This window comes from Nocardia sp. NPDC050630 (assembly GCF_044457245.1).
Taxonomy (GTDB): domain Bacteria; phylum Actinomycetota; class Actinomycetes; order Mycobacteriales; family Mycobacteriaceae; genus Nocardia.
In genome coordinates this window covers 346,029-401,722 of the sequence record NZ_JBITGN010000001.1, presented here as the reverse complement: position 1 = coordinate 401,722, position 55,694 = coordinate 346,029, and the positions used below count along the sequence as shown (strand labels likewise).

General features: G+C 66.1%; 57 protein-coding genes (2 of these 57 cut by a window edge). 24 read left to right on the top strand and 33 right to left on the bottom strand.

Annotated elements, in window-relative coordinates; genetic code table 11:
• Nucleotides 1–610 carry the beginning of a flavin-containing monooxygenase gene (locus tag ACIBG0_RS01640; protein WP_397028258.1) on the bottom strand. Its footprint begins 1,022 nt before the window's first position, so only the first 610 of its 1,632 coding nucleotides appear in the window; it begins with the start codon at nt 608–610; the stop codon falls past the left edge of the window.
• 196 nt (nt 611–806) lie between these two features.
• On the opposite strand from ACIBG0_RS01640, the gene ACIBG0_RS01635 reads away from it, so the two are divergent.
• Together ACIBG0_RS01635 and ACIBG0_RS01630 are read left to right on the top strand one after the other, a co-directional pair.
• The gene (locus tag ACIBG0_RS01635; protein ID WP_364342383.1) at nt 807–1,187 is read left to right on the top strand and encodes a carboxymuconolactone decarboxylase family protein; all 381 of its coding nucleotides are present in this window, start codon (nt 807–809) and stop codon (nt 1,185–1,187) included.
• A 39-nt stretch (nt 1,188–1,226) separates the two neighbouring features.
• A complete protein-coding gene (locus ACIBG0_RS01630) occupies nt 1,227–1,964 on the top strand; it encodes an SDR family NAD(P)-dependent oxidoreductase (protein ID WP_397028256.1) in 738 nt (245 codons plus the stop codon).
• Nucleotides 1,965–2,420: 456 nt separating this feature from the next.
• On the opposite strand, the gene ACIBG0_RS01625 is transcribed toward ACIBG0_RS01630, so the two are convergent.
• From ACIBG0_RS01625 to ACIBG0_RS01580, 10 genes are all read right to left on the bottom strand, one after another.
• Nucleotides 2,421–2,996 (bottom strand): amidohydrolase family protein, encoded by a 576-nt coding sequence (locus ACIBG0_RS01625; protein ID WP_397028254.1) that lies wholly within the window; start codon nt 2,994–2,996, stop codon nt 2,421–2,423.
• 21 nt (nt 2,997–3,017) lie between these two features.
• Entirely contained in the window at nt 3,018–3,194 is a 177-nt protein-coding gene (locus ACIBG0_RS01620; RefSeq protein ID WP_397030255.1) for a hypothetical protein, read from the bottom strand.
• 61 nt (nt 3,195–3,255) lie between these two features.
• Entirely contained in the window at nt 3,256–4,473 is a 1,218-nt protein-coding gene (locus tag ACIBG0_RS01615; RefSeq protein ID WP_397028252.1) for a cytochrome P450, read from the bottom strand.
• A gap of 25 nt (nt 4,474–4,498) precedes the next feature.
• Nucleotides 4,499–4,693 (bottom strand): ferredoxin, encoded by a 195-nt coding sequence (locus ACIBG0_RS01610; RefSeq protein ID WP_397028250.1) that lies wholly within the window; start codon nt 4,691–4,693, stop codon nt 4,499–4,501.
• A gap of 47 nt (nt 4,694–4,740) precedes the next feature.
• Nucleotides 4,741–5,937 carry an NAD(P)/FAD-dependent oxidoreductase gene (locus ACIBG0_RS01605; RefSeq protein ID WP_397028249.1) on the bottom strand — a complete coding sequence of 399 codons (1,197 nt, stop codon included), beginning with the start codon at nt 5,935–5,937 and terminating at the stop codon, nt 4,741–4,743.
• 153 nt (nt 5,938–6,090) lie between these two features.
• On the bottom strand, nt 6,091–6,921 hold the full coding sequence (locus tag ACIBG0_RS01600; protein WP_397028247.1) for an SDR family oxidoreductase: 831 nt from the start codon (nt 6,919–6,921) through the stop codon (nt 6,091–6,093).
• Nucleotides 6,922–7,071: 150 nt separating this feature from the next.
• Nucleotides 7,072–8,595: a long-chain fatty acid--CoA ligase gene (locus tag ACIBG0_RS01595; RefSeq protein ID WP_397028245.1), complete on the bottom strand. Its 1,524-nt coding sequence runs from the start codon at nt 8,593–8,595 to the stop codon at nt 7,072–7,074.
• A 101-nt stretch (nt 8,596–8,696) separates the two neighbouring features.
• Nucleotides 8,697–9,449, bottom strand: coding sequence for an SDR family NAD(P)-dependent oxidoreductase (locus ACIBG0_RS01590; protein ID WP_397028244.1), 753 nt, complete (start codon nt 9,447–9,449; stop codon nt 8,697–8,699).
• A gap of 167 nt (nt 9,450–9,616) precedes the next feature.
• The gene (locus ACIBG0_RS01585; RefSeq protein WP_397028242.1) at nt 9,617–10,270 is read right to left on the bottom strand and encodes a TetR family transcriptional regulator; all 654 of its coding nucleotides are present in this window, start codon (nt 10,268–10,270) and stop codon (nt 9,617–9,619) included.
• 78 nt (nt 10,271–10,348) lie between these two features.
• A complete protein-coding gene (locus ACIBG0_RS01580; RefSeq protein WP_397028240.1) occupies nt 10,349–12,346 on the bottom strand; it encodes a pyruvate dehydrogenase complex E1 component subunit beta in 1,998 nt (665 codons plus the stop codon).
• 134 nt (nt 12,347–12,480) lie between these two features.
• On the opposite strand from ACIBG0_RS01580, the gene ACIBG0_RS01575 reads away from it, so the two are divergent.
• Nucleotides 12,481–13,641 (top strand): acyl-CoA dehydrogenase family protein, encoded by a 1,161-nt coding sequence (locus ACIBG0_RS01575; RefSeq protein ID WP_397028239.1) that lies wholly within the window; start codon nt 12,481–12,483, stop codon nt 13,639–13,641.
• 40 nt (nt 13,642–13,681) lie between these two features.
• On the opposite strand, the gene ACIBG0_RS01570 is transcribed toward ACIBG0_RS01575, so the two are convergent.
• A complete protein-coding gene (locus tag ACIBG0_RS01570; RefSeq protein ID WP_397028237.1) occupies nt 13,682–14,545 on the bottom strand; it encodes a mycofactocin-coupled SDR family oxidoreductase in 864 nt (287 codons plus the stop codon).
• A 354-nt stretch (nt 14,546–14,899) separates the two neighbouring features.
• Here ACIBG0_RS01570 and ACIBG0_RS01565 point away from each other — a divergent pair, with 354 nt between their 5' ends.
• The 5 genes from ACIBG0_RS01565 (at nt 14,900) to ACIBG0_RS01545 (ending at nt 17,628) form a co-directional block, all read left to right on the top strand.
• Entirely contained in the window at nt 14,900–16,048 is a 1,149-nt protein-coding gene (locus ACIBG0_RS01565; protein WP_397028236.1) for an amidohydrolase family protein, read from the top strand.
• Between the two features lie 55 nt (nt 16,049–16,103).
• A complete protein-coding gene (locus tag ACIBG0_RS01560; protein ID WP_397028235.1) occupies nt 16,104–16,313 on the top strand; it encodes a hypothetical protein in 210 nt (69 codons plus the stop codon).
• Nucleotides 16,314–16,371: 58 nt separating this feature from the next.
• Nucleotides 16,372–17,184 (top strand): mycofactocin-coupled SDR family oxidoreductase, encoded by an 813-nt coding sequence (locus ACIBG0_RS01555; protein ID WP_397028234.1) that lies wholly within the window; start codon nt 16,372–16,374, stop codon nt 17,182–17,184.
• 127 nt (nt 17,185–17,311) lie between these two features.
• Nucleotides 17,312–17,443 (top strand): hypothetical protein, encoded by a 132-nt coding sequence (locus ACIBG0_RS01550; RefSeq protein ID WP_397028232.1) that lies wholly within the window; start codon nt 17,312–17,314, stop codon nt 17,441–17,443.
• Nucleotides 17,440–17,628, top strand: a complete 189-nt coding sequence (locus ACIBG0_RS01545; protein ID WP_357465927.1) for a ferredoxin — start codon at nt 17,440–17,442, stop codon at nt 17,626–17,628. Before ACIBG0_RS01550 ends, ACIBG0_RS01545 begins: the two co-directional genes overlap by 4 nt.
• A gap of 93 nt (nt 17,629–17,721) precedes the next feature.
• Here the strand turns inward: ACIBG0_RS01545 and ACIBG0_RS01540 are convergent, their stop codons facing one another.
• Both ACIBG0_RS01540 and ACIBG0_RS01535 read right to left on the bottom strand, forming a co-directional pair.
• The gene (locus ACIBG0_RS01540; RefSeq protein WP_397028230.1) at nt 17,722–18,366 is read right to left on the bottom strand and encodes a LuxR C-terminal-related transcriptional regulator; all 645 of its coding nucleotides are present in this window, start codon (nt 18,364–18,366) and stop codon (nt 17,722–17,724) included.
• Nucleotides 18,354–19,523, bottom strand: a complete 1,170-nt coding sequence (locus tag ACIBG0_RS01535; protein WP_397028228.1) for a histidine kinase — start codon at nt 19,521–19,523, stop codon at nt 18,354–18,356. The genes ACIBG0_RS01540 and ACIBG0_RS01535 overlap by 13 nt, the downstream gene beginning before the upstream one ends.
• A gap of 167 nt (nt 19,524–19,690) precedes the next feature.
• Here ACIBG0_RS01535 and ACIBG0_RS01530 point away from each other — a divergent pair, with 167 nt between their 5' ends.
• The 3 genes from ACIBG0_RS01530 to ACIBG0_RS01520 are packed head-to-tail and all read left to right on the top strand — an operon-like array spanning nt 19,691 to nt 21,352.
• Nucleotides 19,691–19,903 (top strand): hypothetical protein, encoded by a 213-nt coding sequence (locus tag ACIBG0_RS01530; RefSeq protein WP_397028227.1) that lies wholly within the window; start codon nt 19,691–19,693, stop codon nt 19,901–19,903.
• A 33-nt stretch (nt 19,904–19,936) separates the two neighbouring features.
• Nucleotides 19,937–21,124, top strand: coding sequence for an NAD(P)/FAD-dependent oxidoreductase (locus tag ACIBG0_RS01525; protein WP_397028225.1), 1,188 nt, complete (start codon nt 19,937–19,939; stop codon nt 21,122–21,124).
• Between the two features lie 33 nt (nt 21,125–21,157).
• Nucleotides 21,158–21,352, top strand: a complete 195-nt coding sequence (locus ACIBG0_RS01520; RefSeq protein WP_397028224.1) for a ferredoxin — start codon at nt 21,158–21,160, stop codon at nt 21,350–21,352.
• A gap of 121 nt (nt 21,353–21,473) precedes the next feature.
• Here ACIBG0_RS01520 and ACIBG0_RS01515 read toward each other — a convergent pair whose 3' ends face one another.
• The 4 genes from ACIBG0_RS01515 to ACIBG0_RS01500 are packed head-to-tail and all read right to left on the bottom strand — an operon-like array spanning nt 21,474 to nt 25,628.
• Entirely contained in the window at nt 21,474–22,454 is a 981-nt protein-coding gene (locus ACIBG0_RS01515) for an NADPH:quinone oxidoreductase family protein (RefSeq protein WP_397028222.1), read from the bottom strand.
• The gene (locus ACIBG0_RS01510) at nt 22,451–23,668 is read right to left on the bottom strand and encodes an acyl-CoA dehydrogenase family protein (protein WP_397028220.1); all 1,218 of its coding nucleotides are present in this window, start codon (nt 23,666–23,668) and stop codon (nt 22,451–22,453) included. Before ACIBG0_RS01510 ends, ACIBG0_RS01515 begins: the two co-directional genes overlap by 4 nt.
• Nucleotides 23,669–23,701: 33 nt before the next feature.
• On the bottom strand, nt 23,702–24,469 hold the full coding sequence (locus ACIBG0_RS01505) for an SDR family NAD(P)-dependent oxidoreductase (RefSeq protein ID WP_397028218.1): 768 nt from the start codon (nt 24,467–24,469) through the stop codon (nt 23,702–23,704).
• Nucleotides 24,470–24,479: 10 nt separating this feature from the next.
• Nucleotides 24,480–25,628, bottom strand: coding sequence for an acyl-CoA dehydrogenase family protein (locus ACIBG0_RS01500; RefSeq protein WP_397028216.1), 1,149 nt, complete (start codon nt 25,626–25,628; stop codon nt 24,480–24,482).
• A 163-nt stretch (nt 25,629–25,791) separates the two neighbouring features.
• On the opposite strand from ACIBG0_RS01500, the gene ACIBG0_RS01495 reads away from it, so the two are divergent.
• The 4 genes from ACIBG0_RS01495 to ACIBG0_RS01480 are packed head-to-tail and all read left to right on the top strand — an operon-like array spanning nt 25,792 to nt 30,576.
• A complete protein-coding gene (locus ACIBG0_RS01495) occupies nt 25,792–26,556 on the top strand; it encodes a crotonase/enoyl-CoA hydratase family protein (RefSeq protein WP_397028214.1) in 765 nt (254 codons plus the stop codon).
• Nucleotides 26,556–27,740, top strand: coding sequence for a CaiB/BaiF CoA transferase family protein (locus tag ACIBG0_RS01490; protein WP_397028212.1), 1,185 nt, complete (start codon nt 26,556–26,558; stop codon nt 27,738–27,740). The genes ACIBG0_RS01495 and ACIBG0_RS01490 overlap by 1 nt, the downstream gene beginning before the upstream one ends.
• 11 nt (nt 27,741–27,751) lie before the next feature.
• Nucleotides 27,752–28,897, top strand: coding sequence for a thiolase family protein (locus ACIBG0_RS01485; RefSeq protein WP_397028210.1), 1,146 nt, complete (start codon nt 27,752–27,754; stop codon nt 28,895–28,897).
• A gap of 20 nt (nt 28,898–28,917) precedes the next feature.
• Complete coding sequence (locus ACIBG0_RS01480) at nt 28,918–30,576, top strand: thiolase C-terminal domain-containing protein (protein WP_397028209.1); 1,659 nt, start codon at nt 28,918–28,920, stop codon at nt 30,574–30,576.
• A gap of 25 nt (nt 30,577–30,601) precedes the next feature.
• Here ACIBG0_RS01480 and ACIBG0_RS01475 read toward each other — a convergent pair whose 3' ends face one another.
• Both ACIBG0_RS01475 and ACIBG0_RS01470 read right to left on the bottom strand, forming a co-directional pair.
• A complete protein-coding gene (locus tag ACIBG0_RS01475) occupies nt 30,602–31,054 on the bottom strand; it encodes a hypothetical protein (protein ID WP_397028207.1) in 453 nt (150 codons plus the stop codon).
• A 57-nt stretch (nt 31,055–31,111) separates the two neighbouring features.
• The gene (locus tag ACIBG0_RS01470) at nt 31,112–31,783 is read right to left on the bottom strand and encodes a TetR/AcrR family transcriptional regulator (RefSeq protein ID WP_397028205.1); all 672 of its coding nucleotides are present in this window, start codon (nt 31,781–31,783) and stop codon (nt 31,112–31,114) included.
• Nucleotides 31,784–31,891: 108 nt separating this feature from the next.
• On the opposite strand from ACIBG0_RS01470, the gene ACIBG0_RS01465 reads away from it, so the two are divergent.
• A complete protein-coding gene (locus ACIBG0_RS01465) occupies nt 31,892–32,263 on the top strand; it encodes a DoxX family protein (protein WP_397028203.1) in 372 nt (123 codons plus the stop codon).
• Nucleotides 32,264–32,354: 91 nt separating this feature from the next.
• Here ACIBG0_RS01465 and ACIBG0_RS01460 read toward each other — a convergent pair whose 3' ends face one another.
• Nucleotides 32,355–33,554, bottom strand: a complete 1,200-nt coding sequence (locus tag ACIBG0_RS01460) for an acyl-CoA dehydrogenase family protein (RefSeq protein WP_397028201.1) — start codon at nt 33,552–33,554, stop codon at nt 32,355–32,357.
• Nucleotides 33,555–33,702: 148 nt separating this feature from the next.
• Here ACIBG0_RS01460 and ACIBG0_RS01455 point away from each other — a divergent pair, with 148 nt between their 5' ends.
• Complete coding sequence (locus tag ACIBG0_RS01455; RefSeq protein WP_397028199.1) at nt 33,703–34,494, top strand: SDR family NAD(P)-dependent oxidoreductase; 792 nt, start codon at nt 33,703–33,705, stop codon at nt 34,492–34,494.
• A 229-nt stretch (nt 34,495–34,723) separates the two neighbouring features.
• Nucleotides 34,724–36,124 (top strand): FadR/GntR family transcriptional regulator, encoded by a 1,401-nt coding sequence (locus tag ACIBG0_RS01450; protein WP_397030152.1) that lies wholly within the window; start codon nt 34,724–34,726, stop codon nt 36,122–36,124.
• 277 nt (nt 36,125–36,401) lie between these two features.
• On the opposite strand, the gene ACIBG0_RS01445 is transcribed toward ACIBG0_RS01450, so the two are convergent.
• From ACIBG0_RS01445 to ACIBG0_RS01415, 7 genes are all read right to left on the bottom strand, one after another.
• On the bottom strand, nt 36,402–37,655 hold the full coding sequence (locus ACIBG0_RS01445; protein WP_397028197.1) for a MaoC family dehydratase N-terminal domain-containing protein: 1,254 nt from the start codon (nt 37,653–37,655) through the stop codon (nt 36,402–36,404).
• 22 nt (nt 37,656–37,677) lie between these two features.
• A complete protein-coding gene (locus tag ACIBG0_RS01440) occupies nt 37,678–39,174 on the bottom strand; it encodes a class I adenylate-forming enzyme family protein (protein ID WP_397028196.1) in 1,497 nt (498 codons plus the stop codon).
• Nucleotides 39,175–39,799: 625 nt separating this feature from the next.
• Nucleotides 39,800–40,915 (bottom strand): acyl-CoA dehydrogenase family protein, encoded by a 1,116-nt coding sequence (locus ACIBG0_RS01435; RefSeq protein WP_397028194.1) that lies wholly within the window; start codon nt 40,913–40,915, stop codon nt 39,800–39,802.
• Nucleotides 40,915–41,400: a VOC family protein gene (locus ACIBG0_RS01430; RefSeq protein ID WP_397028193.1), complete on the bottom strand. Its 486-nt coding sequence runs from the start codon at nt 41,398–41,400 to the stop codon at nt 40,915–40,917. The genes ACIBG0_RS01435 and ACIBG0_RS01430 overlap by 1 nt, the downstream gene beginning before the upstream one ends.
• A gap of 5 nt (nt 41,401–41,405) precedes the next feature.
• On the bottom strand, nt 41,406–42,605 hold the full coding sequence (locus ACIBG0_RS01425; protein ID WP_397028191.1) for a cytochrome P450: 1,200 nt from the start codon (nt 42,603–42,605) through the stop codon (nt 41,406–41,408).
• Between the two features lie 327 nt (nt 42,606–42,932).
• Complete coding sequence (locus ACIBG0_RS01420) at nt 42,933–44,165, bottom strand: CaiB/BaiF CoA transferase family protein (protein WP_397028189.1); 1,233 nt, start codon at nt 44,163–44,165, stop codon at nt 42,933–42,935.
• A gap of 76 nt (nt 44,166–44,241) precedes the next feature.
• Nucleotides 44,242–44,901: a TetR/AcrR family transcriptional regulator gene (locus ACIBG0_RS01415; protein ID WP_397028188.1), complete on the bottom strand. Its 660-nt coding sequence runs from the start codon at nt 44,899–44,901 to the stop codon at nt 44,242–44,244.
• Nucleotides 44,902–44,985: 84 nt separating this feature from the next.
• Between ACIBG0_RS01415 and ACIBG0_RS01410 the strand changes: the two genes are divergently transcribed.
• From ACIBG0_RS01410 to ACIBG0_RS01395, 4 genes are all read left to right on the top strand, one after another.
• Nucleotides 44,986–46,005 (top strand): phosphotransferase family protein, encoded by a 1,020-nt coding sequence (locus ACIBG0_RS01410; protein ID WP_397028186.1) that lies wholly within the window; start codon nt 44,986–44,988, stop codon nt 46,003–46,005.
• Nucleotides 46,006–46,022: 17 nt separating this feature from the next.
• On the top strand, nt 46,023–47,342 hold the full coding sequence (locus tag ACIBG0_RS01405; protein WP_040701259.1) for an acyl-CoA dehydrogenase family protein: 1,320 nt from the start codon (nt 46,023–46,025) through the stop codon (nt 47,340–47,342).
• Nucleotides 47,339–48,085 carry an SDR family NAD(P)-dependent oxidoreductase gene (locus tag ACIBG0_RS01400; RefSeq protein ID WP_397028184.1) on the top strand — a complete coding sequence of 249 codons (747 nt, stop codon included), beginning with the start codon at nt 47,339–47,341 and terminating at the stop codon, nt 48,083–48,085. The genes ACIBG0_RS01405 and ACIBG0_RS01400 overlap by 4 nt, the downstream gene beginning before the upstream one ends.
• A 78-nt stretch (nt 48,086–48,163) precedes the next feature.
• Nucleotides 48,164–48,772, top strand: coding sequence for an isochorismatase family protein (locus tag ACIBG0_RS01395; protein WP_397028182.1), 609 nt, complete (start codon nt 48,164–48,166; stop codon nt 48,770–48,772).
• 348 nt (nt 48,773–49,120) lie between these two features.
• On the opposite strand, the gene ACIBG0_RS01390 is transcribed toward ACIBG0_RS01395, so the two are convergent.
• The 4 genes from ACIBG0_RS01390 to ACIBG0_RS01375 all read right to left on the bottom strand — a co-directional run bounded on the left by ACIBG0_RS01390 (nt 49,121) and on the right by ACIBG0_RS01375 (nt 53,033).
• Entirely contained in the window at nt 49,121–50,146 is a 1,026-nt protein-coding gene (locus ACIBG0_RS01390; RefSeq protein ID WP_397028181.1) for a phosphotransferase family protein, read from the bottom strand.
• Nucleotides 50,147–50,407: 261 nt separating this feature from the next.
• Nucleotides 50,408–51,205, bottom strand: a complete 798-nt coding sequence (locus tag ACIBG0_RS01385) for an enoyl-CoA hydratase/isomerase family protein (protein ID WP_397028179.1) — start codon at nt 51,203–51,205, stop codon at nt 50,408–50,410.
• A complete protein-coding gene (locus tag ACIBG0_RS01380) occupies nt 51,202–52,710 on the bottom strand; it encodes a class I adenylate-forming enzyme family protein (protein ID WP_397028177.1) in 1,509 nt (502 codons plus the stop codon). Before ACIBG0_RS01380 ends, ACIBG0_RS01385 begins: the two co-directional genes overlap by 4 nt.
• Before the next feature lie 11 nt (nt 52,711–52,721).
• Nucleotides 52,722–53,033: a hypothetical protein gene (locus tag ACIBG0_RS01375; protein ID WP_397028176.1), complete on the bottom strand. Its 312-nt coding sequence runs from the start codon at nt 53,031–53,033 to the stop codon at nt 52,722–52,724.
• Between the two features lie 289 nt (nt 53,034–53,322).
• Here ACIBG0_RS01375 and ACIBG0_RS01370 point away from each other — a divergent pair, with 289 nt between their 5' ends.
• Both ACIBG0_RS01370 and ACIBG0_RS01365 read left to right on the top strand, forming a co-directional pair.
• Nucleotides 53,323–54,096, top strand: coding sequence for an enoyl-CoA hydratase/isomerase family protein (locus ACIBG0_RS01370; protein ID WP_397028174.1), 774 nt, complete (start codon nt 53,323–53,325; stop codon nt 54,094–54,096).
• Nucleotides 54,097–54,139: 43 nt separating this feature from the next.
• Nucleotides 54,140–55,132 (top strand): LLM class flavin-dependent oxidoreductase, encoded by a 993-nt coding sequence (locus ACIBG0_RS01365; RefSeq protein WP_397028173.1) that lies wholly within the window; start codon nt 54,140–54,142, stop codon nt 55,130–55,132.
• A gap of 41 nt (nt 55,133–55,173) precedes the next feature.
• On the opposite strand, the gene ACIBG0_RS01360 is transcribed toward ACIBG0_RS01365, so the two are convergent.
• A protein-coding gene (locus ACIBG0_RS01360) for an MFS transporter (protein ID WP_397028172.1) crosses the window boundary here: on the bottom strand, nt 55,174–55,694 show its 3' end. 994 nt of this gene lie beyond the right edge of the window; the window shows 521 of its 1,515 coding nt (coding positions 995–1,515); the start codon falls outside the window, past its right edge — the gene reads right to left on this strand; the stop codon is at nt 55,174–55,176.

Genomic DNA, 55,694 nt, shown 5'->3' with positions numbered 1-55,694 from the left:
CGATGGCCGGAACGATCTGCACGCCACTGGATCCGGTGCCGATGATGGCGACGCGCTTGCCGGTGAAATCGACCGGAGTCTTGGGCCAGCGGCCGGTGTGATGCTGTTGGCCGCCGAAGCTCTCGCGTCCGGGCACCTCCGGGATGAACGGCACCGAGAGCACACCGGTCGCGGCGATGAGGAAGCGCGCGTGATGCTCGGCGCCGTCGTCGGTGCGCACCGTCCATATCCCGGCCGACTCGTCGAATTCCGCGGCGATCACCCGAGCGCCGAATCGAATGTGGCGGCGCAGATCGAATCGGTCGACCACGAAGTTGAAGTAGCGTTCGTTCTCCGGCTGGCCGGTGAACCGCTCCGACCACTCCCACTCTTCCCACAGTTCCTTGGAGAACAGGTAGCCGTAGGTGTAGCTCTCGGAGTCGAAACGCGCCTCTGGATAGCGGTTCCAGTACCAGGTCCCGCCGACGCCGTCGCCCGCCTCGAGCAGTTCGACCGTGAAGCCCTCCGCGCGGGCGCGGTACAGCTGATAGATACCCGTCACGCCCGCGCCGACCACCAGGACGTCGACGGCGTCGGACGTCGTACCAGCGGCGTTCGCCGATCCACTCATACGTTCTCCAATTCTCGAATGGGTCGCCTGCTGTACGACGCCAAAGATGTTTCGACCGGTCGGTCTATGACGTTGGTCACGAGACTAGAGGCGAATCCGAGCGGAATCAACAGCCTCGCCAGCATTGATTGTACCGACCGATTGTTCTAAGATTGCCGACAACCTGTAGCACCACAGAATGCGATGGGAGTCGCTGATGACAACCAAGGACACCGACTTGCGTACCGAGGGCCTCGCGGTGATGCGCGCGGCCCTACCCGGCGTCTTTCCCGAGGGCGATATCGACCTGCGTGACGGCCAGATCGGCGAGGACCTCGTCGAGATCGGTCTGGTCAGCGTCTGGGCCCAGCTGTGGGGCCGAGAGGGGCTCACGCCACGCGATCGCAGCCTGGTCACCCTCGGCATCCTGATCGCACTCGGAGCCGAGAACGAATTCGGCCACCACGTCCGAATCGGCTTGACCAACGGACTTACCAAGGACGAGATCGCCGAGGTCATCTACCACTCCAGCGGCTATGCCGGGTTCCCGCGCGCGACTGCGGCACGTACCGCCGCCCGGGCCGCACTGGGTGAATAGCCCAGCCCGGCAACCGATTTCGACGCAAAGGAACGAAAAATGTCACTTGCAGGCAAGATCGCCGTCGTCACCGGCGGCGGTAGCGGGATCGGCAAGTCGATCGCGACGGTACTCGCGGCCAAAGGCGCCGCGGTCGCGATCTGGGATCTGAACCTCGAAAACGCCGAGAAGACCGCCGCCGCGATCCGCGAGGCGGCCGGTACAGCCATCGCGGTGGCGGGCGACGCGGCGAATGCCGACGCCATCGCCGAGTCGGCAGCCCGCACCCACGCCGAGCTCGGACCCGTCACCGTGCTGGTCAACAATGCCGGAATCACCACATACGAGCCCTTCACGAGCTTGGCCGAGGAATCCTGGGATCGGATGATCGGGATCAATCTCAAGGGTCCCTTCCTGGTCACGAAGGCGCTGATCCCCGACATGCTCGCGGCCGGATGGGGCCGGATCATCAATATCTCCTCATCATCCGCGCAGACCGGAGCCCCGGGCATGGCCCACTACGCGGCATCCAAGGGTGGCGTGATCGGCCTGACGAAGGCGCTTGCGGTCGAGTTCATCGAACAGGGAATCACGGTCAACCACGTGCCGCCCGGATTCATCGACACCCCGCTGACCCGCCAGACCATCGATGTGGAAGCGGCGGCGGCGCATATGCCGATGAAGCGGGCCGGGCAACCGGAGGACATCGGCCACGCGGTCGCCTACCTCGCCTCCGACGAAGCCGGTTACGTCACGGGACAAACGCTCAGCGTGAACGGCGGACGCTACCTGTTCTGACAGCTCGACCCGCCGATGAAGCCGGGTTCGCTTCCCCCTCCAGCTGGGAGTGCTCGACACTCCTGCTCGCCGGCAAGGGCGCCATGGTGGTTCCCGAATGGCGTGGATCTGTCGGCGAATCCGGCCGACGCGGGTCAACTGACAACGCGACGTGCCTGGAGTGGCCACGCTCCGGGCATGCGAGCGCGGGTCAGACGCCCTCGGGAACCTCCGCGAGCTTTGGACTTGTCGAAGCCGACGATATCGGCGAGGGTGCCGCCCAGGATGGCCGCGCGATCGTCATCGGGAACCTTTCGAAATTCTCGGCAATGCATTCGGCGCTGCCGCGGAAAGTCCCTCGGCGTGCGGGTAGTCGTTGCCCCACATGATCGTTGACAACCCGGTGATGTGACGGGCCTTGACGGCGGTCGGGTCATCGGCGAACTGGACGTGGATCTGGCGCTGTACGTATTCACTTCAGCGGCCATGGCATTTGGCATTGCAGCCATCCCATGGTCGGCTGATCCTTCGGTGAGCGGGTGTCGTCCCGAGCCACCAGTCCGGGTCCTGTCCGGTGCCCGACCGCCACGAGCGGTCCATCACGCCCAGAGACGAGACGGGCCAGCCCGCGCTGCACTCAACCAGGTCGAAGTGCAGATTCGGAATGCGTTCACACACGCCAGCGCCGACCAGATCGGCGATGATGCCCTGTGGAATCGCCGAGGCGGTATTGCCGACGCGCATGGTCGGGCCCGCCACCATGTCATCGGTGAGCTGCCCCTTGCCTATATTGACCGCCATCATCGGCCCCTTGACGGTGACCGCCGTTCCGAGGTTTCTCGTTGACCGAACCCCGCCGGTGACGACATGGAAGAACACCGGCATGCCGTTGGCCTGCGCGGCCGCCCAAATCGGGTCGTAATGCCGCGACCAGCACAGCACCGGCGGAAGCTCCGGCAGCAGGATGGTCCCGAGTCCGGCGCGGGCACAGCGTTCGATCTCGGCGACCGCGTCCGGAACATCGGTGACGGGGATGGCGGCGGTCGGGCGCATGCGGTCCTTGGACTCGACCCGCTACCCTTCGTCGACGATCGGGCGTTGATTGACGCAATTGCCTTGATTCGAGCGGGCGAATTTGCGCAACCGGTAGCTCTTGCGGGTGCCATTGTCTGGATCGTAGCTAGCGCCCGGCAATGGAATCGTTGTCGACGCGCGCGCCATCGACAATTCGTGGTCGTCGGTGAACAGCACGAAGCGACGGAGCCGGGAACATCGCGGCGGCATCGACGCCGTCGAATGAGGATACTGTTCGCTACCAGGCAATAGGCAGTTCGTAGATGCCGTAGGCGAGCGAATCACCCTTGAACCGCAGCTGATCGAAGTCGACGCCCAGCCGCAGCCTCGGGATACGGCGGTAGAGGGTACCGAATACGACCTCGAGTTCGATGCGCGCGAGCTGCTGGCCGATGCACTGGTGCGGGCCCCAGCCGAACGCGTGATGATGACGCGCCTCGCGCCGCAGATCGAGCTTCTCGGGCTCGGGGAAGGCCTTCGGGTCGAAGTTGGCCGCGGGCAACGAACTGATGATGCCCTCCCCCGCTCGGATCGTGTGGCCTTCGACCTCGATATCTTCGGTGGCGATGCGCCGCTGCAGCAGATGCGGGATGGTCAGATAGCGCAGCAATTCCTCGACCGCGCCCGCGATGACCTTCTTATCCTCGGTTTCGCGCAGCAGCGCCAGCTGATCCGGATTCTGCAGCAGTAGCGCGGTCGCGAGCGTGATCATATTCGCGCTGGTCTCGTGACCGGCGATGAGCATGATCATGCTCATGATGGTGGCGCCGGGCATATCCAGCTCGCCCGCCTTGACCCGGGTCGCGAGGTCGGAGACCACGTCCTCTTCAGGGTTTTCCATCTTGGCCACGATCAGCTTGCCCAGATAGGCGCCGAGCGCCGCATTCGAGGCGTTGTTCTCCTCGGGGGTCACCTCCCGACCATTGGTGATCTTGGCGTGTTCCTCGAAGAAGTCGTGATCCTCATACGGCACACCGAGCAGCTCACAGATCATCAGCGACGGCAGCGGCAGCGAGAGCGCCTCCACCAGATCGGTCGGATTCGGGCCAGCCAGCATCTTATCGATGAGTTCGTCGGTTACCCGCTGGATCGCCGGGCGAACCTTCTCCATCCGCCCGCGGGTGAACGAGTTCGTCAGCATCCGGCGCAACCGCGCATGCTCGGCGCCGTCGGTGTCGAACAGCGTCTTGGGCCGGTCGTGGATCGTCTCCGCGATGGCCGGGGTCATATACGGAAATCCGGGTAGATGGTCGTTGGCGCTGACCCGCGGATCGGCCATGACCTGTCGCTGAGCGGCATGCGAGGCGATGAGCCATGGAGTCCGGCCATCCCAGGTGCGCACCCGCGACAGCGGCAGACCGGCGGTGTGCAGTTCGCGCAATTCCGGCGGCGGAAGGAAGGGGCACTTGGCATCTCGCGGCGTCGGGTACTCGGGGATATCCACGGTCTCGGCCATGATCGGCTCTCCTTGGGTCGACATTTCATTCCTCGATGGAGATCGCCATCGCGGGACAGACGGCCGCCGCCTGACGGACGTCCTCGGCCTGGTCGGCCGACGGGTGTTCGTTCAGCAGCACCACGATGCCGTCCTCGTCGCGCTGGTCGAACACCTCGGCAGCGGCGGCGACACATTGTCCGGCCGCGACGCACTTGTCTTCGTCGATGACAACCTTCATCGAGTCTCTCCTGGTCTTTTGGTGAATTGGACTGGGGCTGAAGGCAATCAGGGCGCAGCGCTGGTGGCCGCCGGACTCGCGAGCGCATCGACGATGTCCTGTCGGCGCAGGCGAGTCTGTTTGGGCATATTCCAGCCGAGGACGCCGGTGACGACACCCGCATCGCGGTAGCGCGCGACGAACCTTCCGCCGGCCGGGTCACCGTCGACGATGTCGACCTCGGCGCCGATGGGAAGCCTGCCGTGCACTTGGATCTTCACGTCGAATTGATCGGTCCAGAAGTAGGGCACCGGCACGTATGGCTGGTCCTCCCCCATGATCACCCCCGCGACGGCCGCGGCCTGCTCGGTGGCATTGGTCCGGTTCTCCAGGCGGATCATCTCGCCGAATAGCTCGTGATGCCACCGCGCAAGATCACCGACGGCGTAGATACCCTCGGCGGCGCGGCAGCGGGAATCGCAGACCACACCGTTATCCAGCCGCAGCCCACTGTCTTTCAGCCAGTCGGTTGCCGGGGCCGCGCCGATCGCGACCACCACCACATCGGCGGGCAGCACCTCGCCGGTGCCGAGCCGCACGCCGGTAACCCGGCCGTCCACGCCGTCCAGGCCGATGACACCGGTGCCGAGCCGCAGTCGCACACCGCGCTCGGTGTGCAAGTCCGCCAACAGTTTCGACACCATGGGCCCGACCTGCACAGCCATGGGGGCCGGCTGCGGGCCGGTCATGGTCACGTCCAACCCGAGCGTACGTGCGGTGGCGGCGATTTCGGCACCGAGGACGCCCTCGCCGACGACGACCAATCGCGAGCCGATCAGTAGATCCGCCCGAAGCGCCAGTGCGTCGTCGAGTGTGCGCAATACGTGCACGCCGGTCAGGCCGTCCTGGCCGGGCAACGTGCGCGCACGCATTCCCGTGGAAAGTACGACCGCCTCCGCCCGCAATTCGTGCCCGGTAGCAGTGCGCACGGTTCGGGTCGTCGGATCCAATCCCGTCGCCGCGGCCCCGAGTACGAATTCGGCATCCAACGCCGCCAGCATCTCCTGTTTGCGCAGCGCGGCCCGGTCCGGCTCCCACACACCAGAAAGCACCTGCTTGGACAGCGGCGGCCGATCGTAGGGCGCATGCGGCTCATCGCCGAGCACTGTTATCGCACCATGAAAACCCTTGCGCCGCAGTGATTCGACCGTCGACAGTCCGGCCGCCGACGCACCGACTACCAGCACACCGTCCGGCGCGGTCACGCGACTACCTCGCGAACAAACCTCATCTACGACTCCGTTCGACTGCCTCGTGCCAGGCAATAATCGAATGTTAGACCTATCGGTCGGTACAATCAATACCAGCAATACGGACCGGACTCGGCTATGAGTGGCCGAGCCCGATAAAGAGTGAACCTATTTCTCGGCCGCGACCTGCACAGCGGCATACGCGCCGCCGTCGACGAGCAGGTCGATGCCATTGAGGAAGCTGGCTTGGTCGGACAGCGCGAAGGCGACTACCGCGGCCACCTCACCCGATTTGCCCATCCGCCGCAGCGGCGTGCCCTCGACCAGCCTGCCCATGATCGGATGCTTTTCGGCTTCCTGTTTGCCCTGCGGAGTGGCGATAATGCCCGGCGATACCGAACAGATGCGCGCGCCGGCCGGACCGAGGCGCAGCGCCTCCTGCCGAACGAACCTGTGCACACCGCGCTTGGCCCAGCTGTAGGCGATGCCGGTGTTCTCGATGGATCCACCGAGCGTCTCGCGCAAGCGCTCCAGGAACTTCTTGTCGAGCGGCTCGTCCAGGATCGCCAATGCGGCGGGGTCGGGAACGCTGGGATCGAGCAGCGGCGACATGGACGCGAAGCACACCAGCGCTGTGCCGATCGTGGCGAGCGGCCGTAGCGCCTCGACCAGCCGAGCCGTGCCGATCAGGTCGACTTCGAAGATCCGGCGCCAATCCGCCATGCTCGGTGAGATGCCCGCCGCGTGCGCGACCGCACGCAGTGTGCCGAGTTCGCTTGTGCGCGCCCCGAGTCGGGCCAACCCGTCGACGTCGGTGATATCGAGGACGAACGGTTCGACGCTCGCGCGCCCGGCCTGGTCCAGTTCCTCGGCCGCCGCGGTCACCGTCGCCTCGTCTCGGTCGACGAGCAGCAGCACGTCCACCATGTCCACCATGCGCTGCGCACATGAATTGCCCATGCCCCGGCCTGCGCCGGTCGCGATACCTACTGTCGTCATCCGATCCTCCTGTTGTCGGCGCAGGGCTGGCCAACAGCCCTCGATGCGGAGTGTGCCACTTCGGTAACTCAGTTGAGCGTATGACGGTATCGCTGATTACGAATCAGGAGAGCAAGGTTCTCGCATGGAAATCGCGGCGACTGTATGCGCTCAGGCGGTCCCATCGCGCAATACGCGTTTGAGCACCTTCCCGGAGGGGGTTCTCGGCAAGGTGTCGATGCGCTCGATCTCCGCGGGCACTTTGTATTTGGCCAGGCGGGTGCGACAGAAATCTTTGAGCGCCTCGGCGTCGAAGCGGCTACCGGCGCGCAGCACCACGAAAGCCTTCGGCACCTCGCCCCAGCGCGGGTGGGGTATGCCGACGACCGCCGCCTCGACGACATCCGGATTCTCGTAGAGCACCCGCTCGACCTCCGGGGTGGCGATATTCTCCCCACCCGAGACGATCATGTCCTTCTTGCGGTCCTCGATGTAGAGGTAGCCGTCTTCATCGAGGCGGCCGATATCGCCGGTGTGGAACCATCCGTTGCGCAGGGCCGAGCGGGTGGCCGCCTCGTCACGCCAGTAGCCCGACGTCACCTTGGGCCCGCGGATGACGATCTCACCGAGTTGTCCGGCCGGAACACGGGTACCGCGCTCGTCGACAATGGCGACCTCGACATCGGCCACCGGCCGCCCGACCGAGCCGACCTTCGATCGCATGTGCTCGGCATCGTTGACGGTATCGCCGGAGACGGTTTCGGTCAGACCGTACGCGTCGGCGAACCAGACACCCGGAAACGCATCGGCGATCCGGTCGAGCAAGGGAATCGGCATCTTCTCGCCACCGCCGGTGATGAAGCGAATCGATGAGGTGTCGCGATCGGCGATATCGGGCAGTTGCAGTAGGGCATTCATCATCGACGGTGCCAGCCAGACATTGGTCGGGCGCAGCCGTTCGATCGCGTCCATGACCGCGGCGGCGTCGAAACGGCGAATCAGACTGAGCCGCCCACCCGCGTGGAAGGTGGCCAGACCCGGCAGATCCATTCCGCCTACATGGTAGAGCGGGCCGCACACCAGGGTGTTATCCGCGGGGGTCAGCGAGAACTCAAGGATATGCGCGAGATTCTTCCAGGTCAGGTTCTGGTGGGAGATCATTACGCCCTTCGGGCGCGAGGTCGTGCCCGATGTGTACATAAGTCGTTGCAGCGCATCGGCTTCCACATCGACCACGTCCGTCGTCCGGCCGATATTCGGTCCGACCAGTGCGTCGTATTCCAGCCATGACGAATCAGGTGCGGCATCGAGCGTCACGCGGTGGCGCAGCTGCGGCAACGAGGGGACCAATGCGTCGATGGTCGTGGTGAACTCCGACTCCGTCACGATGGCACCGGCATTCGAATGCTCGATAATGTACTGCCATTCCGCCGGGGACAACCGATAGTTGAGCGGCATGATCGCGGCGCCGATGTGATTGGCAGCGAGCATGGTTTCGACGAATTCAGTGCGGTTGTACAGCAGCACGGCGACGATATCGCCCGGTGCGACTCCCAGCTCACGCAGTGCGAGCGCCAGCGCGTGCACTCGGGCGCGCAACTCGGCGTAGGTCAGGGCCCGATCGCCTTCGGACAGTGCGATTTCGGCTGCGTATTGTTGCGCGTTCCGGTCGAATACGGCGGCGAAGTTGAACATTCACGGGCCTTCGCTGTGAAGAGGAAGCTGAAAGTTTTCTGTACCGGTCAGACTAATCAACTGCGGCCCGGCAGACAACCATGTGCGGCGGTTTCGCCACATCACGGCAAGGAGTAGCCGCCGTCGACGACAAGGGACTGCCCGGTGACCCAACGCGATTCATCGCTGGCGAGATAGACGACCGCGCCGGTGATGTCGGCGGGCGCACCGAATCCGAGCGGATGCTTGGCCTCGATCGCATTCATCGCTTCGGCGGGCAGGCCCTCGTGCACGGCCGTCGGAAACGTGCCGGGGCAGACTGCGTTGACCCGAATTCCCTCCTTGGCGTATTCGAGTGCGGCGACGCGGGTCAGGTGGATCACCCCGGCCTTCGAGGCGCAGTAGGGCGCGGCATACGCCCAAGCGGTCAGCCCGCTGACGGAGGCGATATTGACGATGGAGACATTCGCCTTCTTGCGCAGTGCCCGAGCGACGGCACGGATGCCGTGGAAGGTGCCGGTCAAGTTGACCGACATCGTGCGCTGCCAGTCCTCGGTGGACAGATGGTGGATGCGGGCGTTCGGCGAGACGATGCCCGCGGTGTTCACCAGCACATCGACGGTGCCGCTGCGCTCGACGGCGGAGCGGATGAGCGCGTCGAATTCGTCACCGTCGGCGACGTCCAGCCGTTCGGTTGCCACGGCAATTCCCTTGGTGCGCAAGGTATCCGCCAGCGACGCCATGGCATCGACATCGAGATCGGCGAGCACGAGATCACGAACCCCCTCTTCGGCGCAGCGCAGCGCGACCGCCGAGCCGAGCGCGCCACCCGCGCCGGTTACCACCGCGGTCTTGCCTTCGAGCCTCGAACCCATGTCGGCCTCCCGTGTCGGGGACGGTTAATTAATTAGAACACTCGGTATACAAAACCAAAACCGCAATTCTGTCAAGGTCTCGCCTGCCGACCTTGGAAACGCCGAACGCCGCGTCGGACAACACACGGTTGTCGAACGCGGCGTTCGGATCGATCAGATGCCAGGCGCTAAGTCGCCACTGTCTGCGCCTCGACCTGCGCCTCCAGCGCCTCGAGATCACATTCGCCGTCGGCGAAACCATTGAAGAGCGTGTGGCAGTAGGACTTCGACAGGAATTTCGCATCCCACCGCTTATCCGGATCGAGCCACTGATAGGTGCGGTTGTGCATATTGAGAAATTGCAGCATGGCCAAGGTCGGATCAGCCTTGCGCAGCGATCCGTCGGCCATCGCGTCGACCAGTAAGGACCGCACGACATTCTCGACTTCTTTGCGCTTCTCGAGCATGCGCGAAAGATTCTCGCCGGTCAGTTGGCGATAGTCGTGTTCGTACACCCAGATATGGTCCAGGCGCTCGAATATGACATTCAGCAATTCCTCGGACAACAACCGAAGTTTGACCAGCGGCGCGGCATCCAACTCCTGGATGCGCGCGGCGACGACCAACAATGGGTCGAGCACTCTGCCCTGGATTTCGACGAGCAGATTTTCTTTGGAGCCGATGTAGTAGTACAGCGCACCTTTGGCCAGGCCGACCGTGTCACCGATCTCGATGATCCCCGTCGCGGCATATCCCTTTTTCGCGAATAGCGCCGCGGCCGTATCGATGATTTCCTGCCGCTTGACCTCGTAGGCAGGTCCGTGTCCTGGTGGTCGAGCCATTTCATCCCTCCCGCGGTCGCGTGCGAACCGAGTATACGCAGAGTGAACGGTCGGTAGAAACTACCGTGTCGGTGTCGGTCACGGATGGGCGTCCAGGGATTCGCGAATCGCGGCCTCAATGCGCGCCTGGTCCGGCAGCCAGAGCTGCTCCAGCGCCGGGGTATACGGCGCAGGTGTCGGACCGGCCGTCACTCGGATCACCGGCGCGTCCAAGTACCAGAATCCCTCGCGGACCGCGCGGGCGGCCAGTTCGGCGCCGACTCCGAATTCACCCACGGCCTGATGGACAACCACCAAACGATTCGTCTTGCGCAATGAGGTCAGGACGGTATCGAAGTCCAGCGGACTAATGGTCCGCAGATCGATGACCTCGACCTCGATGCCCTCGGCGGACAGGCGGTCGGCGACGGCAAGGCAGTCGTACATCATCTTCGAATACGACACCACAGTCGCGTCCACACCAGGACGTCGCACGATCGCCTTACCAAGGGGCACAAGGTGATCCGCGGACGGCTCGGGCCCCTTCTTGCCGTACAGCAGGCGGTTCTCGATGAAGATCACCGGATTGGGGTCCTGGATCGCGGCCCGCAGCAAGCCATAGGTGTCGGCCGGAGTCGACGGCATCACCACCGTCAACCCGGGGATATGGGCGAGCAGACCCTCCAGGCTCTGGGAATGCTGACTGCCGGAGGATTTGCCCGCGCCGAACTGGGTGCGCACGACCAAGGGCATGGTCACCGCGCCGCCGGTCATGAAGCGCAATTTGGCCGCCTGGTTCATCAATTGATCCAGGCAGACACCGATGAAGTCGAAGTACATCAGTTCGACGACCGGACGGTAGCCCGCCATCGCCGCGCCCACCGCGGTCCCCATGATCGCGCTTTCGGAAATCGGGGTGTCGCGGACGCGGCCCGGGAATCGCTCGGCCAGACCGCGAGTCAAACCGTAGACATTGCCACCTTTTCCGACATCGATACCCGCCAGGAAGACGGTCGGATCTTCTTCGAGCTCGCGCGTCAGTGCATTGGTGATCGCATGCATGATCTTCAGCGTTCCACCGGTCGGGGTCGCCGGTTCCGGTATATCGGCACGTGGCATGGTGACGAAATCGCCGACCGTCTCGGCAGCGGGATACGGTGCGGCGGTGGCCTGCTCGATCGCGTGCTCGATCACGGCATCGACCTCGCGCTCGACAATAGCCAGTTGCTCGGCCAGCCCGCGCCCACGCATGGTGTCGCCGAGCAGGATCAGCGGATCGCGCTTCTTCCATTCGGCGAGTTCTTCGGCGTCCCGGTAGCTTTCGGGATCGCCCTCGTAGTGCCCGTGCCAGCGGTAGGTGGTGGCCTCGACGATCATCGGGCCCGCCCCGGCGCGCAGCCGCGCAACCAGCTCGCGCTGTAATGCCGCGACCTGCACGACATCGTTGCCGTCCACCCCGTGGTATTCGACGCCGTAACCCGCCGCGCGCTCGCGCAGGGTCGCCCGGTGCTGGTCGGCCGCCGCGGAGAATTCGGAGTAGCCGTTGTTCTCGCAGAAGAAGATGACGGGCAGGTCCCACACCGCGGCCAGGTTGACCGATTCATGGAACACGCCCTGTGCGATGGCGCCGTCGCCGAAGAAGGCGACGACCACGCCACCGCCCCGGCGCAGCTGGGCGGCGGTTCCGGCGCCGACCGCGATCGGGAGGCCCGCGCCCACAATGCCGTTCGCACCGAAGATCCCCTTGCGCGGATCCGCGATGTGCATGGACCCGCCGCGGCCCTTACAGGTGCCGGTCTCCTTGCCCATCAGCTCGGCGAACATGCCGTCGACATCGAGGCCCTTGGCAATGCAGTGGCCGTGGCCGCGATGGGTCGAAGTCACCACATCCCGGTCGTCCAGTGGCCAGCAGGCGCCGACCGCCGATGCCTCCTGGCCGATGGATAGATGTAAGAACCCCGGTATCCGGCTGTCACGGTAGAGCCGGGCGGCGTGCTCTTCGAACCGCCGAATCGTCAGCATTCTCCGGTACAGCTCGGTCAGCGTCGCCGCATTCCCCAAGTCCGTTGTCCACGAATTGGATTCAGTCATTGTCATGGATTTCTCACCGATCGGTCGACGGCCTCGCGCTCGGTGCGACTGTTGACGTGCGGCACCGACTGTCAATATTATACCGAGTGTTCGAAAAAACAAGAGTCGCTGTTGCGACCAGATGACAGGACGGACTCGCTATGGATCTAGACCTGCCAGCCGAGGCGATCGAGCTACAGAAGCTGTGCCGTGACTTCGCCGAACGGGAGATCGAGCCGTACGCCGAGTCCTGGTCGGAGCAGGAACGATTCCCGTCCGAGGTCTTCTTGAAAATGGGCGAGCTGGACCTGACCGGGTTGCTCGTCGCCCCGGAGTACGGCGGCACCGATGCCGGGTTCGTCTCCTATGTGGCCGCCATGGAAATGATCGGCGCGGCGGATCAGTCGCTGGCCGCCTGCTGGAATGCCCACTCCACCATCGCCTCACTGCCCCTGGCCACCTTCGGCACCGAGGAGCAGAAGGCCACATGGCTGACACCGCTCGCGCAGGGCACTCATATCGGCGCCTTCGGACTGACGGAACCCACCGCGGGCTCGGATGCGGCCGGAATCCGGACCACCGCTCGACGTGACGGTGCCGGATGGCTCATCAACGGCACCAAAATGTTCATCACCAATGCGGGCACCGAGATCAGCCTCGGTGTCACGATTCTCGCGGTGACCGGTACCGACGATGACGGAGCCAAAAGGTACGGAACGTTTTTCGTACCGACCGGCACACCGGGCTACTCCGTCGGCCATCCGATGAAGAAGCTGGGCTGGCATGCGATGGATTCGCGGGAGCTGATCTTCGACGATTGCTGGATCCCGGACGAGAACCTGATCGGCGATGAGGGCAACGGCTTGCGGCAGTTCCTGGATGTGCTCGACGGCGGCCGCATCAGCGTCGCCGCGCTGGCGCTGTCGCTGGCCCAAGAGGCACTCGACCTCGCGGCCACCCATGCGTCCCAGCGCGAGCAGTTCGGCAAGCCGCTCTCGGCTTTCCAGGCGGTACAGCACAAGCTCGCCGATATGGCCACCGAGGTCGAAGCGGCACGCGCGCTCGTCTATCGCGCCGCATGGCTCGCCGACGAGGGCAGGCCGTTCGGTCAGGCGGCGGCCATGGCCAAGTTGTACGCCTCCGAGGTGGCGAACCGGGCGGCCAGCGCCAGCGTCCAGATCCACGGCGGCTATGGCTATATGCGCGAGTCGAAGATCTCGCGCTTCTATGCCGATGCCAAGATCCTCGAAATCGGCGAGGGCACCAACGAGATTCAGCGCAATGTGATCGCGCGGTATGTGGTGCGCTCGTCCCGAGCATGAATGCGGTGGGTGGGCAGCCGACCACTGCCCACCCACCTGGTCAGAAAGTCGGCAGTTGGGGGCGCTTCTTGACGTAACCACCGGCATCGACGCGCATCTGCATGCCGGTCACCCACCGGGATTCCTCGGAAATCAGAAAGAGCACGGCGTCGGCGATGTCCTCGGGTTCGACGTAGGGGTTACCCATGCCGGTGGTCGCGGGGAAGGAGACCAAGGCATCCTCGCGCGTCGGACTCTCCAGATCGGGCCGGAACGAGCGGTACATGAGTTCGTTATTGAGCATGTCGGTATTGACGTTCGTCGGGTGCACCGCATTGGCTCTGATCTGCCGGGATGCGAGCACAGTCGCGAGATCGTGGATGAAGGCGGCGACGGTGCGCTTGGCAAAGGAGTAACCGAGTCCGCCGGGACCGTTGGCGGGGTTGTCGACGCTCGCCGGAATCAGCGCGGCGAGCGATCCGGTCGCGACGATCGAGGCCCCCGCCTTCAAATGCGGCAGGGCGGCCTCGACGGCGTGGACGACGCCGTTGAAATCGACGGTGATGGCATCGATGAAGGCCAGCGCACTGTCCTGCGGACCCAACGGTGCGATACCGGCTTGTGCGACAACGCCATCGAGCCTGCCGAACTCGGCAACACCCTCGGCCACGGCGGCCTTCAATGCGGCCGGGTCGCGCACATCGGCCTTGCGGGCGACGATGCGCCGCCCGAGCTTGTCCACCTGGCGGGCGGTTTCGTCGAGATCGTCCTGACTCGCCAGCGCATAACCGTTGGTGGGGATGTTCTCGCACAGATCGACGGCGATGATGTCGGCACCCTCCTCCGCGAGCCGCAGCGCGTGTGCGCGCCCCTGACCGCGGGCGGCTCCGGTTATGAAGACGACTTTGTCCTGTACTCGACCCATCGTGGGTTTCCTTCCATCGACTCTCGCGGCGCGGCGGGACGCTCGAATGCGGGCGCGGATCCACTCCGGCGCTGCCGTGGACACGGCGCGGCCGCACGATCCCGGCGAGCTGGTGCCATGAGCATAGTGAGTTCGACTGTAAATGGGTAGACTGAATTTTGCTTGATTAGTTGATGGAGGCACAGTTTCCGCTGAGTGAGAAGTAATCAGGTGTACACAATAAGCGGAGTGATATAGAGTTTGCGTGCCAGCACACAGCTGGCTTCGGCTCTGCGCTGCGTATGTCGAGGGCGGAGCAAGCCCCATTTGCGGGACTGCTCCGGCGCGCCGCGATCTGGACGAGGGAGCACAACGATGCCATTGCAGCCATGGATGAAGCTGCTGTCGACCGATGACCACCTGATCGAGCCGCCACGGCTGTGGGTGGACCGGTTGCCCGCGAAGTACCGGGAGGCCGGTCCGCGGATCGTGGAGCAGGCTCGGGAGGGCTACGCCGCACCCGCGGAGGTGTGGACCTACGAGGGCCGCGTGTATCCCTACATCGGACTGAATGCCGTTGCGGGTAAGAATCCCGAGGAGTTCGGCACCGAGCCGACCCGCTACGACGAGATGATCCCGGGCTGCTATGACCCGAAGGCCAGGCTGCGCGATATGGACCTCGACGGTGTCTGGGGCGCGCTGTGCTTCCCCTCCTTCCCGCGCTTCGCGGGCACGGTATTCCTGGAGAGCCAGGACAAGGAACTCGCGCTGCTGTCCGTGCGGGCGTGGAACGACTTCGTGCTCGACGAGTGGTGCACGGCCGGTCCGGCCGACCGCCTGATCCCGCTGAGCATTCTGCCGCTGTGGGATGTGCGGGCCTGTGTCGCGGAGATCCACCGGGTCGCCGCCAAGGGCTCGAAGGCGATCTCCTTCCCGGAGAATCCGGCGCCGCTGGGGTTGCCGTCGTTCTACAGCGATTATTGGGACCCGATGTTCTCCGCGCTCGAGGAGACCGATATGCCGCTGTGCCTGCACTTCGGCACCTCGGGCAAACCGCCGAAGACCTCCGAGGAGGCCCCGTTCGCGGTGACCATCTCGCTGTTCGGCTGCAACTCCATGTTCGCCACCGCGGACCTGTTGTTCTCGCCGGTATTCCATCGGCACCCCAAGCTGAAGGTCGGTTTGTCCGAAGGCGGCATCGGCTGGATGCCGTATCTGCTGGAGCGCATGGACGGCACGTGGGAGCGGCATCGCTTCTACCAGAACATCAATCAGGACATTCGGCCCTCGGAGCTGTTCAAGAAGCACTTCCACGGCTGCTTCATCGATGACCGGTTCGGCATCGAGGTGCGCCACCACATCGGCGTCGAGCGCATCACCTGGGAATGCGATTACCCGCACTCCGACTCGTACTGGCCCAAGAGCCGTGCCTACGCGGCCGAGGTACTGGCCGAGGTACCGGACGACGAGGTGCACCAGATGGTCGAATTGAACACCCGTCGGCTCTACAACATCCCGGCATGAGCGATCGTGTCTGGAGGCGGGAGCACGGCCCCGAGCATGCCGCAGGAGGTACCGCATGAGCCGCAAGCCCGAGTCCGAGCGCTCCGACTGGACGGAACTGGATCTGCTGACCCGCGAGGAGGCCTACGGCCGCCTGCAGGAGGAGATCGGCGAGGTCGAGGCGCGGCTGCCCGAACTCGGTGCGGCCGACGCCGCCGAGCGTGGGTTGCTCGAAACCCGGCTGCGCGCGCTGCGCGAGGCAGCCGCCGATCTGCTCGGCCGCTGACCCATCACGTCGGTCAGCGGCACGGAAAGCACTGCACAACAAAGGAACTGAGGTTGGTATGGGGCGTGTAGAGGGCAAAGTCGCACTCATCACCGGAGCTGGGCGCGGCCAAGGCCGCTCGCATGCGGTGCGGCTGGCGGAAGAGGGGGCCGCCATCGTGATCACCGATGTCTGCCAGGAGATCAGCAAGGCGCTGCCCTATCCGCTGGCGACGAAGGAACAGCTCGAGGAGACCGCGAAGCTGGTCGAGGCCGTGGGCGGGCGGTGCGTCGTAGTCCAGGCCGACGTGCGCTCGCTCAGCGATATGCGGGGCGCGGTGGACGCGGCGACAGCCGAATTCGGTCACCTCGACACGATTGTCGCCAATGCCGGGGTGATGAGTTCCGGTAGTGCGTGGGAACTGTCCGAGGAGGCGTGGGACGTCGTCATGGACGTCAACCTCAAGGGTGTGTGGAATACCGTGCGCGCCGCGGTGCCCGGCATGATCGCCGCGGACGCGGGCGGCTCGATCATCATTACCAGCTCGGCCGCGGGTATCCGGGGCCATGTGCCCTACGCCCACTATGTGGCGAGCAAGCATGGTGTGGTCGGCCTGATGAAGGCGTTGTCCAATGAGCTTGCCAAACACCGGATTCGGGTGAACACCGTGCATCCCACCGGCGTCAGCGACACCGGCATCACGGTAGGCGTGCCGATGGAGGAACTGAAGGAACGCGAGCCACTGTTCGCGCTGGCCGCGATGAATACGCTGCACACCCACGTCGAGCCGCGGGATATCTCGAATGCCGTGCTGTTCCTCGCTTCCGACGAAGCGCGGTACGTGACGGGACTGCAATTCACCGTCGACGCGGGTTCGACCACCAAGCCATGAGCGAGCGAACAACCGACACAGCCACATTCGTGGTCGCGACGGAGCCGAGCGGCAGCGCGGCGCGGTCATGACTACGGTCCCGACGATCGGATTCCTGGGGCGACGGCGCGTCAGGTGGGGCGCGCCTATGCCGAGCCCGTCATCACGGCGGGAGCACGCGCCGACGGCGTTGTCGGTGACGGAACTGCTGACCATCGCCTACGCCGGGCCGATGAAGCTCGGCGAAATCTCTACTCTCGAGAACGGAGTTGTTCGATGAAGATCACGATCGACAGTTCGCTGTGTTCCGGACACGCCCGGTGCGCGGCCGCGGCCCCGGAGCTGTTCGAACTCGATGACGACGGCTACGCCCTGCCTTTCGAAGGCGAAGTGCCCGCGGATCTGGAGAATGCGGCGCGCGAGGGTGAGATGGCCTGTCCGGAGCGCGCGATCACCATCGAGTAACACCGTTCATCCCCCAACAGTCCGAACTCAACGCCTCGTCGAGAACCTGCCGCAGGTCTCTGGACGGGGCGCTCATGCTCGACCACCCCGCCGCTAGGCGTGATTGAGGTAGGCGAGCACCGCAAGCACCCGGCGATGTCCGCTATCTGTCGTCGGCAGCCCGAGTTTCTGGAAGACATTGCCGATGTGCTTGCTGACCGCGCGTTCGGTGACAACGAGCGTTTCCGCGATCGTGGCGTTGTCGTGCCCGGCCGCCATCAATTCGAGTACTTCGCGCTCCCGTGGCGTCAGCGAGTCCAGGGGTGAATTCCGGCGGCGGGTGAGCAGTTGACTCACCACCTCGGGGTCGAGCGCGGTGCCGCCGCCCGCGACCCGCTCCAGTGCCTCCAGGAATTCGTCGACCCGACCCACCCGATCCTTGAGCAGATAGCCGACCCCGCTGGCTCCGCCGCCGAGCAATTCGGCGGCATAGGACTCCTCGACGTACTGCGAGAGCACAAGCACCGGCAATCCAGGCAACTCCTTGCGTGCGGCCAGCGCCGCCCGCAGACCCTCGTCCCGGAAGGCCGGCGGCAGCCGAACATCGAGCACCGCGATATCCGGACGGTGAGTAAGCAATGCGGGCACAATCTCCGGTCCGCTGCCCACCACGGCAACGACCTCGTGTCCGGCCGAGGTCAACAATAGGACGAGTCCTTCCCGTAGCAGGGCGTTGTCCTCGGCCATCACCACGCGCACGGCAAATCCACCTCGATTTCGGTCGGACCCCCGACGGGGCTGGTCACAGTAAAGGTTCCATCGAGTGCGGCGACCCGACGTTGCATGCCGAGCACACCGGATCCCTCGAAACCGTTGCCCCGCAACATATCCTCGACTCCACCCTGACCCTCGTCACGCACGACCAAGCGTAATCCATTGGGTATCCGCATGATTCGCACATCGGCTCGCTCGGCCCCGCTGTGCTTGGCCGCATTGGTCAATGCCTCGGCGACGACGAAGTAAGCCGCCGCCTCCACCGCCGCCGGCGCGCGCGGTCCCCTCGACATCTCGTCCACGTCTACGGTGACATCCAGACCACTGTCGGCCGCGAGTGCCAGGATGGCGCCGGCGAGGCCGCGGTCGGTGAGGATCGGCGGGTGGATCACGCGCACGATGTGGCGCAATTCGGTCAACGCCTCCTCGGTGAGTTGCTGTGCCTCGTCGAGCAGTGCGCGCGCGTTCGCGGGATCGCGGTCCATCGCACGTTTCGCCAGACCGATCCGCATGGACAGCGATACCAGCCGCGCCTGCGTGCCATCGTGCAGATCACGTTCGATCCGACGCAATTCGGCGCCGTGTGCGGCGATCGCACTGGCACGGGTCTGCGTCAGCTCGTCGACCCGTGCCACGAGCCATGCCTTGGGCGGAGGTCGCAGCAGTGACCGTGACCAATGGGCATCCAGATCGGCGAGCCGACCGATCAACGGCAGTACCAACGCTTTTCGACCGAGCACACCGCACCACACACCGTCGACGGGCAACCCGATCAGCCACAGCGGTATCGCCAGATAGGCCAGGGCGCCGTAGAAGTAATAGGCCAGCATCCAGCGCAGGTCGGCGAGCGTCGTCGGGTCGCGCACGACCGCGCGCAGGCTCTGTCGCAGCGGGCCGCTGATCGGCGAATACGCCTCGGGGACGGTGCGGCCGGTCCAAGCCGCTACCTGGCGCCGCTTGCTGCCCGCGAACTGGCGCACCAACTGAACCGTCACCGGCACCATCCCGATGCCGACCAGCGACAGTGCACCGGCCAGCGTCAGCAACAGCATGGCAATGAACAGGTACGAGCCGAAGGCCAGCGCCGCGGCATTGGCCAGCTGCGCGGTTGCCCGCGCCGCCCCTCGCACCGTTTTACGCATGTGACCAGGCTATGCGACCCGATGCCCGCTGACGGTGTAGCGCGGTACCGCCGAGGGGTGTAGTCAGCTACACCCCGACTTCGGGACCGCACTCCCTCGTTGCGACGAGCCGGAGACGGAATCGTTTACGCCAGACGTTAACCGACTCCGATCTCGAAGGAATCGCCATGAAGTCCGTCCAGACGCTGCTCTCCGCGAAGCCAACCCTCTGGTTCCTGTTCCTGTTCAATCTCGCCATCGCGCTGGCGGTCGGCTTCGAACCGGTGGCCGAGGGCCTCGGGCTCGAGGGTGTTCAGCAGATCGTCATTTGCCTCGCCATGGCCCTGGTCTCGATGGGTGCCGGCGCCGCCCTGCTGCGCAGGCGCCTGCAGCTCGTCTGACCCGACCACCAGAGCTATGAAAGAGAGTCAGCCATGTATGTACCCGACAGCATAGTGGTGGTCGGCGCCGCCGCGGCCGGACTGTCCACCGCGGAAGCCTTGCTGCGCAATGGATATCAGGGCAGCATCACCATCCTCGGCGCCGAACCCGAACTGCCCTACGACCGGCCACCGCTGTCCAAGCAGATTCTGGCGGGCGCATGGGAACCCGAGAAGACCCAACTGCGCCCCACGACACATCTGGCCGCGATGCCGATCGATCTGGTCCTCGGCGAGACCGCGGTCGCCCTCGACCCGGTGAACCATATCGTGCACGCCGAATCCGGACTGGCCGTGCAGGCCGACGCCGTCGTGATCGCCACGGGGGTGCACGCACGCACACTGCCCGGCGCGGACGGCCTCGCCGGTGTACACGTGCTGCGTAATCTCGCGGACGCGGTCGCCCTGCGCGCGGATCTGCTGCGCGCCAATCGGCTCGTGGTGGTCGGCGAAGGCGTACTCGGCTCCGAAATCGCTGCCACCGCAAGGGCTATGGGCCTGGACGTCACCGTGGTCGGCCCGCTGTCGGCGCCGATGGCCGGACAGCTCGGCCCGGTGATCGCACCGCTGCTCGGCGATCTGCACACCGAACGGGGGGTGCGGTTGCGGCTCGGCACCGGAGTCGGCGGATTCATCAACGACGGCGACCGGGTCAGTGGCGTATTGCTGGACACCGGTGAGGAACTGCCCGCCGATGTCGTCGCGGTCGCGGTCGGCGCGGTCCCGGCGACCGAATGGCTGATCGACAGCGGACTGGCGCTGGACAACGGCGTGGTGTGCGACTCCTATTGCCGTGTGGCCGAGGGTGTTTACGCCGCGGGCGATGTCGCCCGCTGGTATGACGACCACGTGGGTGGCCTGATCCGGATGGAGAACCGCACCAACGCCACCGAACAGGCCGCCGTGGTTGCCGCCAATCTGCTCGGCGCCGAACAGCCCTACACCCCGATCCCCTACTTCTGGACCGATCAGTTCGATACCAAAATCCAGGTCCACGGCACCCTCCCGACCGGAGCGGAGGTCGAGATCGTGGACGGTTCCACCGACGCGCGCAGGTTCGTCGCCCGCTACACCCTCGACGGCCGAGTCACCGGCGTCGTCGGCTGGAACATGCCCAAGCAGACCCGCCTGCGCAGGCAGGAAATCGTCGACGCCCGGTCGGTCGCGACCAGTCGGGCCTGACAAACGCCGGCACTAACAAACAAGGAGCACCCCATGAAAGTCACCATCGACGAACACAAGTGCGTCGCCTGCGGCCAGTGCGTCGCCGTCGCCCCCGATGTCTTCGACCAGCGCGACGAGGACGGCATCGTCATCCTGCTCGACGCCAACCCGCCCGAGGACCTGGCCACCGATGTCCGGGAGGCCGCCGCGGTCTGCCCGGCACTGGTCATCACCATCCAGGAATAACCGTCCGCGAAAGGAAACCCGGCGATGAATGCGATCGCCGATATCGTGGAATCCCGCGCCGACGCCCGCCCGGCGTGACGGCTTTGCCGGTGCGGCACCACCACCACGGTGGTGCCGCCTCTCAGTTGGCGGTCATATCGAGGACGATCTTTCCGGTGGTACGGCGTTCGGCCACATCGGTCAACGCGGTAGTGATATCGGCGAGCGGATGGACCTGGGAGACGAGCGGACGCATCCCGTCGCGAACCATCGCGGCCAGCGCGCGATCACCCGATGCCACAGCATCTTTGGCGTACTGGCGCAACATCCGGATCTCGAAGCCCCGCACGGTCGCTTCTTTGAGCAGTACCAGATTCAGTGGAATGCAGGGAATCTTCCCGTCGGCGTACCCGACCGTGACGAACCGGCCACCGCGCCGCAGTCCGCGCAGCGCGGCCTCCGAGTAGTCGCCACCCACCGGATCGATCACCAGGTGAATACCTTCGCCGCCGGTGACTTCGCGCAACCGCTTCTTCAGATCCTCACGCACATAATCGATTCCGGCCTCGGCACCGAGCTTGCGCGCGACCAACAGCCGATCTTCGCTCGACGCGGCCGCGATGACGTGCAGCCCCAACCGGGTACCGACATCGACCGCGGCCGAGCCGACTCCGCCCGCCGCGCCGAGTACTACCGCCCACTCCCCCGCTTTCCCCTCGCCGATGGTGACCAGCGAGTGGTAGGCGGTGGCGTAGGTGACGTGGAACGCGGCGGCGTGCACCATATCGAGACCGTCCGGAATCGGGCGCAAACCCGTGGCGGGCACCACGATCTGTTCGGCGAACGCACCGGTCAGCGCGGCTCCGGCCACCGGCGAACCCACCGGCGGGCCGGTTACCCCTGACCCCAAAGCCATGACGACACCGGCGAATTCACTGCCCGGTGTGAAGGGCAGCGGTGCCGATACCTGATATCGGTTCGCGATGACCAGCACGTCCGGGTAGTTGACCGCTGCGGCATGCACCCGGATCAGCACTTCGCCGGGGCCGGGCTGGGGATCATCGAGCTCGACGACCGAGAGTCCAGCGGGCGCACCGTATTCGGTGCAGCGCGCCGCCCTCATCGGGTCCGCCCAACCGACGGCATCGCCGGATCGCGCGGCAGGCCGAGCACCTGTTCGGCGATCGTATTGCGTTGGATCTCAGCGGTTCCCGCACCGATCGTCGAAGCCCGGGTGCGCAGGAAGCCCCACACCCAGCGGCCGCGCTGGACCGCGTGCGGGTCGCGCCGACCGAGCACACCGTAGGCGCCGAGCATATCCACGGCGAATTCGTGCAGGTCCTGTTCGAAGGTCACGATGAACAATCGCGATGTCGATGACGCCGGCCCCGGCTCGCCCTTGGCCATGATGTCGGCGATCGTGCGCATGCCGGTCAGCCGCATGATCGACACCCGAATCTCGAAGTCCGCCAACCGATCACGCACCAGCGGATCCGCGGTCGCACCACGCTCACGCGCCAACTCGATCAGCTCGTCGAGTACGCGCCGGTACATAGCGGCCTGGTTCATCGCGCCGGCCGCGCGCTCATGCCCCAGGCTGGTGCGCACCAGCGGCCACCCGCCGTTCTCCGTGCCGATTCGGTTGGCGACCGGCACCCGCACATCGCTGAAGAAGATCTCGCAGAAGTGTGCGTCGCCAGTTAGATCACGCAGCGGTCGCACGTTCACGCCGGGTGCGTGCGCATCGATGAGCAGATAGCTGATCCCCTCCTGCCGCGATCCCGGCGGGCCGGTGCGGACCAGGGTGAAAATGATGTCGGCGATATCGGCCGCGCTGTTCCACACCTTCTGCCCGTTGACCACATACTCCGCGTCGGGATCGTCGGGACCGCCGCCGTCGAGCCGCGCCGAGGTGCGCAGCGCGGGCAGATCCGATCCGGCGCCCGGCTCGGAATACCCCTGCGCCCAAACCATATCGCCGCGCAGCATGGGAGCCAGGAAGCGCTGCTTCTGCTCGGCCGTGCCGTATTTGATGATCGTCGGTGCGGCGATGCCCAGACCGGTACCCAGCGGGCCCGGCACCCGCGCCCGCGCGTATTCCTCCTGGTAGATCACCTGGCGACCGAAGCTCAGGCCCATCCCACCGTATTCGCGCGGCCAGCTCGGACCGGCGTATCCGGCGTCGAAAAGCGTTGCCAGCCAGCCTTTCTGCCAGACCAGCCGCTCGGCCGGATCCTTGGGCCGACGACCGGGATGATGTTCGGTCAGGAACGCCCGCAGACGCGCCCGGAACTGCTCATCGGTCTCGACCTGCTCCTCGCTGAACGTGAGAGTCACCTGGCTCCTCCATGGTTGCGTTCGATGCGGCGCTCAGCGCGGGGCCATGCGGATGGCGCCGTCGAGCCGGATGGTCTGGCCGTTGAGGTAGGGGTTCTCCAACATCTCGATGGCGAGGCGGGCGTAGTCATCACCGTCACCGAGACGCTTGGGATGGGGCACGGTGGCGGCCAGGCTTTCGCGGATGTCCTCGCGCAGCCGGGCGAGCATGGGCGTGTCCATGATGCCCGGCGCGATGGTGTTCACCCGGATCTGCCAGCTGGCCAGATCCCGAGCCGCGACCAAGGTGATGCCGTGCACGCCCGCCTTGGACGCGGTGTAGGAGGTCTGTCCGATCTGGCCGTCGAATGCGGCGACCGATGCGGTGAGCACGATGGCGCCGCGGTCACCGTCGACGATGTCGTTCACCGCCATGCGGGCGGCGGCCAGGCGCAGCACGTTATAGGTGCCGATCAGGTTGATCCGCACGACCTCGGCGAAGGTCGCGAGGTCGCCCGGGGTGCGGTCGCGGTCGATGATCCGGACCCGGTCGCCGCCGCGGCCGGCGCAATGCACGACGAAACGCAGCGGACCGATCTTCTCGGCGGCATCGAGGGCGGCGGAGATCTCGGCCTCATCGGTCACATCCGCGCGAACGAACTGTGCCGCGTCGCCGAGTTCGGCGACGGCTTTGGCGCCCTGCTCCTCGGAGATGTCGGCGAGGACGACGCGGCCGCCGCGGTCGATGATCCGCCGCGCGGTGGCCAGACCGAGCCCGGAGGCGCCACCGGTGACCAGTGCCGAAGAACTGTCGATGTGCATACCAAACTCCTTATAAGCCAAGGGATTTACTGATGATGGTCTTCATGACCTCGCTGGTGCCGCCGTAGATGCGGCTCACCCGGGCGTCGGCGTAGAGCCGGGCGATCGGGGATTCGAGGATGTAGCCGTAGCCGCCGTGCAGTTGCAGGCAGCGGTCGACCACACGGCCCTGCATCTCGGTGCAGAACAGCTTGGTCTTGGCCGCGTCGACGGGACTCAACTCGCCGGCGACCAATGCCGCGATGGCCGCGTCGAGCATGGTCTGGGCGGCCTCGACCTCGGCGGCGATGGCCGCGAGTTCGAATTTGGTGTTCTGGAAGTGCGCGACCGGTTTACCGAATACGGTCCGGTCCCGGACGTAGGTGATGGTCATCTCCAGCGCGGCCCTGGCCTGCGCGACCGCGCCGACCGAGATGGCCAGCCGCTCCTGCGCCAGATTGCGGCCTAGGTAGGAGAATGCCTCACCTTCCGCGCCGAGCAGATTGGCGACGGGGACGCGCACATCGGCGAAGGACAGCTCGACGGTGTCCTGCACGGTGAGACCGAGTTTGTCGAGTTTGCGTCCGACGGTGAAGCCCGGCATCCCCTTCTGCACCACCAGCAGGGAAAGGCCTGCGCGGCGATTGTCCGGATCGGTGCTGGTCCGTGCGACGACGATGACCAGGTCGGCGTGGTAGCCACCGGTGATGAAGGTCTTGGCTCCGTTGAGCACATAGTGGTCGCCGTCGCGAACCGCCTTGGTCGCGACACCCGCCAGATCCGAACCGGTACCCGGTTCGCTCATGGCGATCGCAGTGTAGAGCTCCCCCGAGGCCAGTCCGGGGAACCAGCGAGACCGCTGGGCGTCGTCGGCCAAGCCCAGGAAGTACGGAACGACGATGTCGAGGTGGGTGCGCAGGCCACCGAGCGTCACGCCCGCCCGCGCGCACTCCTCCTGGAGCACCACGTTGTAGCGGTAGTCGTCCTGACCCCCGCCGCCGTATTCCTCCGCAATGGCAGTGCCGATAATGCCGAGCTTGCCCAGCGAGGTGAACAGTTCACGGGGCACCAGGCCCGCATCGCGCCACTGCTCGTACTCCGGGACCACCTCGCGGGCGAGGTAGTCGCGGACCAGGAGGCGGAAGTCCTCATGGTCCTGGGTGAACAGCGTCCGGCGCATCCGGTTACCTCCTCGTAGCGAGCGCGTCGCCATGGCCGCCAAGGGCCGCCGCGACGAATTCAGTATACGCATTCATTCGGAAAATTAGCCAAATTAAGTATACTGTTCTGAATCGAACGGCCCGAGAGCGGCGCCGATCGACGGCCAGTGCGAAGGAGAAGACGTGTCGGACGAAGTGCTTGTGGAGCGCCGCCGCGCGGTCCAGGTCATAACGATCAATCGCCCGACGGCGAAGAACGCGCTCAATGCCGGCGTCGCGGCCGGGGTGGCCGCCGCGGTCGACGAGCTCGACCAGTCGGACGAGTTATGGGCGGGCGTGCTCACCGGCGCCGGGGGGACGTTCTCGTCCGGTATGGATTTGAAGGCGTGGCTGCGCGGGGAGAGTCCCGCGATCGAAGGCCGCGGCCTGTGCGGGATCACGATGACGCCGCCGCGCAAACCGCTGATCGCGGCGGTCGAGGGTTGGGCCGTCGCCGGTGGCTTCGAACTGCTGCTGGCCTGCGATCTCGTGGTCGCGGCCCGCACCGCGCGCGTCGGTGTGCCCGAGGTGAAGCGGTCGCTGGTCGCACGTGGCGGCGCCGCGCTGCTGCTGCCGCGGCGGGTGCCGTTCGCGATCGCATTGGAGTTGCTGCTGACCGGTGATCCGATCGGCGCCGAGCGGGCGGCCGAGGTCGGCCTGGTCAACCGGCTCACCGAAGAGGGCGGCGCGCTCGAGGGCGCATTGGCGCTCGCCGAAACGATTACGGCGAACGGACCTTTGGCCGTCGCGGCGACCAAAGAGATCGCCCGTTCCAGCGCCGACTGGACCCTGGCGGAGGGCTGGGCCAAGCAGGTCGACATCGCACAGCCGGTGTTCTCCTCCGCCGACGCCGTCGAAGGCGCCACCGCCTTTGCGGAGAAGAGGGCACCGATCTGGAAAGGTCGCTGATGTCCGGCGGACCGTTGGCGGGCTGCCGGGTGGTCGAGCTCGGCGGCATCGGCCCCGGCCCGTTCGCCGGGATGTTCCTCGCCGATCTCGGGGCCGAGGTCGTCCGGGTGGATCGGCCGGAACGCGCCGATGAGCCGGACGCGAGCGGTCCGACCAATGTGACCGATCGCGGGAAGCGGTCGGTGGTGCTCGATCTCAAGCACCCGTCGGGCCCGGCCGCGCTGCTCGAGCTGATCGAGCGTGCCGATGTGTTGATCGAAGGATTTCGTCCCGGCGTCACCGAGCGTCTCGGTATCGGGCCGCACGAATGCCTGGCTCGCAACCCCCGGCTGGTGTACGGCCGGATGACCGGATGGGGTCAGGACGGCCCGCTGGCCGCCGCGGCCGGGCACGATATCGGTTATATCGCCCTCACGGGGGCGCTGAGTGCGATCGGATCAGCGGGCGGACCACCGCAGATCCCACTCAATCTGGTCGGTGATTTCGGAGGCGGCGGTTGCTATCTGGTGATCGGGGTGCTCGCCGCGCTGTATGCCGTCGAGCGAACCGGCCGCGGCCAAGTCGTCGATGCGGCGATCGTGGATGGCACCGCGCATCTGCTCGCGAGCACCTTCGCCAAACTCGCGCGCGGCGCGTGGACCGACGAGCGCGGGGTCAACCAACTCGATGGTGGTTGGCCGTTCTATTCCGTCTACGAGACCAAAGACGGTCGGCACATGGCCGTCGGTGCGCTGGAGGCGAAGTTCTACCGGCAGCTGATCGAACTGCTCGACCTCGATATCGATCCCGCACAACAGCACGACCGCTCGACCTGGCCGAAGCTGCGAAATATGTTGGCCGAACGATTCGCCGAGCGCACCCGCGACGAATGGGCCCGGTTGTTCGAGGGGACCGACGCCTGCGTCGCGCCCGTACTCGGTCTCACCGAGGCGGCGGCGCATCCGCATCTGGCCGCGCGCGGGAGTGTGATCACTCGAGACGGTGTGGTCCAACCCGCTGCGGCGCCGCGGTTTTCGGCCACCCCGGCACGACCAGGCGCTACCGCACCGACCATCGGCGCCGACACCCGCGCGGTATTCCAGGATTGGGGCATCGGCAGCGGCGACGAGCTCGTCCACAGCGGTGCCGCCAGGCAGGCAACCAACTCCACACCGGGTCGCCACCGTGCCGGCCCACAGGACTGAGGAGGTCCATCATGAGAGACGCCGTCATCGTCGATGCGGTCCGTACCCCGATCGGTAAACGCAACGGCGCCTTGGGGCCGGTGCACGCGGCCGATCTGTCCGCGAAGGTACTCAATGCGCTGGTGGAGCGCACGGGAATCGATCCCGCCATCGTGGACGATGTGGTCTGGGGCTGTGTTACCCAGATCGGCGACCAGTCGAGCAATATCGGGCGGTTCGCGGTACTCGCGGCCGGGTGGCCGGAACACGTGCCCGGTGTGACGATCAACCGGGCCTGTGGTTCCAGCCAGCAGGCCATCGACTCCGCGGCGCACGCCGTCATGGCCGGGCAATACGACCTCGTGGTCGCCGGTGGTGTGGAGACGATGACCCGGGTTCCGCTCGGCTCGCACCGGACCACGGGACAGCCTTACGGTCCCGCGGTGCTGGCCCGCTATGACAACTTCGAGTTCAACCAGGGCATCGGTGCCGAGTTGATGGTCGAACGGTGGGGCTTCACCCGAACCCAGCTCGACGAGTTCGCGGCGCGATCGCATGCCAAGGCGGCCGCGGCGATCGACGACGGTGTGTTCGACGACCACATCGTGCCGATCGAGGTCGACGGCACCGAATTCACCGTGGACGAAGGACTGCGCCGGGGCACCACGGCGGAGAAGTTGGCCGGGCTGAAGCCGTCGTTCAAGCCCGACGGCACGATCCACGCGGGCAATTCGTCCCAGATCGCCGACGGTGCGGCCGCGCTGCTCATCACGACCAGCGAACAGGCCCGCGAACTCGGGCTCACCCCGATCGCGCGCTACCACTCCGGCGCGGTGAGCGGCGCCGACCCGATCCTGATGCTGACCGGGCCTATCCCGGCGACGGAGAAGGTGCTGCGCAAGGCCGGACTGTCCATCGACGATATCGGTGCGTTCGAGGTCAACGAGGCCTTCGCGCCGGTGCCGCTGGCTTGGCTCGCCGAAACCGGCGCCGATGCCGAAAAGCTCAATCCACTCGGCGGCGCGATCGGTGTCGGCCACCCGCTGGGTGGTTCGGGTGCCATTCTGATGACGCGGCTGCTGGCCCAGCTGCGACGCGAGAACCTGCGGTACGGATTGCAGACCATGTGTGAGGGCGGCGGCACCGCCAACGCGACCATTATCGAACTGCTGCACTGAAATTCGAGGATTCCGACATCATGACTTCCGCCCCGGATCGTCCGCTTCCGCAAACGACACTCGCGAGTGCGGAGTTCTGGCGATCCGGTGCCGACGGCGTGCTCAGGATTTCGCACTGCGCCGACTGCGGGCGCTTCTTCCATCCGCCGATGCCGATATGCCCGACCTGCCGCGGGCGCGCGGTGTCGCTCGCACCGACTTCCGGGAAGGCGGTGGTCGTCGGGTTCAGCGTGAACCATCAGACCTGGTTGCCGCAGTTCCCGCCGCCGTATGTCGTTGCGGTCGTCGCGCTCGCCGAGGACGACCGGGCGCGACTGACCACCAATATCGTGGGGTGTGAGCCGGACGACGTGCACATTGGGATGCGGGTGCGTGTGCGTTTCGAACAGGTCGAGGATGTGTACCTTCCGCTGTTCGAGCCGGACCCGGAAACCGAAGCGGCCGAAGGGCCCGGGCCGCTGCCCGAGCCGCGCGAGGTACGAAATGCGCTGCGGCCCATGGCTTCCACACGCAAGTACGAGGACAAGGTCGCACTCACCGGAGTCGGGCAATCACAAGTGGGTCGACGGCTCATGGTCGACCCGATCTCGCTGACCGTCGACGCTTGCCTGGCCGCGGTGGCGGACGCCGGGCTCGACCTGAGCGAGATCGATGGACTGTCCACCTATCCGGGAGCGGTCCCCGGCGGGATGAGCGAAGGCGGCATCACCGCCCTGACCGAAGCATTGCAACTGACTCCGACCTGGGTCAACGGCGCACGCGAGGTGCCAGGGCAGATCGGCTCCATCACCGCCGCCATGCTCGCGGTCACGGCCGGGCTGTGTCGGCATGTGCTGTGCTTCCGCACGGTATGGGAGTCCTCGCACAGCGCGCTGCTGCGGTCGGGCGCATGGCATCCCGACGGCGGACGCGCGAGCGGGATGATGGAGTTCCGGGCCCCCTTCGGGGCCATGTCGGCCGCGCAGTGGATCGGCTGCAACGCCTCGCACTACATGCACCGGTACGGTGTCGGACGCGAAGGCCTCGGCGCCATCGCGGTCACCGCACGCGCGGGCGCGGTCCGCAATTCGGAGGCCCTCTACCGCGACCCGCTCACCATCGACGACTATTTCAATGCCCGCATGGTGACCACGCCCTTCGGGCTCTATGACTGCGATGTGCCATGCGACGGCGCGATCGCGGTCGTGGTCTCGGCGATCGAAACCGCCGACGACCGCCCGCACCCGCCGGTACTGGTCGAGGCCGTCGGCACCGCGATTCTGGAGCGGCTCAGCTGGGACCAGGACACCCTCACCCACACCCCACAGTCCCGCGGCCCGTCGGCCCACCTCTGGACCCGCACCGACCTGACCCCCGCCGACGTGGACGTCGCACTCCTCTACGACGGCTTCACCTTCAACGCCCTGTCCTGGATCGAGGGTCTCGGCTTCTGCGGCCCCGGCGAGGCAACCGATTTCATCGCAGGCGGCAAAGCCATCGCCCTCGACGGCGCCCTCCCCCTCAACCCGCACGGCGGACAGCTCTCCGCCGGTCGGCTACACGGGTACGGCTTCGTCCGCGAGGCGATGCTGCAACTGCGCGGTGATGCCCACGGCCGTCAGGTCGACGACGCACGAGTCGCGGTGGTAACCGCGGGAGGCGGTGTCCCTTCCGGGGCAATGCTTTTGAAACGGGCGTAGGCACCCGATCACCGCAGCGTCGAAGCTACGCCCGGTCCTCGTAGGCCTTCATCAGTTCGCGGCGCAGGATTTTGCCGCTGCGGAGACGAGGCACCGCCTCGAAGGAGATCAATGTGGGGCATTTGTAGTGGGCGAGGTTTTCGCGGCAGTAGGCGATCAGGGTTGCGGCGAACTCCGGGCCTGGGGTGGCTGGGGCGGCGGGTTGGACGACAGCGTGGACGCGTTGGCCGAATTCGGCGTCGGGGATGCCGATCACGGCCACGTCGTCTACTGCGGGGTGCAGAGTGAGTGCGTCCTCGATTTCTCGGGGGTAGATATTGACGCCGCCGGACAGGATCAGGTCGGTGCGGCGACCGGATAAGCAGAGGTAGCCCTCCTCGTCCACGTATCCGAGGTCGCCGAGGGTGTTCCAGCCTTTTTCATCGATTCCGATGTCCCGGTTCAGCTTCGAGTCACGTACTTGTCGCGACCTGAGCACAAGGCGACCGACCAGGTGAACCCGAGGCAGCCTGGTGATATTAGAGTATCCTGAATATTATCCAGGATCGGCAGGCCCGCCGTGGCGTCCTACCGGAACGCCGAGACGGGTGTCCAACGGCTTCGACGTGGTGAGTCGTTCGACCAGCCGCTGCCACCCGTCAGCCAATTGATGTCGCGCGGCGGCGGCATCCGCCGCGGTCGCGGTATGCAGATAGAGCAGGACGGGGGCTTCCAGGGCCGCGGTCAGCTGGATGGCGAGGACATCGGTGTCGGGAATGTCGACGCGCGCCTGGTTCAGCAGCATGCGGATATGAAATTGGGAGATGGTGGCCGCGCCGGCGGGGATGGGCTGGTTGGCGTCCAGGGATGCGCGGGCGATCGCGATGTGGTCGAACAGGAAATCCAGGCGGGCGCGGCCGAAGGCGATCAAGCGCTCGATCGGGTCGGCGCCGGGGCCCAGCGGCGGTGGGCCCGACAGCACTGATTGCTGGAAGGCTTTTTCGTCCTCGTCCATCAGCGCGTGGAAGATGCCCGCCCTGGTCCGGAATCGGCGGAATACCGTGCCCTTGCCGAGTCCGGCACGTTCGGCCAGTCCGTCCATGGTCACTTTTTCGACGCCGAGTTCGTCGACCAACTGCCGTGCGACATCCAGCAGACGTCGTCGATTGCGTGCGGCATCACCGCGTTCGTTGCGCGGCAGACCCAGGTGTAGGGCGGTCGGTTCCACGAGTTCCAAGGTACCGTCGGGAATGAAAGCGGGGTAAAGTCCGTTTTCGATTCTGTTCGCGTTCGCCCGCTCACCGCCTCCGGTCGAGCGATTGACTAGGAGTTCTCGATGAACGTCTTCCTCTGGATCCTGCAGGGCCTGCTGGCCGTGGTCTTGGTGGCCGCCGGCGCGACGAAACTGGCCCAGCCGCGTGAGAAACTCGCCGACAAGATGTCCTGGGTCGAAAGCTTCACCGATCAGCAGGTCAAGGCGATCGGCGCGGTCGAAGTGATCGGCGGGCTCGGCCTCGTGCTGCCCGCGCTCACCGGAATCGTCCCGATACTGACCCCGATCGCCGCGGTCGGTGCCGCGATCATCATGATCGGCGCCGCCCTGACGCATGCGCGCCGGAGCGAATGGGCCGAAATCGCGCCCAGCGTGGTGCTATTCGTACTCGCCGTCGTGATCGCATGGGGCCGCTTCGGTCCTTACTCGTTCTGATATGCCGCATGTGCGCGGCCGCCCGCGCCGGATGGCGAGCGGCCGTGTACTACCTATCGCGGCACCATCGCGCGCGGAACGACGACCGTCATCACCGGGATTCTCGGGGTAACCCCAGTCCCCGCTCCGCAACTTGGGTTCGCAGGATCTCGTTCGCGCCACCGGCGATGGTGTAGGCACGCGAATACAGGTGCGCGTCCTGCCACCAGCCCGCCGCCACCGCATCCGGGTCGGCCTCGGTCAGTAGCGCCTCGGTGCCCTGCAGCCGCATCCCGAATTCGACCAGGTCGTAATTGAGGTCGCTGAAGAAGATCTTGCCGATCGCAGCGTCGGCGGGCCGTTCGGTGTGGTGCAGCATCCGAGACTGGGCGAGACCGACCATTGCCGCGTTGACGTAGACCCGCGTGGCGAGCTCACCGATAGCCTGCCGCGTGGCCGAATCCTCGAGTGCGGGCATGCCGCCGACCGAGGTCGCCCCGGCCAGTCGCAGCAGATCGTCCAGCACGGCGAACAACTCCACTCCACGCGCGGCCACGCCGGAGCGCTCGTGGCCGAGGCTGCTCATCGCCACCCGCCAGCCGTCGTCCACCCGGCCGATCACATTCGCGACCGGAATCCGGACACCGTCGAGGAATACCTCGTTGAAGTCGGTGGTTCCGGTGATCTCGCGCAGCGGCCGGATGTCGACGCCCGGACTGCGCATATCGAGCGCAAATGCGGTGATGCCCTGATGTTTCGGCGCATCACGGTCGGTGCGCGCGAGCAGATATCCCATATCGGCGTGCTGGCCGTTGGTGGTCCAGACCTTCTGGCCGTCGATGACGAATACGGCGTCATCGCCTTCCCCCTCGAGCCGCGCGCGCGTCTGCAATGCCGCCAGATCACTGCCCGCACCGGGCTCACTGAACAACTGGCACCACACGTCTTCGCAGGTGCGGATGCGGGGCAGAAAGCGCGCACGCTGCTCATCGGTGCCGAATTCGACCACTGCGGCCGAGGCGAGCGCGGCCGCGCCGATGGGCTGCCAGGTGCGGGCGCGGGTGATCTCTTCGACGACGATGAACGGTTCGAGCGGATGCGCGTCGGGCCGACCGCCGTATTCGGCGGGCCAGTTGATGCCGAGGAAGCCCGCGTCGAACAGCTTGGCGGTCCACTCGCGGATCGCGGGCATGAGTTCGGGCTCGGGCGCGCGCACACCGGTGTGGGTCTTGATTCCGGGCGCGTGCTCGGCGACGAATGCCCGCACCTTCTTTCGGAACGCTTCGAGTTCCGGCGTGGACTCCAGCTGCATCGCTATCTACTCCTCATCGTCGCGCCACACGCCCCACTATGGGGCCACTCTAACCCACGGTTCAACCAGGGATTCGCGCCATTCTCCGCGATGCACCTTGATCACGCAGTAAAAAGAGTATACTTCGTTTTTAACGAAAGGATCTGCGATGCGCACGACCCCCGAGGACGAGCAGGTGGCGGCGGACCACCCGCTCACCGGCCGCCGCGCCGTGGTGACCGGTGCGGCCACCGGGATCGGCACCGCGGCCGTTGCCGCGTTCCTCGATGCCGGTGCCGATGTCGTCGGCCTCTTCCATCACACACCCCCGCCGGATGAGTTGAAGGGGCGCTGCGACTGGTTGTCCTGCGATGCGCGCGACCGCGCTTCCGTCGCCGCCGCCTTCGAATCGGCCACCGCGATCCTCGGCGGACTCGATATCCTGCTGAGCGCGGCGGGCCTCTGGCAGGCCAGCACCCCGGAGACGCTGACCGACGACGAGTTCGATTTCGTACTGGACGCCAACCTTCGGACCACAATCCTCACCAATCAGGCGGCGTTCGAGCGCATGCGCGACACGGGCGGTCGAATCATCAATCTCGGTTCGGGCGAAGCCATTCGCGGAAATCCGCTCGCGCCGCACTATGCGGCGGCCAAGGCTGGTGTGCAGGCATGGACCAGGTCCGCGGCGGCGGCATGGGGAAAGTTCGATGTCACGGTGAACGCACTCGCACCTGCGGTCGAGACGCCGGGCACCGAACGGTTTCGGGAGCATCTCGGCCCCGCGGGTTCGGCCGCGCTCGCCGAACGCCTGCGCGAGACCATCCCCCTGCGTGGTGAACTCGGTGATCCGTACGCCGACCTCGGGCCCGTTATGGTGTTCCTGGCCGGACCGGGGTCACGCTATATGACGGGCCAGTTGATCGCGGTCAGCGGTGGATTGCAGATGCTGGGCGCTTGATCCGGTGAGTGAGTGACAAACAGTGGCCCTAATCCCGTCATCCACCACTGCCCCCCGCACGTCGCACGCGCTTTTGGCCGATCGGCCAGTAGACTGAGGATCCGCAAAATCCGCATTGAGGAGTTGGCCCATAGTGACTGCCGTCGACGTCGAGCCCGCCGACAGTGAGCAGGAGTCCGACCTCACCACCGTCGAGACCGGCGCACCGGTCGGCAAACTCGCGGCCCAGATCGCCCATCGTATCGAGGCGGATGTCATGCGCCGCGGTTGGCCGGTCGGCGAATCCCTGGGATCCGAGGTGGACCTGCGCGAACGCTTCGGGGTCAGCCGAGCGGTGCTGCGCGAGGCGGTGCGGCTGGTCGAACATCATCAGGTCGCCAAGATGCGGCGCGGCCCCAATGGTGGCCTGTTCGTCTGCGCTCCCGATGCGGGGCCGGCGACGCGAGCCATGGTGATCTACCTCGAATACGTCGGCACCAGCGTGTCGGATCTACTGCAGGCCCGGCTGCTGCTCGAACCGATCGCGGCGGGGCTTGCCGCGGAGCGGATCACCGAGGACGGAATCGATACTCTGCGCACGGCACTCGAACACGAACTCCGCCACGCCGAGGCGCCTGAGGTTCAGTCGCAGGATCCGTTGCATCCGATGCTCGGTGCATTGTCCGGAAATCCGGTGCTGCATTTGTTCATCGATGTACTGACCCGCCTCACCGCACGATATGCGCATACCTCACGCCGGCTCTCGAAGGCCGAGATACTGAGCTCCAAAGAGACTTCACGTATCGCGCATCGGGCCATCATCGAGGCCGTCATCGATGGCGACGGCGCGCGAGCCCAGACAGATCTGACCGCACACCTGGAGTCGGTGGCCGCCTGGATCGAAAAGCATCGGGTGCGTCGCGGGCAGCGGGTCGCGGGCAATGTAATCGAACCCGAAATGGTCGAGGGGCCAAGGGCAAAGCTGGCCGAGGTGGTCGCCGCCAGGATTCATGACGATATCGCCGCGCGCGGCTGGCAGGTCGGCATGGTGCTCGGCTCGGAGACCGATATGCTCGCCCGCTACGAGATCAGCCGTGCGGTGCTGCGCGAGGCCGTCCGACTGCTCGAATACCACGCGGTCGCCCAGATGCGCCGCGGGCCGGGCGGTGGACTGGTCGTCACCGAACCCGAACCGCAAGCCAGTATCGACACGATGGCGCTGTTCCTGGAATACGAGGGCGTCACCGCAGACGATCTGCGAATCGTCCGCAATGCCATCGAACTCGGCATCGTGGCGCGGGTGACCGCGCGCTACGCCGACGGCGACAACGAAGTGGCGCAACGTCTTTCGGCAGCGGTCCGGTGGCCGACCGAGGGTCCGGCCGACGACCCGCGCAAGGCCGACCTCTTCCACACCGAATTGGCCGATTTGGCTGGCAATCCGGTACTTTCGCTGTTCCTGTCGATCATCACCGAACTTTTCCGTCGCCACGCGGCCGGACACGATCAGCCGCTCCCCGGCGACACCGCCGCCGAGGAAGTCGAACACGTACACCAACTCATCCTCGACGCGATCATCCAGGGCGATGCCGGAATCGCCCGGCACCGCATGCGCCGCCACCTCGACGCCCTCGCCCCCTGGTGGCACTGACCCTCCCCGCCACACCGCGGTGTCAGGCCGCCACCTCGTCGTGATGTGATGGTGCAGCGCACGGATTCGCGCCGCGCACGATCTCGCCGGGCAAACTCGCGCGTGTCACGCCAGAACATGCGCGGCATGGCACCGAACTCGTCCGTGCCACTGGGTGCTTCGGCGATCGGGAGCGCTGCCGTGTAGCCGCTGACGGCCTCGGACAAGCTGTACCGTGTCTCACTGTGTGCGGCCGTCAATAGATCTGCGGGAGCGCGTCCCGGTCGCCGGGGGGAGGTCAGCCGGTGACGCTGAACCGGGCCAGTTCGTGGGACACCATGCCGTCCAGATCAGGGGCGGGGGGCGTGGGGAGTTCGACGGAGTGATCTCGCGTCGGGAGCAGCACTACGGCGGTGCCGGGGGTGGTGATCTCACCTCGCTGGTTCTCGCAGCGCACCTCCAGGTGAATCTCGTTGCGCCCGTCGGCCTGTCGCTTGTCGACGACGGTGCCGCGCACCCAGGTGGTGTCGCCGATGTAATTGAATTTGCGGTGCTCGCAGCGCAGTTTCCACAGCCAGCCCTCGTCGCCGATCCAGTCGGTGAGCAGATGACACAGCCACGTCTCGCGCATGCCGCCGTAGTCATAGGAGTTCGGCAGGCCGAGCTCCTGTGCCCGCGCCGGCTCCCAGTGCAGGCGCTGCACCGTATCCGGAATGTTCAACCCGTTGGCCGGGTACAGCCCCGGAGCCTTGCGCCGGATATTCGCGGCGATCTTGAATGCGCCCGGCGGGGTGAGCTGCATACCCCAGCCCAGATGCCAGACGACCACATCGGTGGTGGTCAGCGGCCCCTTCACCTTGGGTTGCACCACCTCGCCGATCGCCACGTCCTCCCAGTAGCGTGGTTCGCCGCCGCGCCTGGTCTCGGCCGCGTACGCCGCGTCGATCTCGGCGAGTTGCGCTGACGTATAAGGGGTTTGCTCCAGCTTCTCCTTGGCCCGCTTACTCGAGGTGTGCCGCTCGGCATTGATCCAGGTACCGCGCCGCACGGCGTGCATCTCACCGGATCCGTTGGTGTACAGGTAATCCTGGGTGACGTGCGCGGTGCGGCCACCGAAGCTGCTGCGCTTGGGCTGCACGCCAACCTGTGTCTGCAGTACCCGGCTGCGGTCACCCAGGCGCAGCGGCTGCCACCACTCGAATTCCATTACGGCCTGATAGGAGCCCAGTCCGGCGAAGGGGTCGCCCTTCAGCAGTGCCTTGGTCTCGGCGTCCGGCTTCGGTGCGGCATCCTCGCCCATCGTGTACAGGAAGGTGGGTGGCGCGATGAGCGAACCCCAGCGGGTGCGTTGCGCGTATTCCGGGTCGCAGTACAGCGGATTGTCGTCGCCGTAGCCGAATGCGAAGTGGCGCACACCATCCCAGGTCACCTGGTAGTTGTGCGGCGGATTGCGCTGCGGATTCGGTATGCCGAGGCGGCGGCGGGACCGCTCGATCGCCTGGTCGGTCAGCACGCCGAACCGCTCGGCGGACTTGTCCTCGGTGCTCGTCACAGATCCTCCTCGATCCTTACGGTCAGGCCGTCGTGCGTTCGGCGAGTCGGGCTCGCACGATATCCAGCAGTTCCACACGGCTCACCTTGCTCGACGGTGTACGCGGCAATTCGTCGAGCACGACGATGTGCGCGGGCACCTCGTAGGGCATCAGCTGAGTACGGCAGAGCGCGACGAGTTCGGCGACCGCGGGCGGCGTGCGTCCGGGTTCGATCTCGACGGCCGCCACCGGCACCGCGCCGAGCCGCGCATCCGGCAGTCCGGCCACCGCCGCCTCCCGCACCGCGTCGTGCGCTTCGAGTACACGTTGGACCGTCTGCGGCTGCACCTTGAAGCCGCCGCGAATAATGGCGTCATCGGCGCGACCCTCGATCCAGAGGAACCCGTCCTCGTCGATCCGGGCCAGATCACTGGTGCGCACCCACACCGCGGCGCCCTGTGCGGTCTGCTCGGTGCGGACCTCGAGCCGTCCGGTCTTCCCGGTCGGCAGTTCGATGCCGTTCTCGTCGGTCACGCGCAGCTCGACGCCGTCCAAGGCGCGCCCGGTACTGCCGACCTTGCGGTCCCACCACTGCTCGTGCATCGGCAGCGTCCATCCGGCGACGGCACCGGCGAATTCGGTTGCGCCGTAGGTCATCAGGACGCGCGGACCGTATTTCTGAAAGAACGCGTCGGCGAGTTCGGGCGGACAGGGCGCGGTGCCGGAGGTAACCACCTGCAGACTCGCCAACCGCTGCTTCGGCACGTCTGCCTCCAGCACGGTGCGCAGGGCCGCGGGCACCAGACTCACCGCCCGCAACTGGTGGCGTTCCACCGCGTGCAGCCAGGGCTCCAGAGCGAATTTGGACATGAGGATCATGCGACGCCCGGTGGCAAGACAGGCCAGCGCCCGCCACAGCCCGCCGATATGCACCAGCGGCGCGGATACGAGTGCCGCCGATCGTGTCAGCAGCCGACCCTGCTTCGGCGTCTGTCCACCCGAAACGAGGGCGTGGTCGAGCTGTCCGACGCGTAGGTGCACCCGCTTCGGTGGACCGGTCGTGCCGGAGGTGAGCATTTCGACGGCGACGCCGGGATTGGTCGGGGTGTCAGGGGCGGTGGTACCACCCGCCGGACGCAGCGCACCGTCGGTGCCGAGTTCCATGGCGAGACCGTGCGCGGTCACCGCGGCGAGTACGCCCGCACGCGCGAGAGCTTCGGACCCGGCGATAACGATCGGGAGCTCGCAGCGGGCGATATCGGCCGCGAGCCGGGCGGCGGGCTGCAGCGGGCTGAGCATCACCACGCAGCGCCCGGAGGCGATCACCGCGGCGACCACCGCCACATGTTCGGGCCGGTTCTCCAGCACCACACCGACGCGGGCATCTGCGTGCAGTCCTGCGGAATCGAGCACACTATCGACGGCTCGCGCGGTCTGTTGGACCATGCCCCAGGTCCACCAGCGCTCCTCGTGCTCGATCGCCTCGGCATCGGCGGGCGCCTCGGCCAGCAACAGGGATAGCCGGTCGCGAATTCCCATGTGATCAGCCTTTCGGAAGGCCGAGCACCTGCTCGGCGAGAACGTCGGTCGGGGTGTTCGACTCCGCGCGAGAGCGCCGCATCGGGCCGACGCTCGGACCACTCCGTCTGCGCGGAGATCGAGTCCACGAGCTCACCACTCGAATAAGAGTACACTGATTTATTGATTCGAACAGATACCCGAGAAGCCTGATAGATCACATCCGTGGCATGAAGGTGTAGATTTTCGCACCAGATTTTCAATCTGCCACCCTATTCCAGCGCGCGAACCGAACAGCGTGGCCAGTAAGGAGAGCGGCGGACCTGATGCCCACTTCGGGTCAGCCAACCCCTTTCAGGGCACCGATACCCCGACCGGGCGGAATCAATGGATACCACCCCCGCGCCGACATCGCTCCAGCGACCGAGCGGATCCCGGCGGCACTAGACCGGATCACTGGCAGCGGTTACGCGCGGCACCGCCGCCCCACCCCGATGCCTCCGCGCGGTCTGCGCCAGCAGCTCGAACTGGGCGGACAGCGACCGTCGGTTACGCGGATCGCCTTCCGCCGCGCCGCCCAGCGGCACGAACTGCTCGTGCCGCAAACGAGGTCGAGCGGTTCGACCTCCGCTCCTGGCCCGGCCGCTCAGATTCCGGCGAGTTCGGCCAGCCGCGCCCGATGCGAAGCCGGGCCGCCGAAAAGCTGCTCGGATGACTTCGCGCGTTTCAGATAGAGGTGCGCGTCATGCTCCCAGGTGTATCCGATGCCACCGTGGATCTGGATGTTTTCCTTGGCCGCATGGGTACCGGTCACGGAGCAGTACGCGGCCGCCAATGCGGCTGCCATCGGCAGTTCGGTCGAACCGGCGGCCGCCACGGTCGCGGCATGGTATGCGGCCGAGCGTGCGGCCTCGACCTCGAGCAGCATGTCGGCACACTTGTGCTTGATGGCCTGGAACGAGCCGATCGGCCGGTCGAACTGAACCCGGATCTTGGCGTATTCGACCGCGGCGTCCAGACATGCCTGCGCCACACCGACCTGCTCGGCGGCCAGCGCGACGATCGCGAGATCGACAATCCCCTGCAGGTACGCCTCCGCGTCCGCAGGCGGGCTGATCCGTTGCGCCACAGCGTCGTTCAGGTCGATCCTGCCCAGTCGGCGGGTCGGATCCAGCGTCTCCAATCGGGTTCTTGTCACCCCGGCCGCGGTTGCGTCCACGGCGAACAGGCCGAGTCCGGCCTCGTCGACCGCCACCACGAGCAGCAGATCGGCGAGGTCACCGTCGACGACGAACATTTTAGTGCCGGACAGCGTCCAGGCCTTTTCCGCTCGCGTCGCCACAGTGGTGACATCCGCGAGCCGCCACGAGCCGCTCTCCTCGGCCAGCGCCAGAGTCGCGGTCAGCGAGCCGTCGGCGATGGCGGGCAGCCAGCGCGCCTTGGCCGAGTCGTCACCGCAGGTAGCCAGCGCTTGGCCGCCCAGGGCGACCGTCGCGAAATAGGGTGATGGCAGCAGCGCTCGCCCCATCTCCTCGAGCACAATGCCCAGCTCGACCGGTCCGCCGCCGGAACCTCCGTACTCCTCCGGCAATGCCAGGCCGTGCAAGCCGAGCTGCTCGGCCATCTGCTTCCATACCGCGGGATCGTGGCCCGGTTCGGTTTCCATCCAGTGCCGCACCGCCGCACTCGGGGATTTGTCCGCCAGGAAACGGCGCACGGTAGCGCGGAGTTCTTCCTGCTCCGCCGTGAACGAAAAAGCCATCACTGCGGCAACTTCGAACGCAGGTAGACATCGAAATCCGGCATCCGCGACCGGTCGACGATCTCGAGCCGCACACCCGAAGGCGCCAGGTGATAGGCGAAGATCGACGGCTCGCCGTCGACCACCGCGCAGGCCTCGAGGGCGAATCCCGCCGCCTCGAGCCGTTTCGAAGTGGTCGCGACGTCATCGCAGAAGTAACCGAGATGGTGCGTCGCGACGCGCGGCGGCGCCGCCGTCCACGGTGTCCCGGGAATCTCCTGCACCAGTTCGATGTGCGGAGCGTCGAGCGAATAGGTGAAGCTCAGCTGCATCACCCGCTCGCCGTCGGCCAGCCGTACCAGCACTTCGGCGGTTTGCGTCGCGGTCCACCGGTAGCCCGCGAGCTCGGTCATCCGCACTTTCCATTCCTCGATATCCGGCACCACTATCCCGGTGTGATAGAGATCCGCGGCGCGGAGTAGTTGTGTCACAGGATAATCCGTCACGGCGATCACCACTCCAAGCGCAGTGACTGGATGCCGTACATGTTGCCGTGCTGGGACAGCTCCTGTCCGGGCACGATACGATATTCCGGAATCCGCTTGTGCCATTCCTCGACCGCCACATTCAGCTCCAGGCGTGCCAGATGCGAGCCCAGGCAGCGGTGCGGGCCGGAGCCGAATGCGATGTGATTGGTGGCGGTGCGGTGCAGATCCACCTCCAGTGGATTCTCGAACCGCTCGGGATCGCGATTGGTGACCGCCAGCGGCAGCATCACCATCTCGCCCGCCTTGACCGGGCAACCACCGATCTCGGTGTCGCGCATCGCTTTCCGGGCGGGCACCACGAACGAGTAGACGCGCAGGATCTCCTCGACGCTCGTCGCGATCAGCGACGGGTCGGCGATGATCGCCTCGCGCTGCTCCGGATGGGTGGCGAAGTGATAGAGGGCCCAGCCGATGGAGATCGGGACCGTATCGAAGCCCGCCTGGAACAGCAGAATGCAGAAGGCGTGCATATCCGCATCGCTGATCGGCTCGCCATCGATCTCGTAATTCATTGCCCGCGAGAGCAGGTCGTCACGCGGGGCCTCGCGCCGCAGCGCGATCTGCTCGTCGAAGTAATCCGAAACGGCCCGCATCGCGGCAAGTTGGCGGGACCCGTCCGGATCCTCGTCGTAGGTCAGGTGCAGCATGTCGTGCACCCAGTCCAGGAAGATGGGCAGATCCGCCTCGGGCAGGCCGACCAACCGCATGAAGATAATGGTCGGAAATCGGCGGGCGAATTCGTCGAGGACATCGGCACTGCCGCTGTCCTTCAGCTGATCGATCAGCTCGATCGCGACCTGCCGGATCTCCGCCTCACGGGCCGCGATGGTCTTCGGGGAGAAGTCGTTACCGAGCAGTCGCCGCCATTTCGTGTGCACGGGCGGATCCAGCATCTCCGGAATCCAGAGGAATCGAGGATTCGGCTCGAGTGCGGTCACCGAGGTGTTCGAGTAGGTGTGCCAGTCCTGCAGCGCCTCCTGCACCGCCCGGCCGTCGGTGACGACCCAGTACCCGCGCGCGATGGTGCTGCGGAATCCGGAATGCGTGCGGGCGATTTCATCCCATCGCAGCTGATGACTCAGGACCGGACCGCCGAGCCGGTTGTCGAAGTGATACGCGGGGACACCCTCATAGGTGCCCTCGGGCTCGAGCGCAATGCTCATCGCTGATCCTCTCTGGAAGGCCGCCGCGCCGGGCGCTGTATTCGCGGGTCGGTAGGCGTTACAGCCGCACCCGTGCCGCGTCGCAGCCTCGTCGTACGTCACGCGCATGCCGTGACGCGGCATGCCTCGACTCGTTGTGCTGGTCCAATATACCGGCCAACCCTTATTTCGTAACCTCTTTTATGATCTACCGACAGATTTTTGCCCGTCGCGCCCTGAAACAACTCGCAATTAGCAGCCTATTTGACAGCCAGCGCCAGTCAGGGCGCTATCCCATGGGGTGGACATTCAGCTGACGAGGAGAGGTTCCCTCGGCACGCCTGCCGGTTATGTGACCGCGCCGTCGATCTTGAGCGCGATCAGCTCCTCCTCGGTGAGTCCGAGCTCGAGCAGGATTTCGTCGGTATGTTCGGCGAATTGCGGTGCCCGCGTGAGGGTTACCGGCGTCTCGTCGAACTGGACCGGGTTGGCGACCAGTTCACGGTCGACGCCGTCGGCGTCGACCACCGGAACGATCAGATCGTTGGCACGCAGCGACGGATCCTGACCGACCTCCCACGCGTTCTGCACCGCCGCCCATTGCCCCTCCCCAGCGCCGAGGATCTCGACCCACTCGTCGAACGAACGCGCCGCGATGATCTCAGCGACGAGCTCGGCGGCCTGCGCCGCATTGGCCATCAGCTTCTCGGTGCTGTCGAAGCGGTCGTCGGCGGCCAATTCCTCGCGACCGGCCAGCCTGCAGAACTCGGGCCAGTACCGGCCGGGTTGCAGCATCGACAATTCGAGCCACCGCTGGTCCGCAGTGCGGTAGGCCCCGATCAGCGGATTCGTGGCCGAACCGTGCCGCGGCGGCGTATTCACCGGCAGCGGACCACCGTTCATCAATGCGAGATTCACCGTGAACTGCGTCGCCCAAGCGCCGACGCCGAGCAGCGAGACGTCAACGACCGACGGTTCCCCAGTCATCTTGCGCGAGTAGAGCGCGGCCGCGATACCACCGGCGATGGTCATGCCACCGATCGAATCGCCGTAGGCGCCCGCGGGCATCCGCGTCATGCGGTCGGCGCCTGGCGGGGTTACCCCGGCCGCGCTGCCGCCGCGCGCCCAGAAGGCAGTGCTGTCGTAGCCGCCCTTGGTCGCCTCCGCGCCGCGCACGCCGAACCCACTGCCCCGCACGTAGATGATGTCCGGATTGATCGCGCGCACTTCCTCGACATCGATCCCCAGTTTCGCCCGCGCCTGCGGCAGGAAGTTCGTCAGGAATACGTCACTGGTGCGGATCAACTCCTCCAGCACCCGGCGCGCGGACGGCTTCTCCAGCGCCAGACCGACACTGCGTTTACCTCGGTTCGGCCCCTCCATGATCGGGAAGAACGACGATCCGGCACTGTTCGCCTCATACCCGAGCACCCGGACCAGTCCGCGCTGGGCATCGCCGCGTTCCGCGTGCTCGATCTTGATCACGTCGGCGCCCCAGTCCGCGAGTACCGCGCCCGCCGCCGGGACGAAGGTGAACTGCGCGACCTCGAGTACGCGCACGCCCTGCATCGGTTTGTGCATCGAACCAGCTCCTCTAAGCGTCGGTAAATGAAGAAGAGTATCCGCTATTCAATGGACATCACAAGGTCGTCCCGCCTCAGACCGCATCGACCACCCCGTGGTTCGATGGCAGTATCCAGGCCACGAGATGCTCGACATCCGCGGCCGTCGGCACCCGCTCGGTCCACAGGAACTGCTCCATGACGGCGAAGATCGCACAGGCGGCGACCATGGCGTCACGCCCCGGATCCGGGCTCCCAGCCGCACCGAGCGGCCCCGCGAGCAGCTCGGCGATCCGGCGACGCAGCTCGACACCGCCGACGGCCGAACGCCCGTAACGGGAGGTATTGCGCAGCACGGCCCGGGTCGCCGCGGCCACCTCCTGGTCGGCCGCCTGCTGGAAAACCACCTGGACACAGGCCCTGACCTGGTCGACCGGGTGGATATATCGAGCGCATCGGCGACGGATATGACCAATCAACCGCCGGGCTCCGTCGTCGGCGATCGCGGCCATGAGATCGTCCTTGCTCCGGAAGGCACGGTAGAAGGCGTCATTGGAAACCCTTGCCCGGCGCACGATCTCGACGATTCGCGGATTCCCGTTCGGATCATCGCGCATCAGCTCCATGCCCGCGTCGAGCAGGCGGCGCACCTCGTCCCGTGCGATCGCATAGCGATCCCCCGTTCGCCGCCGCACCGCCCGCGCCACCAGGGATTCGCCACCGACCGGATCGTCCTCGACGTGTGGACTCGTCATATAAAAGAGTGTACTGTTCGAATGTCGATTCACCAGAATCGTTTTCTTGCGCGGTGGTATGGCGTTCTGTCGAACGGAGTGGGCATGGCCGAGGGGTCACAGGTGGTTGGACCGCGGATCGGCATTGCCGATCCCGCCGATATCGCGCGGCGCGCGGCCGCGGCGATCGGCCGTCCACTGCGCGAGCTGACCCAGCTGACCGGCGGCACTTCCAGCCTCACCTACTCCGCCGTGACCGACGAGCGCGTTCGCGTCGTGGTCAAGGTCGCCCCGCCGGGTCTCGAACCGGTCCGGAACCGGGATGTGCTGCGCCAAGCCCGCGCACTCACCGCACTCGCCGAGGTGCCCGATGTAGCTGTTCCGACGGTGCTCGGTTCCGACGTCGGCGCACCGCCGGAGATCCCGCCGCTGTTCGTCATGTCCTTCGCGGACGGCGAAGGTTACGAACCCCGCCATATCGCGCTCGAACGTCGCCCCGCTCCGAACGAGGTGCGCGCGCGGGCCGCAGGGGCCGCCCGCATGCTGGCGGCCCTGCACACCGTCGGGCCCACGGAATTGGGGATCGATGAACCCGCGGTTACCCTCGACACCGAGGTCGAGCGGTGGCAGCGGGCCTTCGCCACGTGCGAGCTCGAACCGAACGCGGAGCTCGATGAAGTCAAGTGCCGGACTCTGCTCACCGCGGCGATTCCGAAGCCACTGCCGCCCGCGCTCCTGCACGGCGACTGGCGGCTGGGCAATATGCAGTGCGTCGGGACCGAGATCCGGGCGGTGATCGACTGGGAGATCTGGTCGGTCGGCGATCCGCGCCTGGACCTGGCATGGCTGCGACTGATGTCCGATCCCGCCCATCCGACGGCGATCGCGCCCGCGGCCCCCACCCTCGAGCCCGACGAACTGCTCGCCGTGTACGAAACGGCGACCGGCACACCGGTCGCCGATCTCGGCTGGTTCGACGCCCTGGTCCGCTACAAACAGGCCGCCGCATCCGCGCTGCTGGTCAAGAACGCCGTACGCCGCGGCCAGGTCACCGAGCGAGTGGAACGGATGCGCCACGGCATCCCGCCGTTGCTCATGGCCGCCCGCACCTACCTCACCCACTGATCCCTTTCGGAGGACAGATGCTGGATTTCACGATCGAACCCGAGTTCCAGGCCAAGCTGGACTGGGCCGCGGAGTTCGTGCGCAAGGAGGTCGAGCCGCTCGACCTGCTGTTCCCGCACGGCGGCGACCCGTACGACACCGGTAATGAAAAGGCCCGTGCGATTCTGCGGCCGTTGCAGGAGCAGGTCCGCGCGCAGGGTCTGTGGGCCTGTCACCTCGGGCCTGAACTGGGCGGGCCGGGCTACGGTCAGGTCAAACTCGCCTACCTCAATGAGATACTCGGCCGGTCCTATTGGGCACCAACGGTTTTCGGCACCGCCGCACCGGACACCGGTAATGCCGAGATCCTGGCCATGTTCGGCACCGAGGAGCAGAAGGCCCGCTATCTGCAGCCGCTGCTCGACGGCGAGATCGTCTCCACCTTCTCGATGACCGAACCGCAGGCCGGCGCCGACCCCAAGGAGTTCGTGTGTCGCGCCTGGCGTGATGGGGACGAATGGGTGATCGACGGCGAGAAGTGGTTCTCCTCCAACGCCCGGTACGCGTCATTTCTGATCGTCATGGCCGTCACCGATCCGGACGCGCCGCCGCACGCCCGCATGTCGATGCTGATCGTGCCCGCCGAGACGCCCGGCATCGAGATCAAGCGCAATGTCGGCACCATGGATGAACGCGACGCCCTCGACGAGGGCATCCACGGCTATATCCGCTACCACCAGGTCCGGGTCCCGCTCGACGCCATGCTCGGCGCACCCGGCGAGGGCTTCAAGGTCGCCCAGGCCCGCCTCGGCGGCGGCCGCGTCCACCACGCCATGCGCACTGTGGGCAAATGCACCCGCGCCTTCGACATGATGTGCGAGCGCGCGATCTCGCGCCGCACCCAGGGCACCCTGCTCGCCGATAAGCAGGCGGTACAGCAGTTCATCGCGGACTCCTGGATCGAATTGCAGCAGTACCGATTGCTGGTGCTGAACACCGCTTGGATCATCGACACCCAGCCGCACGGCGCCGCCCGCACGCAGATCGCGATGTGCAAGGTCGCCATGGCGAAGGTGCTGCACGACATCATCCAGCGCGCGCTGCACCTGCACGGCTCGCTCGGCACCACCAATGAACTGCCGCTGGCGAAGTGGTGGATGGCCGCCCCGAACCTCGCCCTGGCCGATGGCCCGACCGAGGTGCACCGCACCACGGTCGCCAAGCAGATGCTGAAGAAGTACCGGCCCGCCGAGGGACTGTTCCCCAGCGAGCACATCCCACCGAAGCTCGAGGATGCGCGAAAGCGCTACGCGCACATCATCAATGACGACAGCCTCAGCGGCGGGGTGAACGCGTGACGGCGGGACTGTTCGATCTGTCCGGCAAGGTCGCGCTGGTCACCGGCGGCAGCCGGGGCCTCGGCCTGGAAATGGTGCGTGCCTTCGCCGCCGCGGGCGCGGATGTGGTGATCACCAGCCGCAAGCTCGACGCCTGCGAGGTGGCCGCCGAGGAGGTCCGCGAATTGGGCAGGCGCGCACTGCCGTTCGCCGCGCATGTCGGCCACTGGAACGACCTCGGCCGACTCACCGACGCGGCCTACGAGGAGTTCGGCAAGGTCGACATCCTGGTCAACAATGCGGGTATGTCGCCGCTGGCGCCCTCGTCGGAGGAGACCAGCGAAGAGCTGTTCGACAAGGTGATCGGGGTCAATTTCAAGGGCCCGTTCCGGCTCGCGTCGCTGATCGGGCGGCGCATGGCCGACGGCGACGGCGGCTCGATCATCAATATCTCCTCCTCGGGAGCACTGCTGCCGCAACCACGATTCGGCCCTTACGCCGGAGCCAAGGCCGCCCTGAATGTGCTGACCACTGTGTTCGCCCAGGAATACGGACCGAAGGTGCGGGTAAACACCATCTCGGCGGGTCCTTTCCTCACCGATATCTCCAAGGCCTGGGCGGAGGAGAAGCGACACATCACCCGCAGTGCGCTCGGCAGACCGGGTAAACCGGAGGAGATCATCAGCACCGCGCTGTATCTCGCCAGCGACGCCTCCAGCTACACCACCGACGCACTGATCCGGGTGGACGGTGGGCTGTACTGAGGGCTGACCGATTACCGGACAGCGCAATTGACATTCTCAGTGGAGAATAATGTTGATCTTGGACCGAAAGGTGACCTCATGCCATTGACCGAAATAGATGCGAACACCGCGCTGGTCGTCGTCGACCTGCAGGATGCGGTGGTAGCGCTGCCGACCGCGCATTCCGCGAAGTCGATTGTCGAGCAGTCGATCCGGCTGGCCGACGCGTTCCGGAAACGCAACCTCCCGGTCGTGATCGTGACAGCGGCCGGCGTCGCACCCGGCCGCACCGAGGCAGGTCGCGGTGGCGGTGCGGGCCGACAGTCCAGCTCGGCGGCTGCGAGTACAGCGGCCGAGGCCGTTGCACTGCTGGCCGAGTTGGGCCCCCGGCCGGGTGACCACACCGTGATAAAACGGGTCTGGGGCGCGTTCCACGATCCCGCGCTCGCGGCGTGGCTGCGCGAGCACGACGTCACCCAGGTCGTGGTTACCGGTATCGCCACCAGTATGGGCGTCGAATCGACCGCGCGTGGCGCGCACGAGTACGGCTTCAACGTCACGATCGCCACCGACGCGGTGACCGATCTGGATCGGGAAGATCACGACTACGTGCTGCGCAAGGTGTTTCCCAAGATCGCCGAAACCGGTACCACCGACGAGATACTCGCCCTACTGGACAGGTCGACGTTGACCTCCTCCCACGGCTGAGGCCGAGGGATTCCAACATCGACGGTTGGGGGTTCCTGCTTCACGGACCGCCCAACGGCGAGGTCTCCACAGGCTGTCACCGCCAGCCCGGCGGCAAGAATATTCTTCGCCGCGTTCACATCCGCGTTCTCACATTTTCGCAAACATGTTCGAACCGGACCGGTTGGGACTGCTACAGGAACCTCCTCGCCGCCGAAACCCTCAATCTGCTAGTCGAATTGGCCGATGAGCGCGTACACGGGATCGGTCTTCATGCCATGTTCACCGGCGAGCCGATCAACGCCACCGAGCTGCCTCCGGCAATACCGCTGCGCGGTACCGGCACGCCCGCGCGGCTGAGCTTCGGCATCAGCCCAGCAGTTCCATCGCCTCGTCGAGCAGCACCGGCAGGGCGGGCAGCATGCGTTGGTGCATGTCGTTCCACTGGCCGGACTTGCGGCCGCGTTTGATCAGCAATGCGGTCGCGGCGGACTCCTTGTATTTGGTCAGCGCCTCGAACCACGGCAGGTCCCGCAGGGCGGCGCCGCGTGCCTCCTGGTAGGCGTCGATCAGTTCGGCCTTACCCGGCATGCCGGTCGGCTCATCCGATACCGACGCCGGATGCGCGGCCTCGTCGGTGAAGAAGGTCAGCCAGCTGACATCGATCCTGGGGTCGCCGAGGGACCAGATTTCCCAGTCGATGATCGAGGTGATGTGGTCCGCTTCGCACAGTGTATTGCCGAGCCGGTAGTCACCGTGGGTGAAAGCCGGTGTCATGGCCGCGGGCACGGTGGCGTGCAGGCGGTCCGCTACCGCTTCGTATCCGGTGCGCAGATCGTCCGATACGGTGGTGAAAGCCATTGTCCAGCGGTCGATCTCAGCGCCGAGGGTAACCACCGGCTCGGTCGCGAGCGCGGTGTGCTCCGGATTCACTCGATGCAGATCGGCGAGCATTCCGGCGGCGTCGAAGGCGCGGGTCCGAACCTGCTCGGCCGGCACCGTGCCGCGCGGCACGAGCACCGGTTCGACACAGGTGCCGGGCACCAGGTCCATGGCTACGAACGGTGGGACCGCCGGCGGTGCGCCCACGTCGTGGAACAGGACCTTCGGCACGCGCACCCCGGGGCGATCCGCCAGCGCTTCCATGATCCGGGCCTGGCGCAGTACATCCCGGTTGCGGACCGGCGCCAGGCCCGGGGGCGATACCTTCAGCACGACGCGCTCGTAGCCGATTGGGGCACCGGATAATTCGGCCACGTAGGTCAGGCTCGATGTCCCACCGGTGAGTGGTTCGACACCGACTACGGTCGCGCCGGGTACCCAACCACGGACCGCGATCGCGGTACGCGCGGTCAGCTCCCGCACCAACTCCGGACTATTCGCGACAATGCTCATGCTCACTCACCCTTGTCATTTCGTCGGTACGATCGGCGGACCAGATGTGCCGGTTCGCGTTTCAGCGACAGTGCTCACGACGATGCTGCCGCGCCTCCGGGCAATGCTCTGGGCGAGAAGGCGTTCGCGCCCGCGACCCGTGCGGCAGCGATCGGATTGCGGGTGCCCTCGGAACGGATGCGCGCATTCTGGTCATCTCGGCGACACGATCAGCCGTTCGTTTCCGCACTGCTCACTCCGCAACCGCGGCAAGCGATGTCCTCACGACTCACGCACCCGATCGCTTTGTACGCGCAACGCCTCAGCGGTCTGCGCGCGCTGCTCTCCGGTGAAGAATCCGTGGTGCCGTTCGCTTTCCACCGCGATGTAGTCCGCCAGTTCAGTGCGTTCGGCCAGTAGGAAATTCGCCTTGAGTGTCCGCAGGGCGGCGGGCCTACGCGCCGCGAGTTCGCGCACCAAATCGGCGACCTCGTGGTCGAATTCGTCGTCGGGAAACACCCGGGAGACGAATCCGATGGCACGGACCTCGTCCGCGGTCAGCTTGCGCGGTAGGAAGCACAGGTCCCGCGCCGACGCCGCGCCGAGTGCCCGCGCCAATGTCCACGGCAGGCCGAGTTCACCGGACACACCGGCCTGCAGGAACGCCGTCGCGAATCGGGCACCGGCCGCAGCGACGCGCAGGTCGCACGCCGCGGCCCAGGCGAATCCCGGGCCCGCGCAGGCTCCGTTCACCGCGGCGAGGGTCAACTGCGGCATCTCGTGCAGCAGGGTCGCCGACTGATACACCTCGAGCGGCGGCAGCACGGCGGACCCGCCCGACCCGGCGCGTTTCAGATCCGCACCGGGGCAGAACGTCGAACCGTTTCCGGTCAGCACCACCACGGCGAATGCATCGTCGCGGCTCAATTCGGTCAGCACGGAATGCATCTCGATGAGAAGCTCCGGAATCACCGTGTTGCGTGCTTCCGGCCGATCGAAGCGCACCCACGCGACAGGCCCCTCGATCGTGACATCGAGGGTGCTCGAGCCCGATACCGATCGCGCTTGGCTGACACTCACCCGGCGGTCGGCTGACGATCGGCCGTCAGGGCCGCGACGATATCCCGGCGTACCAGCTTGCCGGTCGCGGTGCGCGGCAGTTCCGGCCAGTAGGTGATGCGATCAGGAGTCTTGGAGCCGCGCAATGTCTTTCGCACCTGTTCGCGCAGTTGCTCGGCATCGATGTCCACCCCGCTGCGCGGCACGACAACGGCCTCGATCCGCTGGCCCCACTCCTCATCGACCACACCGACGACCACCGCGTCGAGCACGTCGGGATGCCGCAGCAGGACATCCTCGATCTCGGCGGGCGCGATATTCTCCGCACCGCGGATGATGGTGTCGTCGATGCGGCCCTCGATATAGAGATAGCCGTCGGCATCCAGGCGGCCGTGGTCACGGGTGTTGAAGTAACCGCGTTCGTCGACCGAGGCACCGTGCCCGGCGTATTCACCCGAAACCTGCTCGCCACGCACCCAGATCTGGCCCGGCTCCCCCGGTGCGGCGGGCGCACCGGATTCGGTGCGAACCTCGAGCTCGATACCGGGCACCGGCCGACCGGCCGAACCGATGCGGGCACGCACCGCGGGATCGTCACTGGCGACGGCCGCGCGATGCTCCTCGGGCCCGAGGACCGAGATCGTGGACGAGGTCTCCGTCAGCCCATAGGCATTGACGAAATCGACATGCGGCCACTCGCGCAGCGCGGTCTCGATCACCCGTACCGGCATCTTGGCGCCGCCGTAAGCGAGCCCACGCAACGACGGCACCGCGCGGTCCAGCCCGTCACCGTCCATGATTCGGGCGAGCATGGTCGGCACGACCATCGCATTCGTTATCCGCTGCTCGCGCACGAGTTCGAGCCACTGCCGCGGTGTGAACTGTTCGAGGGTGAGCACCCGACGCCCGGCATACAGGTTCGTCAAAACATTCGACACGGCCGCGATGTGGTACGGCGGCACGCTCATCAGCGCGGCATCGTCGGCGGTCGCGCCCGCGAATTCCACCGTGCCGAGCACATACGACACCAAGTTGTGGTGCCGCAGCACCACACCCTTCGGCGCGGATGTCGTGCCGCTCGTATAGATCAATACCGCCGGTGTTTCCGGAGCCGCCACAACCTCGTCATGGTCGCCACCGGCATCGGCCGCGGTGGCCATCCACTCTTCGGGACTGCGCACCGACAGCCCCGCCCGACGCAATGCCTCGGCCTGTTCAGGATCTGCGATACCAAGTGCGCGTGGGTGATTCGCCAACAACGCGTCCAGTTGCTCCGCACCGAGGCGGTAGTTCACCGGCACCAACGGCACACCCGCCTTGGCCGCCGCGAACAGCGCCACCGGGAAGGCCGGACCGTTGACGGCGAGGTAGACGATCGCGTCGGCACCGGCCGCACGAACTATCCGCGCACCACCGGCGGCAAGTTCACGCAGCCGAACCGGAGTCAGTCCATCGTCGGTCCGCCCGACCACGATTCGGTCGCCGAAACCGTCGGCCGCCATATCCAACAGCATCGCTATGTTCATCGATGCGCTCTTCAATCCGAGGCCGGCAGCGGCTTGGCGTTCTTGAGCGGCAGCGCGACGCCGTTCACCGCCAGCGTGCCCTGACCCGCCTTGGTGCAGAGCAATTCCACACCGAGTTCCTCATCGGCATAGCGCTTGCCGAGCTGCGAACCGCCGAGCTGTTCGGGATCCGCGGTACCGGCAGGGACGCCGTCAGGACCCTTCGGATCGACCATGGCCGCACCGCCGCAGGTGATCTCCAGATCGACCTGCGGAGCCCGCACCACAATGACCGTCGTCGTGTCTACCGTGCTGGCGAGCGTCTGCCCCACGCGTGGCTTCATCGCAACTTCCTCCGTGGATCTCGTCGTGCATCTGGCCTCGACCGCCGGCGTGACGAACACGTCCGAACGACCGAGACCAGAGAAGAGTATACGACTTATGTAACATCCGCAGCAGCCCGAGGAGTCGGGCGGCCTGCCGCTATTACTTGTCTACCTGATATTAAGCCGTTCGATTCGAACCGCGACCAGCACGCACTCCAAGTGGCAGCTAGGACAATTTGTTACACTCTAATACGACCGCTCTCCGGAGCGCCGCATTCAGCCGACCTACGAACATCGGAGTTTCCGGATGGAGCTGAAAACCGTCCTGTTCGACGTGACCGATCACGTCGCGACGATCACCCTGAACCGACCGGAAGCGATGAACAGCTTCAACCAGGAGATGCTCGAGGACTTCGACCGCATCTGGCAGCGGGTGAAGGCCGATGACGATATCCGTGTCGTCGTGCTGCGCGGTGCGGGCGAGCGCGCATTCTGCACCGGTATGGACGTCAAGCAGGGCATCGAGCGCCATGCCAATGTCTGGTCGCAGACCGATCCCGGCGAGAAGTTGTCGCCGAAGCTCAATCAGGTGTGGAAACCGCTGGTCTGCGCGGTGCACGGAATGGCGGCCGGGGGCGCGTTCTACTGGCTGAACGAGGCCGACATCATCATCTGCGCAGAGGATGCGAGCTTCTTCGACCCGCATGTCAGCTATGGGCTGACCGCGGCGCTGGAACCGATCGGGCTCGCGCGCCGCATTCCGCTGGGTGAGACGTTGCGCATCGCGCTGCTCGGCCTGGACGAGCGCCTGTCCCCCGAGCGCGCCATGCAGATCGGCCTGGTCAGCGAGATCGCGCCGCGCGATCATCTCTGGGATCGCGCCGACGAGATCGCCCGCATCATCGCCGCCAAACCACCCGCTGCCATCCAGGGCACGGTCCGGGCGATCTGGGAGTCGCTCGACACGGGCCGCACCCAGGCACTGCGCACCGGCCTGTCCTACACCCAGATCGGCAACCCCATCGGCAAGGCCGAAGTCGATCGCGCCGCGGTGCCGCGCAGCAAATGGACGCTGCGCTGACGCGCATCCATCACCGATCACAGAAGTCCAAGAGGAGAATTCGATGAAGTTCGGCATGCCGTGGCCCGGCCGCGACGTCGGGAGGGAGGCCGAGCAGGCCGGTGTGCAGGCCTTCTGCACCGGGGACTTCGTCGACCACGACGCCTACCTGACCGTGGCCGAGATCGTCGCCGATACCGAACGCGCACTGGTCGGCCCGGCCATCGCCTACGCCTTCGCGCGTACCCCGTACGCGCACGCCACCGCCCTGCGTCAACTGCACCGCCAGGCGCCCGGCCGATTGTTCCTCGGCCTCGGCACCGCCGCCTTCCGGATCAACCGCGACTGGTTCGGCGTCCCCGCCGATCGTCCCGTGGACCGGATCGCCGAGGCCATCGATGTGGTGCGCGCCTGGCTGCATGCGGAAAACGGCGAAAAGATCCAGTACTCCGGGGAGTTCTACTCGATCGACGCCGATGTCCGGGCTCCGGTGCTCGGCCGTCTCGATATCCCGGTGCTGCTCGCCGGATTCAACAGCCGGATGGCCGCCACCGCGGGCCGAGTCGGCGACGGTGTGATCGGCCACGGCCTGTTCACCCGCACCTGGTGGAACGACATCGTGCGCCCTGCGGTCGACCGCGGCGCGGCAGATAGTGGTCGGAGCCCACTCGAACACGGTTGGATCATCACCGCCATCGATGACCACGCACCGGAACGCGCCGTCGCCGACGCGAAGCGGATGATCGCCTTCTACCTCACGGTGAAGACCTACGACCCCTACGTCGCCCATCACGGTTGGGAAAGCCAAGTCGCACAACTGCGTTCGGCATTCCGGGCGGGCGATGCCGACGGTATGGTCAAGGCGGTTACCGACGAAATGCTCGCCGAGATCGCGCTCTGCGGGACGACCGCCGACGCCCGTGCGGCCCTCGCGCGCCGCGCCGACGCACTGCCCCGCGATGTCGGCTACTTCGCCCCGCCGTCGTATCTGGTGAGTCCCAAACGTCGTGCGGCATATGCTCATTCCAGCCTCGCCCTGATCGGCACCACACCCTGAGAAAGGGCGGCCGCGTTCGCACGCGGCCGCCCTCGACTCGATCAGTGTGCCAATGCCGGAGCCTGGGCATCCTGCGCGACAGGTGCCGGAAGTTGCTCGATCTTACGGGGCAGCAGCACGGCGAGCAGCGCGCCGATGGCGCAGGCCACCGCGCCGATCAGGAACGCGACCTGGAATCCCTTATCCGTGTAAAGCACCGCGCCATGGGTCATTTCGAGCGGGATCGGTGCGATATACGAATTGTTCAACACGGTGAACGCCACCACCGGCAAGACCGCAGCGATGACACTCTGCGCGGCACCCGCGACACTCGCCGTACTGGCTTGCAACTGCGGCGGAACCGCCTCGATCAAGAGATTCGGAACCGATGCGTAGCCCAGCCCCATACCGGTGCCCGCCATACCCGCGAACACGAGCAGCAGCGCCTTGTCGTCATGCTTTGCCGCGATGAGCACGAACGCGAGCGCGAACAGCAGCAGGCCGGCGATCATCAGCAACCGCGGCCGAACATTGCGGCCGACCAGAATGCCGACCATCACACCGCCGACCACGACCATGCCGC

What these genes read in the sequence shown, in the direction of transcription:
- ACIBG0_RS01635 (WP_364342383.1), top strand. Translation starts at nt 807, where the DNA reads ATGACAACCAAGGACACCGACTTGCGTACCGAGGGCCTCGCGGTGATG.
- ACIBG0_RS01630 (WP_397028256.1), top strand. Translation starts at nt 1,227, where the DNA reads ATGTCACTTGCAGGCAAGATCGCCGTCGTCACCGGCGGCGGTAGCGGG.
- ACIBG0_RS01625 (WP_397028254.1), bottom strand. Translation starts at nt 2,996, where the DNA reads ATGCGCCCGACCGCCGCCATCCCCGTCACCGATGTTCCGGACGCGGTC.
- ACIBG0_RS01615 (WP_397028252.1), bottom strand. Translation starts at nt 4,473, where the DNA reads ATGGCCGAGACCGTGGATATCCCCGAGTACCCGACGCCGCGAGATGCC.
- ACIBG0_RS01610 (WP_397028250.1), bottom strand. Translation starts at nt 4,693, where the DNA reads ATGAAGGTTGTCATCGACGAAGACAAGTGCGTCGCGGCCGGACAATGT.
- ACIBG0_RS01600 (WP_397028247.1), bottom strand. Translation starts at nt 6,921, where the DNA reads ATGACGACAGTAGGTATCGCGACCGGCGCAGGCCGGGGCATGGGCAAT.
- ACIBG0_RS01595 (WP_397028245.1), bottom strand. Translation starts at nt 8,595, where the DNA reads ATGTTCAACTTCGCCGCCGTATTCGACCGGAACGCGCAACAATACGCA.
- ACIBG0_RS01590 (WP_397028244.1), bottom strand. Translation starts at nt 9,449, where the DNA reads ATGGGTTCGAGGCTCGAAGGCAAGACCGCGGTGGTAACCGGCGCGGGT.
- ACIBG0_RS01585 (WP_397028242.1), bottom strand. Translation starts at nt 10,270, where the DNA reads ATGGCTCGACCACCAGGACACGGACCTGCCTACGAGGTCAAGCGGCAG.
- ACIBG0_RS01580 (WP_397028240.1), bottom strand. Translation starts at nt 12,346, where the DNA reads ATGACAATGACTGAATCCAATTCGTGGACAACGGACTTGGGGAATGCG.
- ACIBG0_RS01575 (WP_397028239.1), top strand. Translation starts at nt 12,481, where the DNA reads ATGGATCTAGACCTGCCAGCCGAGGCGATCGAGCTACAGAAGCTGTGC.
- ACIBG0_RS01570 (WP_397028237.1), bottom strand. Translation starts at nt 14,545, where the DNA reads ATGGGTCGAGTACAGGACAAAGTCGTCTTCATAACCGGAGCCGCCCGC.
- ACIBG0_RS01565 (WP_397028236.1), top strand. Translation starts at nt 14,900, where the DNA reads ATGCCATTGCAGCCATGGATGAAGCTGCTGTCGACCGATGACCACCTG.
- ACIBG0_RS01560 (WP_397028235.1), top strand. Translation starts at nt 16,104, where the DNA reads ATGAGCCGCAAGCCCGAGTCCGAGCGCTCCGACTGGACGGAACTGGAT.
- ACIBG0_RS01555 (WP_397028234.1), top strand. Translation starts at nt 16,372, where the DNA reads ATGGGGCGTGTAGAGGGCAAAGTCGCACTCATCACCGGAGCTGGGCGC.
- ACIBG0_RS01550 (WP_397028232.1), top strand. Translation starts at nt 17,312, where the DNA reads ATGCCGAGCCCGTCATCACGGCGGGAGCACGCGCCGACGGCGTTGTCG.
- ACIBG0_RS01545 (WP_357465927.1), top strand. Translation starts at nt 17,440, where the DNA reads ATGAAGATCACGATCGACAGTTCGCTGTGTTCCGGACACGCCCGGTGC.
- ACIBG0_RS01535 (WP_397028228.1), bottom strand. Translation starts at nt 19,523, where the DNA reads ATGCGTAAAACGGTGCGAGGGGCGGCGCGGGCAACCGCGCAGCTGGCC.
- ACIBG0_RS01530 (WP_397028227.1), top strand. Translation starts at nt 19,691, where the DNA reads ATGAAGTCCGTCCAGACGCTGCTCTCCGCGAAGCCAACCCTCTGGTTC.
- ACIBG0_RS01525 (WP_397028225.1), top strand. Translation starts at nt 19,937, where the DNA reads ATGTATGTACCCGACAGCATAGTGGTGGTCGGCGCCGCCGCGGCCGGA.
- ACIBG0_RS01520 (WP_397028224.1), top strand. Translation starts at nt 21,158, where the DNA reads ATGAAAGTCACCATCGACGAACACAAGTGCGTCGCCTGCGGCCAGTGC.
- ACIBG0_RS01515 (WP_397028222.1), bottom strand. Translation starts at nt 22,454, where the DNA reads ATGAGGGCGGCGCGCTGCACCGAATACGGTGCGCCCGCTGGACTCTCG.
- ACIBG0_RS01505 (WP_397028218.1), bottom strand. Translation starts at nt 24,469, where the DNA reads ATGCACATCGACAGTTCTTCGGCACTGGTCACCGGTGGCGCCTCCGGG.
- ACIBG0_RS01500 (WP_397028216.1), bottom strand. Translation starts at nt 25,628, where the DNA reads ATGCGCCGGACGCTGTTCACCCAGGACCATGAGGACTTCCGCCTCCTG.
- ACIBG0_RS01490 (WP_397028212.1), top strand. Translation starts at nt 26,556, where the DNA reads ATGTCCGGCGGACCGTTGGCGGGCTGCCGGGTGGTCGAGCTCGGCGGC.
- ACIBG0_RS01485 (WP_397028210.1), top strand. Translation starts at nt 27,752, where the DNA reads ATGAGAGACGCCGTCATCGTCGATGCGGTCCGTACCCCGATCGGTAAA.
- ACIBG0_RS01480 (WP_397028209.1), top strand. Translation starts at nt 28,918, where the DNA reads ATGACTTCCGCCCCGGATCGTCCGCTTCCGCAAACGACACTCGCGAGT.
- ACIBG0_RS01465 (WP_397028203.1), top strand. Translation starts at nt 31,892, where the DNA reads ATGAACGTCTTCCTCTGGATCCTGCAGGGCCTGCTGGCCGTGGTCTTG.
- ACIBG0_RS01460 (WP_397028201.1), bottom strand. Translation starts at nt 33,554, where the DNA reads ATGCAGCTGGAGTCCACGCCGGAACTCGAAGCGTTCCGAAAGAAGGTG.
- ACIBG0_RS01455 (WP_397028199.1), top strand. Translation starts at nt 33,703, where the DNA reads ATGCGCACGACCCCCGAGGACGAGCAGGTGGCGGCGGACCACCCGCTC.
- ACIBG0_RS01440 (WP_397028196.1), bottom strand. Translation starts at nt 39,174, where the DNA reads ATGGGAATTCGCGACCGGCTATCCCTGTTGCTGGCCGAGGCGCCCGCC.
- ACIBG0_RS01435 (WP_397028194.1), bottom strand. Translation starts at nt 40,915, where the DNA reads ATGGCTTTTTCGTTCACGGCGGAGCAGGAAGAACTCCGCGCTACCGTG.
- ACIBG0_RS01425 (WP_397028191.1), bottom strand. Translation starts at nt 42,605, where the DNA reads ATGAGCATTGCGCTCGAGCCCGAGGGCACCTATGAGGGTGTCCCCGCG.
- ACIBG0_RS01420 (WP_397028189.1), bottom strand. Translation starts at nt 44,165, where the DNA reads ATGCACAAACCGATGCAGGGCGTGCGCGTACTCGAGGTCGCGCAGTTC.
- ACIBG0_RS01415 (WP_397028188.1), bottom strand. Translation starts at nt 44,901, where the DNA reads ATGACGAGTCCACACGTCGAGGACGATCCGGTCGGTGGCGAATCCCTG.
- ACIBG0_RS01410 (WP_397028186.1), top strand. Translation starts at nt 44,986, where the DNA reads ATGGCCGAGGGGTCACAGGTGGTTGGACCGCGGATCGGCATTGCCGAT.
- ACIBG0_RS01405 (WP_040701259.1), top strand. Translation starts at nt 46,023, where the DNA reads ATGCTGGATTTCACGATCGAACCCGAGTTCCAGGCCAAGCTGGACTGG.
- ACIBG0_RS01395 (WP_397028182.1), top strand. Translation starts at nt 48,164, where the DNA reads ATGCCATTGACCGAAATAGATGCGAACACCGCGCTGGTCGTCGTCGAC.
- ACIBG0_RS01390 (WP_397028181.1), bottom strand. Translation starts at nt 50,146, where the DNA reads ATGAGCATTGTCGCGAATAGTCCGGAGTTGGTGCGGGAGCTGACCGCG.
- ACIBG0_RS01380 (WP_397028177.1), bottom strand. Translation starts at nt 52,710, where the DNA reads ATGAACATAGCGATGCTGTTGGATATGGCGGCCGACGGTTTCGGCGAC.
- ACIBG0_RS01375 (WP_397028176.1), bottom strand. Translation starts at nt 53,033, where the DNA reads ATGAAGCCACGCGTGGGGCAGACGCTCGCCAGCACGGTAGACACGACG.
- ACIBG0_RS01370 (WP_397028174.1), top strand. Translation starts at nt 53,323, where the DNA reads ATGGAGCTGAAAACCGTCCTGTTCGACGTGACCGATCACGTCGCGACG.
- ACIBG0_RS01365 (WP_397028173.1), top strand. Translation starts at nt 54,140, where the DNA reads ATGAAGTTCGGCATGCCGTGGCCCGGCCGCGACGTCGGGAGGGAGGCC.